Annotated in this window: 45 protein-coding genes (1 of these 45 running past the window's edge); 28 read left to right on the top strand and 17 right to left on the bottom strand. The window is 59.1% G+C overall.

Going from position 1 to position 57,671, the window contains the following annotated elements; translation table 11 throughout:
- Positions 1–5,052, top strand: the 3' portion of a protein-coding gene (locus tag FFS45_RS11640) for an ATP-binding sensor histidine kinase (RefSeq protein WP_171029636.1). Its footprint begins 330 nt before the window's first position; 5,052 of the gene's 5,382 nt are visible here — the last part of the coding sequence; its start codon lies off the left edge, out of view; the stop codon is at positions 5,050–5,052.
- A gap of 61 nt (positions 5,053–5,113) precedes the next feature.
- On the opposite strand, the gene FFS45_RS11635 is transcribed toward FFS45_RS11640, so the two are convergent.
- Positions 5,114–6,052 carry a LysR family transcriptional regulator gene (locus FFS45_RS11635; RefSeq protein ID WP_137954788.1) on the bottom strand — a complete coding sequence of 313 codons (939 nt, stop codon included), beginning with the start codon at positions 6,050–6,052 and terminating at the stop codon, positions 5,114–5,116.
- Between the two features lie 442 nt (positions 6,053–6,494).
- Here FFS45_RS11635 and FFS45_RS11630 point away from each other — a divergent pair, with 442 nt between their 5' ends.
- The 9 genes from FFS45_RS11630 (at position 6,495) to FFS45_RS42350 (ending at position 16,482) form a co-directional block, all read left to right on the top strand.
- Positions 6,495–6,920: a hypothetical protein gene (locus tag FFS45_RS11630; protein WP_137954787.1), complete on the top strand. Its 426-nt coding sequence runs from the start codon at positions 6,495–6,497 to the stop codon at positions 6,918–6,920.
- 131 nt (positions 6,921–7,051) lie between these two features.
- A complete protein-coding gene (locus tag FFS45_RS11625) occupies positions 7,052–7,717 on the top strand; it encodes a TetR/AcrR family transcriptional regulator (protein ID WP_137954786.1) in 666 nt (221 codons plus the stop codon).
- A 213-nt stretch (positions 7,718–7,930) separates the two neighbouring features.
- Positions 7,931–8,329, top strand: coding sequence for a hypothetical protein (locus tag FFS45_RS11620; protein ID WP_137954785.1), 399 nt, complete (start codon positions 7,931–7,933; stop codon positions 8,327–8,329).
- Positions 8,330–8,945: 616 nt separating this feature from the next.
- Positions 8,946–9,194, top strand: a complete 249-nt coding sequence (locus FFS45_RS11615) for a hypothetical protein (protein ID WP_137954784.1) — start codon at positions 8,946–8,948, stop codon at positions 9,192–9,194.
- A 74-nt stretch (positions 9,195–9,268) separates the two neighbouring features.
- Positions 9,269–9,682, top strand: a complete 414-nt coding sequence (locus FFS45_RS11610) for a hypothetical protein (RefSeq protein ID WP_137954783.1) — start codon at positions 9,269–9,271, stop codon at positions 9,680–9,682.
- Between the two features lie 303 nt (positions 9,683–9,985).
- A complete protein-coding gene (locus tag FFS45_RS11605) occupies positions 9,986–13,153 on the top strand; it encodes an efflux RND transporter permease subunit (protein ID WP_137954782.1) in 3,168 nt (1,055 codons plus the stop codon).
- A gap of 2 nt (positions 13,154–13,155) precedes the next feature.
- Positions 13,156–14,343 carry an efflux RND transporter periplasmic adaptor subunit gene (locus FFS45_RS11600; protein WP_137954781.1) on the top strand — a complete coding sequence of 396 codons (1,188 nt, stop codon included), beginning with the start codon at positions 13,156–13,158 and terminating at the stop codon, positions 14,341–14,343.
- Positions 14,344–14,353: 10 nt separating this feature from the next.
- Positions 14,354–15,874 (top strand): efflux transporter outer membrane subunit, encoded by a 1,521-nt coding sequence (locus tag FFS45_RS11595; protein ID WP_137954780.1) that lies wholly within the window; start codon positions 14,354–14,356, stop codon positions 15,872–15,874.
- Positions 15,875–16,194: 320 nt separating this feature from the next.
- A complete protein-coding gene (locus FFS45_RS42350) occupies positions 16,195–16,482 on the top strand; it encodes a hypothetical protein (RefSeq protein ID WP_249362761.1) in 288 nt (95 codons plus the stop codon).
- Positions 16,483–16,814: 332 nt separating this feature from the next.
- Here FFS45_RS42350 and FFS45_RS11585 read toward each other — a convergent pair whose 3' ends face one another.
- The 4 genes from FFS45_RS11585 to FFS45_RS11570 all read right to left on the bottom strand — a co-directional run bounded on the left by FFS45_RS11585 (position 16,815) and on the right by FFS45_RS11570 (position 20,803).
- The gene (locus FFS45_RS11585; RefSeq protein WP_137954778.1) at positions 16,815–17,186 is read right to left on the bottom strand and encodes a response regulator; all 372 of its coding nucleotides are present in this window, start codon (positions 17,184–17,186) and stop codon (positions 16,815–16,817) included.
- Positions 17,187–17,568: 382 nt separating this feature from the next.
- Positions 17,569–18,201 (bottom strand): response regulator, encoded by a 633-nt coding sequence (locus tag FFS45_RS11580; protein WP_137954777.1) that lies wholly within the window; start codon positions 18,199–18,201, stop codon positions 17,569–17,571.
- A 325-nt stretch (positions 18,202–18,526) separates the two neighbouring features.
- Positions 18,527–19,159, bottom strand: a complete 633-nt coding sequence (locus tag FFS45_RS11575) for a response regulator (RefSeq protein ID WP_137954776.1) — start codon at positions 19,157–19,159, stop codon at positions 18,527–18,529.
- Between the two features lie 180 nt (positions 19,160–19,339).
- Positions 19,340–20,803 (bottom strand): mechanosensitive ion channel family protein, encoded by a 1,464-nt coding sequence (locus tag FFS45_RS11570; protein ID WP_137954775.1) that lies wholly within the window; start codon positions 20,801–20,803, stop codon positions 19,340–19,342.
- Positions 20,804–21,296: 493 nt separating this feature from the next.
- Here FFS45_RS11570 and FFS45_RS11565 point away from each other — a divergent pair, with 493 nt between their 5' ends.
- A complete protein-coding gene (locus FFS45_RS11565; RefSeq protein ID WP_137954901.1) occupies positions 21,297–21,773 on the top strand; it encodes a MarR family transcriptional regulator in 477 nt (158 codons plus the stop codon).
- 51 nt (positions 21,774–21,824) lie between these two features.
- On the opposite strand, the gene FFS45_RS11560 is transcribed toward FFS45_RS11565, so the two are convergent.
- Entirely contained in the window at positions 21,825–22,001 is a 177-nt protein-coding gene (locus tag FFS45_RS11560) for a DUF1427 family protein (RefSeq protein ID WP_137954774.1), read from the bottom strand.
- A gap of 57 nt (positions 22,002–22,058) precedes the next feature.
- A complete protein-coding gene (locus FFS45_RS11555) occupies positions 22,059–23,018 on the bottom strand; it encodes a zinc-binding alcohol dehydrogenase family protein (protein ID WP_137954773.1) in 960 nt (319 codons plus the stop codon).
- A 765-nt stretch (positions 23,019–23,783) separates the two neighbouring features.
- Between FFS45_RS11555 and FFS45_RS11550 the strand changes: the two genes are divergently transcribed.
- From FFS45_RS11550 to FFS45_RS11535, 4 genes are all read left to right on the top strand, one after another.
- On the top strand, positions 23,784–24,425 hold the full coding sequence (locus FFS45_RS11550) for a TetR/AcrR family transcriptional regulator (RefSeq protein WP_137954772.1): 642 nt from the start codon (positions 23,784–23,786) through the stop codon (positions 24,423–24,425).
- Between the two features lie 347 nt (positions 24,426–24,772).
- On the top strand, positions 24,773–25,552 hold the full coding sequence (locus FFS45_RS11545) for an acetoacetate decarboxylase (protein WP_137954771.1): 780 nt from the start codon (positions 24,773–24,775) through the stop codon (positions 25,550–25,552).
- Between the two features lie 32 nt (positions 25,553–25,584).
- The gene (locus FFS45_RS11540) at positions 25,585–26,367 is read left to right on the top strand and encodes a 3-hydroxybutyrate dehydrogenase (RefSeq protein ID WP_137954770.1); all 783 of its coding nucleotides are present in this window, start codon (positions 25,585–25,587) and stop codon (positions 26,365–26,367) included.
- Positions 26,368–26,377: 10 nt separating this feature from the next.
- Positions 26,378–27,631 (top strand): patatin-like phospholipase family protein, encoded by a 1,254-nt coding sequence (locus tag FFS45_RS11535; protein WP_137954769.1) that lies wholly within the window; start codon positions 26,378–26,380, stop codon positions 27,629–27,631.
- A gap of 205 nt (positions 27,632–27,836) precedes the next feature.
- Here FFS45_RS11535 and FFS45_RS11530 read toward each other — a convergent pair whose 3' ends face one another.
- From FFS45_RS11530 to FFS45_RS11520, 3 genes are all read right to left on the bottom strand, one after another.
- Positions 27,837–28,910 carry a hypothetical protein gene (locus FFS45_RS11530; protein WP_137954768.1) on the bottom strand — a complete coding sequence of 358 codons (1,074 nt, stop codon included), beginning with the start codon at positions 28,908–28,910 and terminating at the stop codon, positions 27,837–27,839.
- 422 nt (positions 28,911–29,332) lie between these two features.
- A complete protein-coding gene (locus FFS45_RS11525; protein ID WP_137954767.1) occupies positions 29,333–30,130 on the bottom strand; it encodes an AraC family transcriptional regulator in 798 nt (265 codons plus the stop codon).
- Between the two features lie 431 nt (positions 30,131–30,561).
- Positions 30,562–32,193 (bottom strand): AMP-binding protein, encoded by a 1,632-nt coding sequence (locus tag FFS45_RS11520; RefSeq protein WP_137954766.1) that lies wholly within the window; start codon positions 32,191–32,193, stop codon positions 30,562–30,564.
- 58 nt (positions 32,194–32,251) lie between these two features.
- On the opposite strand from FFS45_RS11520, the gene FFS45_RS11515 reads away from it, so the two are divergent.
- The gene (locus FFS45_RS11515) at positions 32,252–32,821 is read left to right on the top strand and encodes a PadR family transcriptional regulator (protein ID WP_212745720.1); all 570 of its coding nucleotides are present in this window, start codon (positions 32,252–32,254) and stop codon (positions 32,819–32,821) included.
- 56 nt (positions 32,822–32,877) lie between these two features.
- On the opposite strand, the gene FFS45_RS11510 is transcribed toward FFS45_RS11515, so the two are convergent.
- Together FFS45_RS11510 and FFS45_RS11505 are read right to left on the bottom strand one after the other, a co-directional pair.
- Complete coding sequence (locus FFS45_RS11510) at positions 32,878–34,101, bottom strand: type II toxin-antitoxin system HipA family toxin (protein WP_137954764.1); 1,224 nt, start codon at positions 34,099–34,101, stop codon at positions 32,878–32,880.
- Between the two features lie 2 nt (positions 34,102–34,103).
- Complete coding sequence (locus FFS45_RS11505) at positions 34,104–34,403, bottom strand: helix-turn-helix transcriptional regulator (RefSeq protein ID WP_137954763.1); 300 nt, start codon at positions 34,401–34,403, stop codon at positions 34,104–34,106.
- A 399-nt stretch (positions 34,404–34,802) separates the two neighbouring features.
- Here FFS45_RS11505 and FFS45_RS11500 point away from each other — a divergent pair, with 399 nt between their 5' ends.
- Entirely contained in the window at positions 34,803–35,390 is a 588-nt protein-coding gene (locus FFS45_RS11500) for a hypothetical protein (protein WP_137954762.1), read from the top strand.
- 137 nt (positions 35,391–35,527) lie between these two features.
- Here FFS45_RS11500 and FFS45_RS11495 read toward each other — a convergent pair whose 3' ends face one another.
- The gene (locus FFS45_RS11495) at positions 35,528–36,151 is read right to left on the bottom strand and encodes a hypothetical protein (RefSeq protein ID WP_137954761.1); all 624 of its coding nucleotides are present in this window, start codon (positions 36,149–36,151) and stop codon (positions 35,528–35,530) included.
- 415 nt (positions 36,152–36,566) lie between these two features.
- Here FFS45_RS11495 and FFS45_RS11490 point away from each other — a divergent pair, with 415 nt between their 5' ends.
- The 5 genes from FFS45_RS11490 (at position 36,567) to FFS45_RS11470 (ending at position 42,183) form a co-directional block, all read left to right on the top strand.
- On the top strand, positions 36,567–36,989 hold the full coding sequence (locus FFS45_RS11490; protein WP_137954760.1) for a DUF5132 domain-containing protein: 423 nt from the start codon (positions 36,567–36,569) through the stop codon (positions 36,987–36,989).
- Positions 36,990–37,157: 168 nt separating this feature from the next.
- Positions 37,158–37,901: an HMA2 domain-containing protein gene (locus FFS45_RS11485; protein ID WP_137954759.1), complete on the top strand. Its 744-nt coding sequence runs from the start codon at positions 37,158–37,160 to the stop codon at positions 37,899–37,901.
- Positions 37,902–37,913: 12 nt separating this feature from the next.
- The gene (locus FFS45_RS11480) at positions 37,914–40,046 is read left to right on the top strand and encodes a heavy metal translocating P-type ATPase (RefSeq protein WP_137954758.1); all 2,133 of its coding nucleotides are present in this window, start codon (positions 37,914–37,916) and stop codon (positions 40,044–40,046) included.
- Complete coding sequence (locus FFS45_RS11475) at positions 40,043–40,894, top strand: EcsC family protein (protein ID WP_212745719.1); 852 nt, start codon at positions 40,043–40,045, stop codon at positions 40,892–40,894. The genes FFS45_RS11480 and FFS45_RS11475 overlap by 4 nt, the downstream gene beginning before the upstream one ends.
- Positions 40,895–40,908: 14 nt before the next feature.
- On the top strand, positions 40,909–42,183 hold the full coding sequence (locus tag FFS45_RS11470; protein ID WP_137954757.1) for a DUF445 domain-containing protein: 1,275 nt from the start codon (positions 40,909–40,911) through the stop codon (positions 42,181–42,183).
- Positions 42,184–42,359: 176 nt separating this feature from the next.
- On the opposite strand, the gene FFS45_RS11465 is transcribed toward FFS45_RS11470, so the two are convergent.
- The 3 genes from FFS45_RS11465 to FFS45_RS11460 all read right to left on the bottom strand — a co-directional run bounded on the left by FFS45_RS11465 (position 42,360) and on the right by FFS45_RS11460 (position 44,712).
- Positions 42,360–42,770, bottom strand: a complete 411-nt coding sequence (locus FFS45_RS11465; RefSeq protein ID WP_137954756.1) for an HMA2 domain-containing protein — start codon at positions 42,768–42,770, stop codon at positions 42,360–42,362.
- A gap of 221 nt (positions 42,771–42,991) precedes the next feature.
- Positions 42,992–43,132, bottom strand: a complete 141-nt coding sequence (locus FFS45_RS41700; protein ID WP_171029634.1) for a hypothetical protein — start codon at positions 43,130–43,132, stop codon at positions 42,992–42,994.
- A 977-nt stretch (positions 43,133–44,109) separates the two neighbouring features.
- Complete coding sequence (locus FFS45_RS11460; protein ID WP_137954755.1) at positions 44,110–44,712, bottom strand: hypothetical protein; 603 nt, start codon at positions 44,710–44,712, stop codon at positions 44,110–44,112.
- A 181-nt stretch (positions 44,713–44,893) separates the two neighbouring features.
- Here FFS45_RS11460 and FFS45_RS11455 point away from each other — a divergent pair, with 181 nt between their 5' ends.
- From FFS45_RS11455 to FFS45_RS11430, 6 genes are all read left to right on the top strand, one after another.
- Positions 44,894–46,027 (top strand): efflux RND transporter periplasmic adaptor subunit, encoded by a 1,134-nt coding sequence (locus tag FFS45_RS11455; protein ID WP_137954754.1) that lies wholly within the window; start codon positions 44,894–44,896, stop codon positions 46,025–46,027.
- On the top strand, positions 46,020–49,124 hold the full coding sequence (locus tag FFS45_RS11450) for a CusA/CzcA family heavy metal efflux RND transporter (RefSeq protein ID WP_137954753.1): 3,105 nt from the start codon (positions 46,020–46,022) through the stop codon (positions 49,122–49,124). Before FFS45_RS11455 ends, FFS45_RS11450 begins: the two co-directional genes overlap by 8 nt.
- A gap of 2 nt (positions 49,125–49,126) precedes the next feature.
- Positions 49,127–50,650: an efflux transporter outer membrane subunit gene (locus FFS45_RS11445; RefSeq protein ID WP_249362760.1), complete on the top strand. Its 1,524-nt coding sequence runs from the start codon at positions 49,127–49,129 to the stop codon at positions 50,648–50,650.
- Positions 50,651–50,714: 64 nt separating this feature from the next.
- Positions 50,715–50,903: a hypothetical protein gene (locus tag FFS45_RS11440; protein ID WP_137954752.1), complete on the top strand. Its 189-nt coding sequence runs from the start codon at positions 50,715–50,717 to the stop codon at positions 50,901–50,903.
- A 473-nt stretch (positions 50,904–51,376) separates the two neighbouring features.
- Entirely contained in the window at positions 51,377–53,035 is a 1,659-nt protein-coding gene (locus FFS45_RS11435) for an Nramp family divalent metal transporter (protein WP_137954751.1), read from the top strand.
- Between the two features lie 52 nt (positions 53,036–53,087).
- On the top strand, positions 53,088–53,318 hold the full coding sequence (locus FFS45_RS11430) for a hypothetical protein (RefSeq protein WP_137954750.1): 231 nt from the start codon (positions 53,088–53,090) through the stop codon (positions 53,316–53,318).
- Between the two features lie 66 nt (positions 53,319–53,384).
- Here the strand turns inward: FFS45_RS11430 and FFS45_RS11425 are convergent, their stop codons facing one another.
- The gene (locus FFS45_RS11425; protein ID WP_137954749.1) at positions 53,385–56,036 is read right to left on the bottom strand and encodes a TonB-dependent receptor; all 2,652 of its coding nucleotides are present in this window, start codon (positions 56,034–56,036) and stop codon (positions 53,385–53,387) included.
- Positions 56,037–57,671: the final 1,635 nt, after the last annotated feature.

The raw sequence follows: 57,671 nt of genomic DNA, 5'->3' as shown, positions 1-57,671 counted from the left end.
CCACGTGAGCGTGCGCTGCCCGATCCCCCCGAGATCATGACGGGCACGCTTGCCTATATGGCACCGGAGCAGACCGGGCGTATGAATCGCTCGATCGATCCGCGTACCGATCTCTATGCGTTAGGGGTCACATTTTACGAAATGCTGACAGGCAGCCTGCCCTTCACAGCAGAAAGCCCCATGGAGTGGGTTCACTGTCATATCGCACGCAAGCCGGTGCCACCTGGTCAGCGCCTTCGTAGCATCCCCGCCGTGGTCTCCGCCATCGTCATGAAGCTGCTCGCCAAGGTGGCCGAGGAGCGTTACCAGACGGCGGCGGGCCTCGTCGCCGACCTGCAGCGGTGCCTGGCCGATTGGGAACATCGCGGCCAGGTCGGAGAGTTCGTCCCGGGAATCCGGGACACGCCCGGCCGCCTGCTGATTCCTGAGAAGCTGTATGGCCGTACGCGCGACATCGAAACCTTGCTTGCAGCTTTCGAGCGGGTCGTCGTCAGCGGAAGGCCGGAGCTTGTCGTTGTCACTGGATACTCCGGGATTGGCAAGTCCTCGTTCGTGAACGAACTGCATAAGGTACTCGTGCCTCCGCGCGGCCTTTTTGCGTCCGGGAAGTTCGACCAGTACAAACGGGATATTCCATACTCCACGCTTGCGCAGGCCTCAGCCAGCCTGATTCGCATGCTGCTGGGCAAAAGCGAGGAGGAACTGGGCGAGTGGCGCGACGCGTTGCGCGAAGCGCTGGGCCCCAACGCACAATTGATGGTGAATCTGGTCCCCGTGCTCGAGCTCGTCATAGGCGCACAGCCGCCTGTTCCCGAGCTTCCGCCCAAGGATGCCCAGAGCCGGTTTCAACTGCTGTTCCGCCGCTTTATCGGCGTGTTTGCCCGCAGGGAACATCCGCTCGCGTTGTTTCTCGACGATCTGCAATGGCTCGACTCGGCCACGCTCGATCTGTTCGAAGATCTGCTGACCAGCCAGGACGTGCAACACCTGATCGTGATCGGTGCATACCGCGACAACGAAGTGGACGCGGCTCATCCTCTGATGCGCAAGCTTGCGGGCGTGCGCCATGCAGGAGCCGTCGTGCGCGAGATCAAGCTTGCTCCGCTCGCGCATGAGGACGTAGAACACCTGCTTGCGGATTCGCTGCGCTGCGAGCCGCAAGAAGTCGCGCGGCTCGCGCATCTCGTCTACGAAAAGACCGCCGGAAATCCATTCTTCGTTATCCAGTTTATCTCCGTACTGGCGGAAGAATCGCTGCTCACCTTTGATCATGCGCGTTCTCAATGGCGTTGGGACCTCCAGCGCATCTTCGCCAAGGGTTTCACTGACAATGTTGTCGATCTGATGGTCGGCAAGCTTAACCGTCTGTCTGTTGCGGCCCAGCGTGTGGTTCAGATTCTTGCCTGCTTTGGCAACAGTTGTGACGTGCAGACACTGTCGTTCGTATGTGACATATCCGAGGAGGAAATCCACGCCGCCCTGTGGGAGGCCTTGTTTCTGGAGTTAATTGCGCGTGCCGGGAATATCTATAAGTTTGTCCACGACCGCGTACAGGAAGCCGTGTATTCACTGATCCCGACGGCCGAGCGGGCGCAAGTGCATTTGCGGATTGGCCGGCTGCTCAGGGACCATACGCCAGCCGCGAAGCAGGAGGAAGCGATCTTCGAAATCGTCAGTCAGCTCAATCGAGGGATCGAGCTGATCGATGCGCGCGAGGAGGCGGAGCAACTGGCGGGATTCAACCTGATCGCCGGCAAGCGCGCCAAGAATGCCGCCGCCCACGCCGCGGCGCTCAACTATCTCGCGACCGGCATGGCACTGTTGCCCGACGACGCCTGGACGAGCCGTCGCGAGCTGGTGTTCCAGCTGGAACTCAACCGCGCGGAGTGCGAGTTCCTGACGGGCGATCTGCAGGCCGCGGAGCAGTACCTGAACGTGCTCGCGACACGCGCCGTGAGCGAGATCGAGCGGACCCTGGTGGCCTCGTCACGCATCGATCTTTATACCGCCCTCAGTGACAGCAGCCGTGCCGTGGCGGTCTGTGTGGACTTCGTGCGCTCGCTCGGCTCGGAATGGCCGCTACACCCCACCGAACAGCAATGCCGGCGGGAATATGACCGGATTTTTTCGCAGCTTCGTGGTCGCGCCATAGCGGATCTCATCGAGTCGCCACTGATGGATGACCCGCCGTCTGTGGCGATGCTCGACGTGCTCGCGAAGGTATTCCCCTGCGCCTTGTACACGGACGCAAAGCTGCTGGCCCTGCTGGCGTGCAAGGCGGTCAACCTGACACTCAAGCGCGGCAATACCGACGCATCGTGCGTGGCCTACGTCTGGCTTGGCCAGATCGCCGGGCCGCTGTTTGGCGACTACAAGGCGGGAGCGGAGTTCGGACGGCTTGGCTACGAGCTCGTTGAAAGACGCGGCCTCGTGCGCTTTCAGGCGCGCGTCTACCTCTGGTTTGCGCAGTTCATCGTTCCGTGGACCCAGCACGTTTCAGTGTGCCGCGAACACTTCCTGCGCGCTTTCGAGGTCGCCAATCGTATCGGTGATCTCACGGTTGCCGCATACGTCTGCACCAATATCAACACGAACCTGTTGGCGGTGGGCGAACCGCTCAGCGACGCGGAACGTGAAGCCGGGAGCGGTATCGAATTCGCCCGCAAGTCGGGAATGTCTTTCGCTATCGACTCGATGGCCTCGCAGCTCGCCATGATCCGGACCCTCCGCGGCCTGACGTATAAGTTTGGCACGTTCGACGACGCGCAATTTGACGAAGCCAGCTTCGAACGCCGGCTCGAATCACGACCCGCGCTAGGGCTGGCAGCGTGCCGCTACTGGACGCGCAAACTACAGGCCCGCTTCCTTGCAGGGGACTATCGGGCGGCGGTGGATGCGCTGCAAAAGGCGCGCGAACTGTTCTGGATTGCCCCGTCTCTCTTTGAGGTCGCCGAATCACACTATTACGGGGCACTGGCCATTGCGGCCGTATGCGATTGCTCATGCGGGCAAAACAACGTTCGGCATCTCGAGGTGCTGCAGGCGATGCATGCGCAAATGAAGATCTGGGCCGACAACTGTCCTGAGAACTTCGCCGACAGCCATGCCCTCGTTAGCGCGGAACTTGCCCGTATCGACGGTCGTGACTTCGAGGCCATGCGGCACTACGAATGCGCCGTTCGCGCGGCACGCGAGCACGGTTTCGTCCACCATGAAGCGCTAGCCAATGAACTTGCGGCCCGCTTCTACGCCGCACGCGGTTTCGACCGGACGGCTCGCACGTATCTCCGTGACGCCTACCATGGCTACCTGCGCTGGGAAGCCACCGGCAAGGTCCGCCAGCTCGAACACCTCTACCCGTATCTTCTGGAAGTCGGACATGTCGTGCCTTCGACCAGCACCATTGCGACCCCGGTCCAGCAACTCGATCTCGCCACCGTAATCAAGGTCTCTCAAGCCGTGTCCGGCGAAATAGTACGCGAGAAGCTGATCGACATTCTGATGCGCACCGCGCTCGAGCACGCAGGCGCCGAGCGCGGCGTACTGACGCTGATGGGCAGTGTCGAACAGCGGATCGAAGCCAGGATCAGCGACGCGAGCGACCCCTCCGGCGTCAGCGTGCGGGAACTCGGTGCCGATGAAGCGACGCTGCCCGCCTCGATCATCCAGTATGCGGCGCGTACACGCGAAAGCGTGATCCTCGCCGACACCTCCGTGCAAAACCCGTTTTCGGACGATCCGTATATTCGCCAGAATCGCGCGCGTTCGCTGCTATGCGTACCGTTGGCCAATCAGGCCAACCTGATCGGCGCGCTCTACCTGGAGAACAGTCTGAGTCCGGATGTGTTCACGCCGACCCGCATCGCAATGCTGAAGCTGCTTGCCTCGCAAGCCGCAATCTCGCTGGAGAACACCCGTCTTTACCGCGACCTCGAAGAGCGCGAAGCGAAAATCAGGCGCCTCGTTGATGCAAACATCATCGGCATTTTCATCTGGGACGCGAAGGGCGCCATCGTGGAGGCGAACGATGCGTTTTTACACATGGTGGATTACGACCGTAAGGATGTGATCGACGGACGCGTGTCATGGAGCGACCTGACACCTTCCGAGTGGCTGGCGCAAAACCAGAAAACCATGGCCGATCTCCGGTCCACCGGTGTGTACCATGCTCAGGAGAAAGAATATCTCCGCCGCGACGGCAGCCGTGTGCCGGTTCTGCTAGGTGCGGCGGCATTCGACGAGCGCTGCGAACGTGGCGTCGCCTTCGTGGTCGATCTGACTGAACGCAAGCGCACCGAGCGGGAGATGCACGAAATCCAGATGAACCTGATGCGTTCGAATCGCATTGAAACCCTCGGGCAACTCTCGGCGTCGATTGCGCACGAGATCAGACAACCTGTTTCAGCGGCCGTTACCAATGCGCACGCGGCCCTGCGCTGGATGAATATCAAGCCGCTCGATCTCGGCGAGGTCCGTGCGGCGCTCAATGGCGTCATCAAGAGCGGCGATCGCGCTTCGGATGTTCTGAACGGCATGCACGCGCTGTTCAGGAAGGCCCCGCCGCGCGAGGATCCGGTTGAAATCAATCAGGCGATCAAGGACGTTATCACCCTTACCGCAGGCGAAGCCTCGAAATACGGTGTCGCGGTCCAAACGTATCTGACGGACAATTTGCCACCTGTGCAAGGCGACCGGGTTCAGTTGCAACAGGTGATGGTCAATCTGGTGATCAATGCGTTTGAAGCGATGAGCCAGGTCAGAGAGGGTACACGCGAACTGCGCATTCACACCGCTGCAAGCGAGCCCGATAGTATTTCCGTCTCAGTTGAGGACTCCGGACCGGGCCTGTCCCAGGACGATCTGGAGAAAATATTTCAGGCCTTCTATACGACAAAATCTGGCGGCCTCGGTGTGGGGCTTTCCATTTGCCGCTCGATCATCGAGGCGCACGGAGGACAACTGTGGGCCACTCCCGGCGCGCAACGAGGCGTGACCTTCCAGTTCGTGCTGCCGTGTTCTCCCCAGAAGCCATCCGCTAGCGGAGCGAAATAGACGCAGTGCGCCTGTATCGCCTCTCGTATCTCCTCCAGCTTCCCGATCGGGCGAGAGCCGATCAAGCCGCGAGATGGAGTTTTTCGGTCTCGATGCCTGTTTTCCGATGTGCAAAAAACCGGATGGACTCCTCGACGAGTTCACGTGTGCGGCGCGACATGAGACGTTTCTGTACGTAGTGGACACTGAGTTCCGCGTCTTCACGAATCAACGCTTCCTTCGCCAGGACTTGCTCCAGTCGCCCGGATTTGATGCATTCGGCGACTACGCATTCCGGAAGCAGTGCAACGCCGGCGTCCGCCAACACCAGGTCTTTAGCGGAACTCTCGCTGGCATAGAATCGATACCGGGGCATCCGCAGACGCTTGAGCATATCCGGATCTCTTAGCGAAGGTTCGCATTTTCCGTTCTCGTAGGCGTGCAGGAAAATAACGGTGTGCGAGGAGAGATCGGAAAGAGAGTCTATCTTTTGCGTTCGAGCAAGATACGTGGGCGAGGCCACGAGAATATGGGGAGACTGAAACAGGCGACGGCTGATCGCGGAAGTGTTCAGTATCTTCTGAGGCGGGTAGAGTGCGACGTCACAGTCAGAGTTTTCAAGGTCAAGACTGGATGCGCTGACCGTCACCTCAACGTCTACACCGGGCGCTCGCCTGGTGAATGCCAACAGGAGGTCCGACAAGCCTGAAGCTACCGCGAGTGGATGAGCCACGAGAGACACTTGTCCATCGAGTACATTCTTGTCCTCCGCCAGTTGCTGCTCGATCGCGTGAAGTTCCGTAATCACTCGAACACAGGTTTCGTAGTAGCAGCGGGCACCCTCGGCGAGCGAGACCTGCCTTGTGGTCCGCTTGATCAGCCGGGAATGGGTGTGCTTCTCGAGTGCAGTCACCGCTCGCGAAATCTGCGCCTTCGATGTGCACAGTGCATCCGCAGCTTTGGTGAAACTTCCAAACTTGGCAACCGCCACGAAGGCACGGATTGAAGTCAGATGGTCCATCTCTACTCTCCAGAATGATATTTTTCGAAACGCCCGCTTGATTCTCGGTCTCGAGGGCCGTGCAGCGTCTGAAGTTCGCGGAGTTGAGACGCGAACCACAATCGAAGTCAGAACTGGCTGATTTATATTAGTAACGCTGCCAGCTTCGAACAAGGCTACTAAGGATTACATGATTGTCGTCGTCCGGTTAACGACCCTATACGATGGTTTAAGTGCGAGGCCCGTTTGGTGGTCTGGCTGCCTGTCGTTACAGCGGCATGCTTTGCGGGTGGATCGTCAGTTCGAGAGCAGGACACCTGGCGTTTGTCTATACTGGGCACGCTTCCTTTCCCGGAGGCTACTGGCGCGTCAGCAAAGCCGGCCGGTGAGAAAGATGACTGAAAGATTCATGCGGCACAAAGCATCGAAACCGGGAATCTGAAAAAATCACTTGGTGGTCCGTATGAATTCAAGAAGTCGTTCGCAAGAAGTGGCCGAGACACTCGAAGCAATCAAGGCAAGTCTGCTGCCGATTCCCACGGTATTCGTTGACAGCCTGTCTCTGCGAAATCATATGGCGCTTGAAATGATGCGCATCGGCTTTGGTTCAGGCTTTCATCTGGAGACCTTGATCAAGGTCGTCGCATTATGCGGATTTCTCGCCGATGACGGCTATGGAACCGTGACTCACGAGGAAAAAATTGCGGCACAGGAGGCTGTCAAAGCTGCGCTGGGCAGGGGGCATGGACTGGGGCAATGGTCTCTCGACGAGGAAGCATTCGGCGATATCGCAAGGATCGTTGCGCTTCATGACGAACAATTGCGTATTGCGCCATTTGTTGCGGTGTTTGCCGCGAATAAGAGGCTTGACGGGTTTATGCCGGAGTAGCGCTGCGTGAGTTTTGTGGATTGCGCCGACCGCTCAATTCACTCCTGCTACGTTTGAGGTGTCGACGCGTGCCGCGTCGTCCTGTCCGACCCGTTTTCATGTAGAACCGAGGGACCGGGGTGAGGCCGGAAATGGCGAAAAAGAACGAAAAAAAAAGCAGAAAAGCCGGCCGTTCCACGGAGCGACGAGAGCGAAGACTGCAGTCGAAACGCGTCAATGTTCATGAGCTGGACGCTCGGGTGACGGAATCGATCGTGCAAAGTGCACTCGCCATAGGCGAGCGTTCCGGATTTGACGGTCTGACAGTTGAAAGCATCGCCACGTATTCGGGCGTTGCAAAGACCACAATCTATCGGCGCTGGCCGGACGTCTGCTCCATTGTCTCGCATGCTTTCTTTAAGGAGGCGAAGCTTGCGGCGCCAATCGAGCAATGTTCCACCGCCCGGGAAAGCCTTCGCGCGTCGATGCGCAACCTTGCTAATACATTAAACGGCCGCTTCGGGAAAATGTTGTGCTTCCTGATCGCTCAGGCCCAGAACGATGACGACGTCAGAAGGGCGCTACGTACTGAGTGGTTTAAGCCGCGGCGACAGCTTGCCGGTGCGATTCTCCGCAGCGGTATAAATAGCGGCGAGTTGAGGGCGGATCTCGACGTGGACATCGCCCTGGATGTTCTGGTCGGAAGCCTCTATCAGCGAGTCCTGGAAGCGGGTGCTGATCCTATGCCAACAGAACCACACATCGATAGCTTACTGGATGCAATCTTCGCGGGCCTGGCGCCACCCGGCGATGGATAGCCTGAAGCGTTTGCAGGAATCGCATTTGTATTAACTAAACAGCGTGACCTAGACCTGCGCCGAAGGACTTTCAAACACACTTTCGATTTTAGGACACCTCCGTAGTGCGTGGCCTTAGGACCGTTTCCAGTTTCAACACTCTTCCTATACTATGGGGCTGTTAGATCGTTCGTGACATCAGGCGGGAGTTCAGCGAATGCACGGAGTACATCGGTGAGTTACCAACGGCGCTTGAATGAAGGGGCGGTGACGGCGCCAACGCCGGATAAGTCTGGGTCCTTAAGTCTGGCCGAAGGAATTAAAAGCTTTCAGGCCGTGGCAGGAGCGGAGCCAGATTTGTGGACCCTCTTTATTACGCTGGATGAGCGGGGATCGACAACGGCCTGCGAGAATCTGTATCGCTTCGTGACGCATGCGTTGCTCTACTACGATTACGAACAACTGATATTTTCATGTCCTGATGGGCATCCCTTGTGGCTTACGTACTTCTTTCGAAAACTCAAAGGGTATGGTCTACGGGCAGAAGTCACCCCGCAACCGAACAATCCCCATCTCGTCAGGGCGATCATGGGCGCCGTCCATACTCGGTCTGAAACTTCGACACAGCACTAGAAGCGGATCCGCCGGACCGCGCCATTGAGCGCGTCGCACTTCAGGCGATTCACGCTTGCGCGTCACGCATTGATGCACCATTGCGCTTGCGTCAGCGCCAAGGCCTCCTGACGGATGGTTTTCCATTGGTTGCGTAATAAGGCCAGTTCATGCCAGAATTCGATACGTACCGTAGCGTATCGAAGACGGGTCGCCATTCAGGAGGGTGCGTGTGGTTGGGCGAGCCCTCGTGCCGGTTTTATGAAGGTCATTCCGCAATGACAGCAGCGCTTGCTGGGTTTTCCGTTTCTCAGGCAGACATACGTTTGTATGGGGTCGGCAAACTATCTACTCCATCATCCTATTCGATCGTAGACTGGCTGGCCGATCATCGCTCGACTATCTTCCTATTCACGGGAGCCAGAATAAAAATATGGACACTTGTTGGGTCGCAAATGCCAACGTCATTGATGTGTGGTACTGCCGTTGACATGCTCGTGGATCGTATTTCATCTATCAGGTTCATGTGGGACATGATGGGCGTGAAGTCAACGACTTGATGAATGGGCGGAAGGGACGAAGGTTCTGCGATGCCAGGTGCGGCTCGCTGGAGTGACCGGCATTCGATGAGGCTAGCATGAAGAATCAGGAGTTCGACGCGGCATCTGGGTTTCCTGCGCCGCAGGACGACAACATCCTGGATGCGAAGGTCTGGCGGTGGTATAGCGCAGCGGTAGCGGCGGGTCGTGTCACATGCTACTGGAACGAGCGAGCCTGGGTCGTGAATCTGAACGGCCGGGAGATCGCGGAAGATGTGTCGTTCCGGCATGCTCTCAAGTCGGCCGAAGTCATGGCCCGTGCACTGTCGGCATTGCGGCGCGGCTGAACATCTGGGGAACGGAAATGATCCCGAATCCATATGAAAGGACCTGGCTAAAGCTCGACTCCACGAGACGTTCAATGTTTCCTTTCTGTAGTTCGGCTCGCGCATTTATTGCGTTTACCGTGCTGTGGAGCGTGGCGGAACTTCCTTGGGAACTGGAAGCAACGCCATCCGGGATGGCTACCGCCGCGTTGGTCTTTGCAAAGCTAATGTTTGTTTTTATCGCTACTTTGACTTTTCTGAACGTGAAGTGGGCAAGTGTCGTCTACATCGTGATATGCGCGCTGAGCATACTGGCCATCTCGCCTTCGCTGTTGCTGGAACTGAAAAGCCTTCGGATGGGCTTCGCTCTTTCAGTAGTAGAGGTGCTCGCCAAGGCAGGGTGTCTGTTGACCATGAGCGGCTGGGCAGGGAAAGTTTCCAACGCAATACACTCGTTGCGACAGACGAATGACTTTCGACACTCCGATCATCGGCCCGGAAATTTCTGATCTGACTCGCCAGATCAGATCTGAGGAATCTGGAAAGCGATAAAGATTCGCTTCAGTCGAGTCCGGTCAGGCGGGAAGTGTTGATAAAAACATATTAAGCATAACGAATTTATTGTAGATGATTTGTAAGTTACATGGCGTCACTGCCGCGGAGTGAAAAGGGCAGTGGCAGGTGGATCCGCGGGCAAAAGTAGCTGTCGGTCTCAACAGGGGAAGAGATCTTTGCTTTGAGCGCGTGATCCCCGGATGGGCCGATGAGCTGGGTGAAGTGCGCCGACATTAACCTTTTGAGTGACCAGTGCCATGTGGATCGTAAAGATAGCGTTACAGAGGCCGCTGACCTTCATCGTCGCGGCACTTCTGATCCTGATAGCAACGCCTTTCGTTTTGCTCAAGATGCCGACCGATATCTTCCCGGACATCGACATCCCGGTCGTCAGTATCATCTGGAGCTATAGCGGTTTCGATGCGTCCGATATGGAACAGCGGATCGTGACTGTCAGCGAGCGCAGTTTGACAACGACGGTCAACGACATCGAGCATATCGAGTCGTCGTCCCTCTCCGGGGTGGGGGTGATCAAGCTTTACATGCGCCCGAATGCCAGCGTGCCGATGGCTGTCGCACAGGCGGTCGCAAACTGTCAACAGATATTGCGGCAGTTGCCTCCAGGCATTACGCCGCCGCTCGTGATCAAGTATTCGGCCTCGAGCGTACCGATCATTCAGTTGGGCTTGTCCAGCGACACGCTGTCGGAACAGCAGTTGAACGACCTTGGGATGAACTTCCTGCGTCCTCAGCTTGTGACGATTCCGGGCACGGCAATACCCTATCCTTATGGAGGCAAGTCGCGCGTGATCGCGGTCGACCTCGATACTCAGGCACTTCTCGCGAAGAACCTGACGCCGATCGATGTCGTAAACGCCGTGAATGCGCAGAACCTGATATTGCCATCGGGTACCGCAAAGCTCGGGCCGACCGAATATCAGGTGAATGTCAACGGTGCGCCTGACACCGTTGGCGAGTTGAATGCGATCCCAGTCGTAACGAGGAACGGCTCGACAACCTATCTGAATGAGGTGGCGCATGTCCGGGACGGGTTCTCGCCACAAACGAATGTCGTGCGTCAGGACGGCCGGCGCGGTGTGCTGCAATCCGTCCTGAAGAACGGCGATTCATCGACCCTGCAAATAGTGAGTGATCTGAGGAAGCTGCTGCCGTTGGCGGCGGCAACGCTTCCGAAAGAACTTCGTATTACGCCGTTGTTCGATCAGTCGGTTTTCGTCAAGAGCGCCATTTCCGGTGTCGTGCGCGAAGCGCTGATTGCGGCCGCGCTGACGGCGGCGATGATTCTGATGTTTCTCGGAAACTGGCGCAGCACCGTGATCATTGCCGTGTCGATTCCATTGTCGATCCTCTCGTCGATCATTGTGTTGAGTGCCCTTGGGGAGACGATCAACCTGATGACCCTCGGGGGGCTCGCCCTGGCGGTCGGTATTCTCGTTGACGATGCGACGGTGACGATCGAAAACATCGAACGCCATTTGCACCTCGGTACGCCGTTGGACGAAGCCATTCTGACCGGGGCGGGCGAGATTGCGGTTCCGGCGCTCGTCTCGACGCTGTGCATCTGTATCGTCTTCGTGCCAATGTTCTTTCTCAATGGCGTCGCGCGATTTCTGTTCGTGCCGTTGGCGGAGGCCGTGGTGTTCGCCATGATCCCGTCGTACATCCTGTCGCGCACGCTGGTGCCAACGCTGGTGAAGTTTTTGATGGCGAACGTTACGCATGCGCCGTCGGATGAACGGCCCAGCATGTTTCACCGTGTCCAGCGACGCTTCGAGGCCGGCTTTGAGCGCCTGCGTGCGAACTACGTGGTTGTGCTCGAAAGCATATTGTCGCGCAGGCGAATATTCGTTCCCGTGTTCGTCGGCTTCTGCCTGCTGTCGTGCTCGCTGTTTCTGGTGCTGGGCAGGGACTTCTTTCCGAGCGTCGATTCGGGCCAGATCCGCTTGCATATGCGTGGACCGACCGGGATGCGCATCGAGGAATCGGCGAAGCTGGCCGATGAGGTGGAAGGCTCGATCCGGCAAACCATTCCCTCTCACGACCTGAACACCATTCTTGACAACATCGGACTGCCGGTGAGTGGTATCAACCTGGCGTATAGCAATGCCGGAACGATCGGCAACTCCGATGCGGAGATTCTGGTCGCGATGAGCGAAGGCAAGCGCAAGCCGACGCAGGACTATGTCCGGACACTGCGCAGCGAATTGCCGAAGCAGTTTCCCGGTGCGGAATTTTTCTTCCAGCCGGCGGATATGGTCACCCAGATTCTGAATTTCGGTTCGCCAGCCGCGATGGACGTGCAGTTTTCCGGAAACGACATCACAAAGCTGCGCTCGATTGCAAATGACCTGACGTATCGAATGCGCGCAATTCCGGGTGCGGTGGATGTGCACGTCTATCAACTGGACAACAACCCGACGCTCGATCTGAAGATGAACCGCACGGACATCCAGCAGGTTGGACTGGAAGCCAGCGATGTCGCGCAAAACATGCTGGATTCCTTGAGCGGCAGCTTTCAGACGTCACCGTCATTCTGGCTCAGCAAGAACGGAGTCGTCTACAACGTTGCCGTGCAATCGCCGCAATACCGGATCAACACGCTGGACGATCTGCTGCGTACGCCTGTGTCCCATTCCGGCTCGGGATACCCCTACCAGCTTCTCGGCAACCTGGTGCAGGTGAACCCCAGTATCCAGCCGGCGGTTGTCTCGCACTACAACATCATGCGTACGGTCGACATCTATGCGGACGTCGACGACCGCGATCTTGGTTCGGTGAGCAATCAGATACAAAAGATGGTTGCACAGGTAAGGGCGAGTCTGCCAAGAGGCTCACGAGTGACGCTGCGGGGGCAAGTCCAGACAATGAACTCCTCGTTTCTCGCTTTGGGGGTGGGGCTGGTGATGGCAATTGTTTTGGTCTACTTGCTGATTGTCGTCAATTTCCAGTCATGGGTCGATGCATTCATCATCATCACAGCGCTGCCCGCCGCGCTGGCGGGAATTGCGTGGATGCTGTTCATCACCGAGACGACGCTGAGCGTGCCGGCCCTGATGGGAGCGATTATGACCATGGGTGTGGCGACCGCCAACAGCATTCTGGTGGTGGCCTTCGCCCGCGAGCGACTGGAGGCGCTCGGCGATCCTATCCTCGCAGCCTACGAAGCAGGCGCTACCCGCATACGTCCGGTTTTGATGACGGCACTTGCCATGATTATCGGCATGATCCCGATGGCGCTCGGCATGGGCGATGGCGGCGAGCAGAACGCGCCGTTGGGGCGTGCCGTCATTGGGGGATTGCTGTTCGCGACGTTCTCGACCCTGTTGCTTGTTCCGTCGGTATTCGCGCTGCTTCACAAAAAGAACGCGACTGACGTTACCGCTCACCCGGCTCTTGGAGAATGAAAATGTCCTCTACACGTGATCCTTTGGAACCCAGGCTCATACGCGATACGGATCCGCATGAAGCCAAACTCGGTACGGTGCGCCGCGCTGCGAAAGCCGGTCTTCTTGTGGCGCTGGTGTTTGCCGTGCTGGGCGCGAGAGCGATCTGGGACCGCTCTTCGCAGGCCAACGCACTGGAACAGTCGGCCGCGGATCATACGGCGCAATACGTTACCGCCATCAACCCCAAGGCGGAAAACGCGCGGCAAATCGTGACCTTGCCAGGCACGTTGATGGGCTACACGGAGTCGCCGATCTATGCGCGCAGTACAGGCTATCTCGCGCATTGGTACAAGGACATTGGCGATCAGGTGAAGCAGGGCGAGTTGCTCGCGAGCATCGACACACCTGAGATCGACCAGGAGTTGAACCAGGCCCAGGCGACCCGGCAGCAGGTAATGGCCAGTCTGGGGCTGGCGGGCATTTCGGCACGGCGTTGGCAGACACTGCGTTCGCACGATGCGGTGTCTCAACAGGAGGTGGACGAAAAGGATAGCGCGCTCACCCAGTCTCAGGCGGACCTGGTGGCGGCGACCGCGGCGGTAGGCAGGCTGCAGGAGCTGGAGCGCTTCAAGCAGGTGGTGGCGCCGTTTCCCGGCGTCATCACGCGGCGTAACGTCGACGTAGGCGCGTTGGTGGACGCGGGCGCGGAAGCACCTGGTAGAGAGCTGTTCATGCTCGCGAGGGTCGACATTCTCAAGACCTACGTCTACGTACCGGAAGCCTATTCGCAGCGAATCCGCGTTGGGCAAGCGGTTCAGGCGACGCTCGCAGAGCTTCCGGGGCAGAGCTTCGCTGGAACCATTGCGAGGATATCCAATTCGATCGATACGGTGACGCGCTCGATGCAGATTGAAGTGGACTTGCCTAACCCCAAAGGTCTGCTGAAACCCGGATCGTACGCCGATGTGCAGCTTGACCTTCCGTCGGAAGACGCGGTGGTGATACCGGCCAACACCTTGCTGTTTCGCGCGGAAGGCTTGCGTGTTGCGGTGATTGGCGCGGACAGCAAGGTCACACTGGTGCCGGTTACCGTGGGTGACGACTACGGCACCACTCTCGAGATCGTCAAGGGTATCAAGGCAACGGACCGGTTGGTGCTCAATCCTCCGGATTCGCTGGAGAGCGGGCAGCGCGTGGTTGTCCGCTAAGGGGTATCACATGAATACCCACACAAAACTTGCTTTCGCCTGGGCTATAGCTGGCGCATGCACAGGCTGTGCAGTGGGGCCGGACTATGTGAAGCCGACCGTTCCAACCCCTGCCGACTGGAAACCGGAGGCGCCGTGGCAGGCTGCGAATCCGCAGGATGGCGTTCTTAAGGGGGACTGGTGGACCTTGTTCGGCGACTCGAACCTTGATGATCTGGAGGCCAGGGCGGCATCGGCCAATCCAACCTTGAAGGCATCTGTCGAACACTACCAGCAAAGCGTAGCGGAGCTTGGTGAAACCAGGTCCGCGATGATGCCGTCGGTGGGCGTAGGGGTGGACGGCGGCAGGGAGAGGATCTCCGGCAACCGGCCGGTGCAGGACTACGCCGTACCCAGCACCTCTACAGTGCAGAACGATATTCAGGTGGGAATCCAGGCCAGCTACGAGGTCGACCTGTTCGGCCGCGTGCGGCGCGAGGTGGAAGCGGCTCAGGCGAATAGCGAGCAGTCGAAGGCGGATCTTCAGAACATGCGCCTCGTCGTGGCGGCGCAGGTTGCCACCACCTATTTTAGTGTCCGCGAGCTGGATGAAGAAATCGCGGTGGTCGACTCGACGGTGGAATTCCAGCAAAAGGCGCTGACCTTTGTGACTCATCGATACCAGGATGGCGATGCATCGGCGCTCGATGTGTCGCAGCAACAGGCGGAACTCGATGCAACGACGACACAACGCGAACTGCTCCACGAGAGCCGGGCTCGCGAGCTGCATGCGCTCGCGACCCTGACCGGCACTGCCGCGCCGGAGTTTTCCCTGGCGGCCGGCAAGATGCCCGTGACGTTGCCGGCAATACCGGTAGGCATCCCTTCCGAGCTTCTGCAGCGCCGCCCTGACATTGCAGCGTCCGAGCGAGCCGTTGCCGCTGCGAATGCGAAGATCGGTGTCGCCCGGAGTGCTTATTACCCGAACATCGTGCTGACGCCTCAATTTGGTTTTGAGTCGGTGGCGACTTCGTCGTTATTCACGGCCTCCAGCATGCTGTGGTCGTTGGGCGGTTCCGCGTTCGAAAACATCTTCGAAGGCGGGAAGATCGTGGCAATGAACAGATTTGCGGAAGCGGGTTACCGGGCATCCGTGGACGATTACTCGCAAACCGTATTGAAGGCCTTCCAGGAGGTCAGCGATGGGATGTCGAGTCTGGCCTATCTGGGCAGGGCGGCTGATCAGTCGGCGAGGGCGACCACCAGTGCGAATCGGGTTCTTTCTATTTCGACGGAGAGATACAAGGACGGTCTCGCCAACTATCTGGATGTGATCGATGCACAGCAAAGTTCGCTCGTGCAACAGCGCCTGAACACTCAAATACGTGGCGATCAGCTCGCGCAATATGTGTTTCTGATCAAGGCGCTTGGCGGTGGCTGGAGTGAGGGGGAATCGAGCGAGCCGGCTGTGATGCCGGCCGCGGAGGCTCCGGGAAATGCGAAGAAGGAGACAAGTCCTTCATTGCTCGCGACGGAGCGGTTTGCACGTTGACTGTGCCAATCAAATCCGAATGGCAGGTGCGTATGTTTAGGTCCTTTGAAGAGAGTCCCGATGTCGCTTCTGAAATGAACGATCTTTGCCTGCAGCTTTTTGACCGATGGTGCGAAGCCCGAAGCGTCGTTCCACTTTCATATCTGATGACGGCATGGCCGATCGCCGTACCCGAACCGCCATCTGCCAGACATCTTTCGGACGTGCTGCGAAGTCTCATGAGCGCACACTCTGAGTGTCTCGAGATCGACGAGCGTCAGATTGCCGAAAAACTGATTGGGGTTGCTAATCAGATGTACATGTAACGCCTATCGATTGCATTGAAAGATTTCATTCCTGATTTAAATGCCATTCAATCGGCCAATGGAGGGCTCAATGGGAAGTTTATCGAAATGCCGGGCATGGGAGCAGACTCTGGACCTTCTTGCCCGAGTCTCGTCGAAAAGCGCGAACTGCGGCGATTGCAACGAGCCGGAGATGAGGCTGGAGAACTACATCCCGCTCGAAGTGCGGCGCGCGCGAGCGGTCGAGTATGGCATGCCGCGATCCGCACTCGTTTCGATACTCGAGCGGCGCTCGCCGACATCGGTATCGATCTGCTGGTGTGATGCGACCTCGGGGAGGTACGGAGATCAACTGTGGAAGTTGCGCATCGCTCGCGGCAGCGCTATTTGTGCCTTGACCGGCGCGAGAATCCGGCGCGGCGACCCGGTCTATCGGCCTTGTGTGCGAGGCCGTTGTCCAACGAATGCAGATCAATCGATATCAGCTGAAGCGCTGGAAAAATGGGAGAGAGGGTCGATCACGCCGAATGCGCCGAATAAAAGTCCTGTCACGAGTTCCGACAATGAAGATATGGGCCGTGGCTGGGCTCTGAGGCGGGCGTGAATCGGTTTTCTGGCCGAATCCCCAGTGTGACCGAGCCGGGTGGGACGCCGTGTTAGCGGCCGCGCATTATCTCGTCGAGATAATGCGCCAACTCGGTCGCGTCGACAGGCTTGATGAGCCAGCACTTTGCACCCTCCTGCAATGCCTGCTGGCGCATGGTTTCATTCGGGAAGCCGGTGATAAAAATGACCGGCAGATTGCGGCCTTGTCTATTCAGGTGCCGTAGCATTTCAAGCCCTGTGATCCCGGGCATCTGCACATCGGAAACGACACAGGCCACGTCGACTGGTTGCAGACTCTGGAGGAAATCGTCGGCCGAACCATATTGACGAACCCCCCATCCGAGGGAGCGGATAAGGCTTGAATGAGCAAGCCGGACCGCTTCGTCATCCTCTATAACAGCAGCGATGGGAGAGTCGAGCACCTGGCGGTATCCTCAATCAGTAAATTTGCAACGGGGCATACGGGCAATGATCGCGAGTCGCACAGACTTGCTAGCGGTGACGGCCCCGTACTCCGATCGATAGCTACCGCACGTCACGATATTCCACCGCCCGGTTGTCCCCACGTTCTCCGTGCCATTCGAAATGCAGTTCTTGCAAGCTCAATCGAGTACCCATAACCGAGCATATTCGGAGGGTGCCTTGAGGAAAAGCATCCCTAGGTATAGTTGTTTTCGCAATCAACGGCAGACATCAAAAAGCCCCCGCCTTCTGACTGAACGGGCTGTCCGGGCCAGCACTGGCCGGGAACGGGTAAGCCATGCGAATCGTCCCGTAAACGATGATGCCGTTGCTCAAAATTGACTACCGGATGACGTTTACCGACACTCCCAGCAATGCAGCCTTCCGAACGAGATCGGGAACACTTCGTGAACCCATTTTTTTCATCACCTTGCCGCGGTGAATTTTCACCATGATCTCGCTCAGATGCATTTCGTAGGCGATTTCCTTGTTCATCAAACCGGCCACCACATACGCTAGAACCTCCCGTTCGCGCGGCGTCAGCGAGCCGTAGCAGTTGCGTATTTCGGCAATGGACTGCTCTGCGGCGAGACGCGCTGCGTCGCGGGCCAACGCTTGAGTGACCGCATCGAGCATATCCTGATCGCGAAACGGCTTGGTGAAAAATTCCTGCGCTCCGGCCTTCATCGCGCGCACGGACATTTCGATATCTCCGTGCCCGGTGATGAAAAGTATCGGCATCAACACACCACTTTTGACTGCTTCCTGCTGGAACGTGAGTCCACTCTCGCCGCGCAGCCGCACGTCAAGAATCAGGCAACTGGGTCGGGCCTGCTTGGGAAACGAAAGAAATTCCTGTGAGGAGGCGAAGGCCTCCACTTGCAACCCGCTGGAACGCAACAATCTGCTCACAGCGGCGCGAAAATCCTCATCATCATCGAGGACATACACGATGGGCGGATTGGCGGCATTCATCTATTTTCAATGAGACTGTCGTTATGAAGTTAGCGTTCCGTTCCGTAGTGAGTCGACCCAGATCTGCCTGGCCCGATAACGTCGACCGAGGAGGAAACGCCATTGCGCTGATGAGCGCAGCCGCAGGCATCTGGCTCGCCATAGGCATCGTAGCGCAAGAGCAGCGCCTGTTCAAAGAAATTTGGCGGTGGCGAACGTGAAATGCTTTCAGTCGCTCGTACGCCCACCTCCTGAGCGCGAAGCGGCCATTCGCATGTATAGATCACGCATACTTAGGTATGCTTCTTGCCCCTGAGATCACGTCCTGATATCGGGGCCAGGCCGGCTATCGATTGGAGTTTGCCGGCACCCCCAGCGCGTCAGCCTTTCGAACCAGATCGGCGATGCTTCGCGAAGCCATTTTCTTCATCACCCTGCCGCGATGAATTTTCACCATGATTTCGCTCAGTTCCATCTGCAAGGCGATTTCCTTGTTCACGAGTCCGGCGACGACGTAGCTCATCACCTCACGTTCGCGCGGCGTCAACGAATCGTAGCAGACGCGTATTGCGGCGATGGACTGCTCCGCTGCGAGCCGCGCCGCGTCCCGGGTCAATGCCTGGGCGATTGCGTCGAGCATGTCCTGGTCACGAAATGGCTTGGTGAAGAACTCTTGCGCGCCGGCTTTCATCGCCCGCACGGACATTTCGATGTCTGCGTAACCCGTGATGAAAAGTATCGGCATATGCAGACCGCTTTTCGCCGCTTCCTGCTGGAATGTGAGTCCGTTCTCGCCACGCAATCTTACGTCGAGAACAAGACAACTGGGCCCGGCTTGCTTTGGGAATGAAAGGAATTCCCGCAGGGAGGGGAAAGCTTCAACATGCAATCCGCTGGAGCGCAACAAGCTGCCAAGAGAGAGGCAAATGTCTTCGTCGTCGTCGACGAGGTATACGACGCGTGGATCGGCTGCACTCATATTTTCCCAACGAAGACGGTCGTTATGAACTGCTTGTACAGATGATGTATGCCTGTATGTATCGGGTTTTATGTTACGACACGTATCGTATCGTAACAAGGGAGGGTATTTCAAAAATTTTTGTTCGCCAGTCTGTGTGTTTGAGGCTTGACTGGCGCGCATGATGTCGAGCCACGCCTATCAGCGATAGCGATCGAATATCTCCTGCACGAATCGCTTAAGCGTGTGCGGTTTGCCGGTGTCAGTGTATGCGCCTGGAGGGGCGGCGTCGCTTCTGTCGCCGTCCGCACTTTTGCTGCCTGGTCTTTCCATTTCGTAAGACAGTCCAAGGCTTTTGGTAAGGGCGACGGCTTGCTTGCGAGGAATCAACAGCACCTGGCCGGGTGTCGTTGCATGAACGCGTGTGTTAGCAGATTCAGGCGAGACTTGCTCAAGGTCGAACCAGTAGTCACCGGGGTTAAGTCTTGCAACTTCACGGTTTCCTTCGGGATCTTGTTCGCTTATCGACAGGACGCCCGCTATGACAATCAGGAGCCCATCAAGCCGATGGTCGGCGTCGTGGAGTGTGTCGTCCACATTCACGCCGCGGATTTGACACGAATCCATCAGGGCATCGCGCTCCTGATCGGGGAGTGCATTGAACAGGCCGGTCCGCTCAAGCATTCGTTCGCTGACGCCGGAGCGTTCATGCCCGGCGTACGTCACACCGGGAGGTTCCCGTGAAACCGAGAATGCATCCAGATGCTGGAAGGCGATGTCGAAGTATTGCGTGGTGACGCTTGCCTCGTCGTCTTGACGGTTCACGAAGAAGCGGATTTCATACTCGACGAAGTTGACCGTGGATGCCTTGATGGTGATTCGAGGCGCCGGCTCGGACAATATGGCCACGTGCCCGTAGGCTGCACGCAGCAGCGCCAGTTTGGCCGTTTGTGGTCTCACGTCAGGCCGAAGTTGTATCGAGACGTTGATCCCACGTGTAGCCGACGGTGTGCTCGCATTGATAAAGTGCGTCTTGGCAATGACGCTGTTGGGGACAACGGCGAGGTTGCGTTCGACGGTCAAAATGTAGGTTGCACGCCAATTGGTTTCGACTACCTTTCCCTCCAGCGTGCCGCCAACGGCTATCCAGTCGCCGATTTTGTAAGGGCGAGTCAAATTCAGCACAAGCCCCGAGAATGCGTCGCCCAAGGTGCTTTGCAACGCCAGTCCTACCACGATAGCGACTGCACCGGACGTTGCGAGTAGTGCGCCGATCGGCCATCCGAATACCTTCGAGCTGATTTGCAGAGCCGCAATGAGGTAAGTGGCCGTTACGAAGATATCCTGAATCAGACGTTCCCGAATTGGAAGACGGCGAATCCGGATGGAGGCTCTCAATACACTGGTGGCGACCGACGCTCCGCCTAGCCACCATACGCCGATCAGGAACTGAGCGAGACTATGCTGGACGAGCGGAATATCGGTCTGGACAGGACGGTTTGGAGAAATCCCGGCATGCAGCAAGGCAAGCGTGAAGACGATAAACGCGCCAATTCGCAATGCGGCGCGAAGGAACGGCAATGAGAGCGGCCGAACCCGGAGAACGGCGATAAAGAGTATTGCCGCGCAGAGCGCGATCGTGAGCGGGTCCGACCAGGCAATCATAGGAGACTCCTCCGGACTGATGCAGTTGTTGCGACTGATGACTTGATCTGTGCAAGCTGAATTATACGGGCGGCCATCCGTGAGCGCGGTTTGCGCCCGGCAAGCTCACATCGATGACAACGAGAGCGCAGGCGCTCCGAGCTTCGAATATACTGGTTTCGCTCCTTGCGGAGTGGCGTCTCAGGCTTTAGCCCGCCTTCGAGCGGGCTCCTTTTTCAGGCGTCCTTTGCCATCGCGCGTCGAACCTTACGGTGGCTATTGCAAGGTCAAATTCGTGGGTGTCCTCAGCATCGGCTGGCCGGGAAAAGCGGGAAGCTCTGCAAGAAGATTTAGCTTTCCTTGACGGTGGGTTTGCGACTTCAGTGAAAATGGCAAAGGGGGCTCCTGCGCAGGATATGCACTGTGTCCACGCCTTTTGGCGTGGTCTAATGTGTGCGGCCTTTGTTCGGGTTAGAGCAGAGAAAGTATGTTATCCAACCATTGCACGAGAAACCTGATGGACGTATCCGACACGCCAAGCGGCCTTGTCACCGACTACGAGATAGGCGAGAGCGTCGGCTATCTGCTCGCACGAGTCAGATCGACGATGTCGAATATGATTACGCAACGCGCGCTGGCCGAGCTTGGTGTGACCAGTCAGCAAGGTGGCGTGTTGTTTATGATAGCCAGCGGAAAGTGCGTGCTTGCCGCTGAACTGGCGCGCGAATACGGGATCGACGCCGCCGCTGTCACCCGGTTGATCGATCGGTTGGAAAAGCGGGGATTGCTCAACCGGACCCGCAGTGATGCAGACCGGCGCGCAGTGCGTTTGTCGCTAACCCCGGACGGTTACGCCATTGCCGCACAGATGCCGGCAATTTTCACCGATGTTCTTGACGAGCTCTTTCTGGGCTTCACGGTCGAAGAGGTCGGCTTCCTCAAGAGTATGCTGCGCCGCGTTCTCATCAATAGCGGCAACTCCATCATATAGAGCCCACACGCGTATCGTTGCCGATTGCGTGAGCTTTCCAGGCGGAATCCATTAGCCCACGAAATGGGTGACCACCGTGCGAGCGAAGGCGAGGGCATGTTCACCGGCCAGCATGCCCAGCAGCCCTGCCAATGCAACGGTTGGCGGTGCAGGCGATTTTACTTCGACTACGTTGTAGAAAATTCCAACCAATATGCCGACGGCGAGCGAAACAAGATAGGGTTTCATGACTTTTCACCGAGGTGGCGAGGCGGGTGGATATCCCGCTGTCGCCGATTGAACCCGTTACATTGTGATAACCACGCGCCCCGGCGTCCCAGCTATCACTGCCCGGTATGCGTCTTGTCCTTCTGCCAGACTAAAGCTGTTGGCAATAATGGGAGGTTGCAGCTTGCCGCTGTCAAATCCCTCGACGAGCGCGTTGAGGATAGGAGCGGCTTCAGCGACGCCCAGTTTTGCACTATCCGTACCGAATAGCTGCGTCTCGTTGTGGTAAAAATCGATCAGATCGAAGTCAACGCGCCGCTTCCCTGTCGCGCTGATTTCAACGACGCGGCCGCGCCGTTTTACCAGGCCGAGTGCGGTTTCGAAAGCGACGCCACCGACTGCGTCATAGACGACATCGACACCACCTGTGAGCGCCTGGACGTGCTGCACGGTACGCTCGTCGAAAGGCACATATTCATCGATGAGGCGGCCGGCGGGCGAGTCTAGCAGTGGTGCATTCCGGTCGATGCCGATGACGCGGCAATCGCGGGCTTTTGCAATTTGTGTCACGGCGCCGCCAACACCGCCGCTCGCACCGATGACGGCGATGGTTTCACCTTTGGCGAGTTGGGCGTGGTCGACCGCTCCCAGCCACGCCACAACAAAGTTCACGCCGATAGCGGAAGCCTGTGCGTGACTCAGCCTGGCGGGTTTGCGAGCGAGGGCGGCGACAGGAATCTTGATGTATTCCGAGTGCGTGCCGTCGAGCGTAAAGCCGATGTCCCCGCCGGTGCCCCACACGTCAGCGCCAATCCATTCAGAAGGCCCGTCGACGACCACACCGCTGAAGTCACGGCCAGGAATGCGTGGGGGGCGTGTGTGATCGAAATGTCCGGAGACGTTTTTCACATCGCTTGGGTTGACCGATGCGCTCTTGATCTCAACGATGGCGCTTTTGACATCGCAGTCCGGTTTTGGGAGATCGATGTACTCGAGAACTTCTGGACCGCCGAACGAATTGAATTGAAGTGCTTTCATTGGAACGACTCCTCAAACAGTTTGTTTCATCAACTTCGAGGGGCAATGCTTAACCACAACTCACAGGTATGCCGCTTGTGCAGACAGGCACGGTTTTCGAATTCCGGACAGCAAACGTGATGCGCTCACGCATTGGTCAATGCCGTTCGAAGCAAGCTGAGCGAAGCTCGCACCGAAAGCGGAGAGCATGCGCCTCCACCTCGTGGCATAGCGTCGTGCGTGAACCTTGCATCGGCCATCGCATTGACTTTAACGCATCAACGTATATCGCTTCAGCATGAAAGGATTCTGTTGGATAGAGCAGCAACAGGGTTCACGTGCCCTAAGCGTGTGCATGCTTTGCGCGAAATGGCCTGTTGCAGGGTCATCAACAACAGTGGGCACGTCGCTGCTTTCTCGCTATGGAGAAAGATTTGCCTCGGTGGAAGCAAAGGTCAAAGTGCAACCGTTTGCACTCAAATTTGTGGCTTCGTGCATACTGCGTAATTAAAGGGTGAGACGTCGGGCTACTGCCAACGGTATGGGTTCTTGCACGTTCGCTATGCAGGGCGCGGCTTGTCGAGATCGAGTTGTCGAACCTGCACAAAGCCATGCTGGTTTGCGATCTGCGAGTCTGGCTGAAGATTTCGCCAAGTTGGGCCCGCATTGGGACTTTCGAAAATGAGACATGCTTCTCCAGATCGCCTTATACTTACGCAGCCAAAACGGTGTTAGAGAATCGTAGAGACGATTCGGGGTCAAATGGATGGGAGAGGGGCGGCACCTATGAGGCCGGATTTCGAAGAGACGGTTCAGGGCGAAGCGGCAAAAGCAGGGGGGAGACCGCGTAGCGCACGCGCCACCAAGTCCGTCCTTGAAGCAGTTTTATCTCTCGGTGAGGAGATCGGATTTGGAAACCTGACCGTCGAGGGCATTGCCGCGCGAACCGGGGTGGCCAAAACGACAATTTACCGGCGTTGGCCCAATGTGTCATCGATCGTTGTGGACGCTTTGCTAGCGGAGATGACGATCGCAGCGCCCTTTGAGTTGCATTCGACTGCACGCGAAAACCTGACGCTGACGATGCTTAAGCTGGCTCGTGCCTTTAGAGGGCGTCAGGGAAAGATTCTGCGTGAGCTGATCGGGCGAGCCCAAAGCGACGAAGGTCTGCAGGACGCGATCCGCTCGAGGCTGTTTGCGCCACGGCGCTCCGTCTCGCAGGCAATCATCATCAAAGGTATCGAGCGGGGCGAACTGAGGGCGGATGTCGATGTCGACGTCATGCTTGATGCGCTGTTTGGGCCAATTTACTACCGCCTGTTGATCCCGCACCATCGGCGTCCTGTATCCGATGCGTATATCAACGCTCTGGTTGAGTCGGTTTTCGCCGGACTTGCCGCAAAAACAACGGCGGGCTTGAGCTCGTAATCTGAAAGCGCGGCAGCCGTCCGGTTGCACAGACAATTAGATATCCCGCCGTTTATCCATTGCTCGTCTGCGGTTTCCGCTGAGCGGAATGATGTTTCCCTTAGCCGGCTCTTTAAGCAATCCCCGCCGGATTATATTCTGACCCAAAGAAAATGACGCCTGGGCGCCGTGGCTGACGGCAGGCCGGCAAGGTGTCGGCCGGAAGTTGCGCAGGCACAGCGTCCGTCCGAGACGCAGGGTTGCAGTTTGATTAACGATGAGTTGACAAATGGAGGCTCGTGCCGCGTGAGCATTGCCTCTACCATTGCAGCGAGGCCGCATGCTCTCCCCGTCATATAAGGAATGCCATGAATCTCGCTGCGATCCGCAAAGACGCCTTTGCGATGCCGGTTCACAATCCCGCTTACCCTCGACCGCCGTACCGCTTCATCAATCGGGAATACTTCATCATTTCCTATGAGACCGATTTAGAAGCGCTGCGCGCCATCGTGCCGGAGCCGCTGCACCCTGAAAACGATCTCGTGCACTACGAGTTCATTCGCATGCCGGACTCGTCGGGATTCGGCGACTACACCGAAAGCGGCCAGGTCATCTCGGTGCGCGACCAGCAAGGGCGCCTCGCCAACTACACGCACTCGATGTACCTCGACGACGAAGGTCCGATCGCCGGCGGCCGCGAAATCTGGGGCTTTCCGAAGAAACTGGCCAAGCCCACCTTGAGCGTCGACGGTAACGACACGCTGCTCGGCACGCTCGACTACGGAACCCAACGCATCGCCGCCGGCACGATGGGTTTCAAGCATACGGCGCTCGATATTGACGCCGAATGCAAAAAACTGGCGGACACGCCGAACTACCTGTTGAAAGTACTCCCCCATGTTGATGGCACGGCGCGCGTGTGCGAACTCGTGCGCTTCTTCCTGCGCGATGTGAGCGTGCTCGGTGCGTGGTCGGGCCCGGCCGCGCTCGAACTGCGCCCGCATGCGTTGGCGCCGGTCGCTGACCTGCCGGTGAAACGCGTAGTCGGAGCCCGGCATGTGATCGCCAATCTCACGCTGGATATCGGCGAGGTCGCGTTCGACTATCTGGCTTCGACCGAGACCGCGAAGATCGCGGTCAACCAGTAACACTCCATCAACTTCCAGGGAAGGAGAGCAAGATGTCTTTGACGAACAAGGTCGCGCTCGTAACCGGTGCAGCAAGCGGTATTGGCGAGCAGTGTGCACGCAAGCTCGCAAGCCTCGGCGCCGCTGTGGTCATCGCCGATCTGAATCTCGAGAACGCGCAGAAGGTAGCCAGCAGCATCGTCGCGGTGGGCGGCAAGGCGATCGCGGTCGCCATGGATGTCACGAACGAAGAAGCGGTCAATAGCGGCATCGAACGCGCCGTACAGGAACTGGGCAGCCTCGATGTGCTGGTCTCGAATGCGGGCATCCAGATCGTCGCTCCCATTGAGGATTACGCGTTCTCCGACTGGAAGAAGATGCTGGCGATCCACCTGGACGGCGCCTTCCTCACCACCAAGGCGGCGATCAAACATATGTACGCAGGCGGCAAGGGCGGCTCGATTGTCTATATGGGCTCGGTGCACTCGCATGAGGCATCGAAGCTGAAATCGGCCTATGTGACGGCCAAGCATGGCCTGCTTGGCCTCGCCCGGGTGGTCGCGAAGGAAGGCGGGCCGCGTGGCGTGCGCGCGAATGTCGTGTGTCCGGGTTTTGTGCGCACCCCGCTCGTCGACAAGCAGATTCCCGAGCAGGCCAGGGCGCTTGGCATCTCCGAGGACGAAGTCGTCAGGAATGTGATGCTCAAGGAAACCGTCGACGGTGAATTCACCACCGTTGAAGACGTCGCCAATACGGTGGCGTTTCTCGCCGGCTTCGAATCGTCCGCGCTGACCGGGCAGTCGGTGATCGTCAGCCACGGCTGGGCTATGCAATAAGGAGGCGCGCATGCGCAGCAGCACAACAAGAACTAACGGGCAGCCGGATGCGTTTGTGCTGCCGCGCTACGACGAAATTGCCCTGGTGCTTCAGGGCGGCGGTGCGCTCGGCTCTTATCAGGCCGGCGTCTATGAAGGCCTCGCCGAGGCCGGTGTGCAGCCGAACTGGATCGCCGGCGTGTCGATCGGCGCGCTGAACACCGCGATCATTGCCGGCAACGAGCCGGACAAACGCGTCGCAGCTTTGCGTGAGTTCTGGTGTTCGATCTGTCACCCGATCGACTGGGTTGGTGGTCTTGGTGCCTGGATGCCGCACGTGTTTGGGATGCAGGACGAGGCGCGCAAATGGGCAAGTGTGTGGGCCGCCGCACGTGCATTGGCGGAGGGTCAACCGGGTTTTTTCTCGCCGCGCAGGCCCTTGCCGGTTGCAGGCCTCGGCAAGCAGGCCACCAACCTGGTCAGCTACTACGACACGTCCGCGCTGCGCGAAACGCTAATGAAGTTTGCCGATTTCGACCGCATCAACGACGGCGAAATCCGCGTCTCGGTGGGTGCGGTGAACGTGCGAAACGGTAATCTGGCGTACTTCGACAACACGAAGATGCGTCTGCAACCCGAGCATTTCATGGCCTCGGGTGCGTTGCCGCCGGGCTTTCCGGCGGTGGAGATCGACGGCGAATACTACTGGGACGGTGGTCTCGTCTCCAACACGCCGCTTACGGAAGTGCTGCGAGATGTGGACCACAAGGACGCGCTGGTGTTTCAGGTGGATCTGTGGAGTGCGCGCGGCAATCCTCCGGGCGATTTTCTCGATGTTTCCGAGCGTGCCAAAGACATCCAGTATTCGAGCCGTACGCGGGCGATTACCAACATGATGGCGGATCGTCAGAAACACGCTCGTTTCATCAAGGAGTTGCTGGCGCATGTCCCGTCCGAACTGCTCAAGACCGATCCACTATTCCGTCACGCGGAAAAAGTGGCCAACGGCAGTGCGATCAATGTGGTGCATCTGATCTACAAGAACAAGCCGTATGAGGGGCACTACAAGGACTATGAGTTCAGCGTCGACACGATGCGTGAGCATTGGGAGAGCGGTCTCGAAGATATCCGCGATTCGTTTGCCCACCGGGAGTGGTTCGATGTGCCGAGTCGGGAGCAGGGGTTCGTGACGCATGACGTGCATCGACGTCCCGAGGCGCTGCCGCAGTCTGACCGTGCCACGCCTGAATTGCCGCCCGGAGCTGAGCGAAAGGTCGGCGCGTAGGCAGCCGTGTGGACGATGGCGGCCGCGAAGTTGGGCAATGTTGAGAAAGCCGGTGCCGGAGATCGGCAGCTAAGGAGATACTGGCCAAAGCGCTCGGCCCGGTAGTCGCAAGGTCTAAGAAAGCGCTGCTGACTGGCCCGAACCTTCGACTCGAAATCGTTCGGGCACTCGAAACCGCCTTCCTTCGACAAATTCCTTCGTTTCGCTATTGCGTCAGCGTGCACGGGTCAACCGTCTGATTGATCGGCGCGGGGTTCTCGTTCACTACGGTCTGCCAGGCAACCTGCTGCAACTGCGTGGCCACCGCGGAAGGGATACCCAATTGCGCCGCCGCGGTTTCGTTAGCGCCAAGCGTGCGAACATCGGTCCCGGTGATCTGCTGGAATAGCACGAGGCCGCTCAGGTAAGCCCCATAAATGCTCGGGTGCAGGTAATCGGGCGCCGGGATGACCGGATTATTGACCGCGTTGAAGCCATACCAGAGGGACGGCAGCGTCGACGAGGCATAGGGATCGGGATTGGCAACAGACTGGGCCCACGCCCGTTGCCAGGCCTCGCCGGCCGGCGCCACCCCGGCAATCGCGCCGTCGTGCGCCGCGGCGCTGTAATACGCGTTGTGATTCGCATTGCCCAGCAGCGCCAGATTTGCCAGGTAGGGCGCGGTGAATCCGCTGCTCGTAGGACTCCCAGCGAGCGCTTGCGCCAGATCGGCACGGGGCCACGTCTCATAGAGATACACCTTGGCGGAAGGCGCCGCAGTGTGGACGCCTTGCTCGATCGTCTGGACGCTGGAGCAAAACCCGGCAGGATCACTGGTTGTGCTCAACGTCAGCGAATAGGGAAGGGGCTTTTCACTGAGTTCCTGCAAAACGACAGCATCCCACTTGGACTGCTCGATGACACTGGATGCGTTGGCGAAGTTCACCGCGAGACTGGTTTCCGAAATCGCTTCGATATGGACGTCATAGTTGAGCCCGGCCTCGACCGCGAATTCGGCAAAGATACCGGGAATGCCACCATACGGCCCGGGTTCGATCACCTCGGCCCGCTTACCCGTCGCGCCGTAGTTTTCGTCGACGACGAGAGGCGACCCTGTCGTAGCGTTTTGGGTCCCACCGGAGTTATACGGACGTACCGGCGTGTAGCGTCCATGCGTAAAGCTGTCGCCAACAAACAGGATGTGTTGCAGCGGTGCTGAGACCGGGGGCGGCGGCGCCGTGGTTCCTCCTCCGCCTCCACCTCCACCGCATCCCGCGAATATGACAGGCCAGCAGTACATGGCGAGCTTTCCAGGCGTGGGCCACGAGTTCAGGTTGAAACGAGTTGATACTGATGAATTCTGTGACCTGATTTTCATACGTTATGCTTACCTTTAAGTTCGTTTTGCTTGCGTAGTTATCTAAAACAAAGCATGAAGTACAGGCTAAGCTACGAGGTCATAGATGTAAAATACATATCGTGATGGGTAGCAATATGTTTTGAATATGAGGTGTTTGCGATAGGAAAGAACTGCAACCCGGCGAAATACTTCATTCGTCAAATTTGGGTTATATATAGGAATGCGAAATAAAAAATTGAGAAGAGATATGCACCAAGAAAGGGGAGAGCTATTTGGGCGCCGCTTCGACTAGTCGCCATTGGTTGTCACAAAGGGCCAATTGATTGTCGCGAATCGCCAGACACCCGGGGCCTACCACTGTGCTAGTCGTCTTTCTTGTTTGACGAAGACGGCCTTAAGGACCCCGGCGTCACTCCCATGATGCGAGTGAACGATTTTATGAAGCTGCTGACGCTGTCGTAACCGACCGATGACGCCGCGTGTTTGACGGACACCCCTTTTCTTAGCTGCGTGGCCGCCGAGAACACACGTGCGTGTTGAACCCACTGGCCAACCGGTAGCCCGGTTTCTTCCTTGAAACGACGCAATATGGTGCGCTTCGAGATGCCTGTCGCAGCGGCCCATTCCTCAAGCGTCCGGTTCTCGCCAAGATGCTGGAGAATGTTGTTTGCCATTTCGCGCAAGCGCCGGTCGATTGGCATTTGCATTTCGAGCGGTTGATCGGTTGATCGCTGGATTTCGTCGAGCAATACCCGAATCAGGTTGGCTTCCGGAACGCTTTGTTCAGGCGCGTTTGTGAGATCCGAGAGTCGCCGGAGAATTTCCAGCAGCAGGCGACTCCCGTTGAAGGCCGAAATGTCAGTTGGCAACCTTTGATTAACCGAGTCGCCTAAACACGCTGCAAAACCTCGCACGGGACCTGCTGTATCCATCGAATGCGTGGTGTTCATCGGGAGATAGAGGCATCTGTCTGGAAGCAGAACATGCCGTCCTGCTGCCGTCTGAACCGAGGCAGCTCCTCCGGTTAGAACAATGAGTTGAGGACATGCATGTTGATGACGGGTCGAATGCCATTCGGTAGCTTGACTGAAGTGCGCAACAAACGTCCGGCCACCAAGGCCATCGACCTTGGCATGGAATGCCTCTTCGATGGAATTCATGTCTATTTTTCCGCGAATCCACGAGGCGCTGGCTTCCGCGGTTCACCCATTTCGTCTTCACGATGCCGAAGAAACTTAGAAGTGGTTTCGGCGTTAAACCGCCAATTCAACTCACCGCCAGACGTCATTGGCCAGCGGCTCGGATCGTTGGTGGGGGCATGGGTCCTGAAGCAAGTGGTCAGGCGAGTCTGATTTACCTGGACCCGATCCTCTAAATCTTTCGTTAGAACGTTACTCATTCTCTAAGCCGTGTGAAATAACGTGAGTTAAATGCAGGCGCCGTTGCGACACATCGTGTTCATGCAGATAACGCTTGTACATCCCGGTTATTCCACGCACAAGCCATATGTAGGTATGGGACGCGGCTACAGGTGCGTTGGTGTCGAGCCGGTGCTGCATAACGAAGAGAGTGTTGACGGGCGTCCCTCTTGCTAAGGCTGCCTGTGTCTGGTCGACGCTATGAATTCGTCCCGTAGCGCGAATTTCTGGATTTTCCCGGAGGCTGTTTGGGGGAAGTGATCGACGAAGCGCCAGAGCCTTGGCGTCTTATATGAGGCGAGGCGTGCACGGCAGAATTCGCCGAGTTCGTCGCCGCTCAAATTGTGGCCCGGCCGTGGCTGTACGAATGCGACGACGACTTCACCCCATTCCGGGTCGGGAACGCCCACGACTGACGCATGGGTGACGCCCGGGTGTGTATGCAGAGCATCCTCAATTTCCCGCGGATAAATGTTCTCTCCGCCGCGAATGATCATGTCCTTGATGCGGCCCTGGATGCGCAGATAACCCTGCGCATCCATGCTGCCGAGGTCTCCGGTATGCAGCCATCCTTGCGCGTCGATGGCCTGCGTGGTTGCTTTGAGGTCGCCAAAGTATCCCTTCATGACGCAGATGCTCTTCGCGCAAACTTCCCCGATAACCCCAATGGGGACGGTCTCTCCGGTATCGGGATCGACGATCTTGACTTCGGTCTGCGGCAGTGGCCGCCCCACCGTATCGATCCATTGTGGATTGGGGTCGTGTGGCAGCGTGTGAGTGATATAGGGCGACGACTCGGTCTGGCCGAAGCCAATCGCGACATCAATACCGAACTCGGTGAACGCGCGGCGCACGAGTTCCGGGGGGACGGGTGCGCCTCCCAACGTGGTCAAGCGCCATGCCGAAAGGTCCCGATCTTTTGCGCCAGGTTGATCGAGCATTTTGATCAGCATCGTAGGCACGCTTAACATCAACGTGCCGCGATGAGCCTCAAACAGATCGAGCATGAGCTTGGGATCGAATCCAGCCGGCAGTACATGCATGCCGCCTGTCTGCAACGCGCCGAGCGTGACGAGCCCGCAGCCAGATGTGTGAAACAGGGGCATCGGGTTGATCCAGACGTCTTTGGCATTTGCGCCTATAACGCTGGCATAGAACCGGCTATTGCTCACGAGCCCGCGGTGCGTCAACAGCGCCCCCTTGGGAAATCCAGTCGTGCCGGACGTGTATTGAATCTGCGCGATATCGTCAGGGGACACGCTCGGTAGAGAGCGTGTGTTTCTGCCTGAATCGAGGAAGGCAGGCCAATCCGCAAGCGAGATGACTTCGCGCAGATCGGGGACATCCACTTTAATCTCATTCAGCATTGCTGTTAGATTACGTCCCCGGTACTCGGGGCATATAACAATGCCGGTGGCGTTGGATTGCCTGAGGACGTAGGCGAGCTCGTTGGGGAGATACGCGGGATTGGCGGTAACCAGCGTGATTCCCGCCAATGCCGCGCCAAACTCGAGCAGTACCCATTCGGGGCAGTTGGCGCTCCAGACGGCAACGTGCTCTCCGGGAGAAAAACGCTCTAGCAGAGCACGGGCGACGAGGCCGGCCTCTTCAGACAGTTGCTCGAAAGACCACTGACGGCGAGGACCGGTGATCTCTGTGCCCTCTACCAGTGCGATTCGATTGCCCCAATTGTCTGCCGCGAGACGCAGGGCATCTCCAATCGACTGTTCAGCAAAGGGGTCACGAGTGTCGCCTTGGCAATACGACAGATCGGCCTGCGGACAGGTGATAGCTTTTGTTGCCATGACAAGTTCCTCGCACTACAATGATTCTAAATGTACCGTCCGAAACGGACTAATGTCAATGACCCAAAATACCTCACATGTGGAAGCATCTGTTCGGCTGAGTCCGGTTTCGTATGTCGTCTTAGGCATCATCGGATTGCGGGGTCCGTCGACTCCGTATCAACTGAAGCAGGCTATCGAGCGCTCGGTCAGGTACTTCTGGCCTTTTCCACACTCGCAGCTTTACGGCGAGCCGGAGCGGCTGTCGCGCGAGGGCCTGCTGGACCAGGAAGTGGAAGAGGGCGGGCGCCGCCGCCGCGTCTATTCATTGACATCCAGCGGCCAGGAAGTGCTGGAGAACTGGTTGAAAACCCCGCCGGGGGAAGTGTTCGAGATGCGGGATATGGCGGTGTTGCAGCTCTTTTTCAGTGAGTTCACGAGCACCGCCGAGCTGGTAAAACTGGCGGAAGATCAGGTGCGCCTCTACAAGGAGCGTCTGGCGGTGTACCGGTCAATTATCGAGTACAACGAAGGAAGGGAATGGGCCGCTCGGCGGATGGCTCCATTGGATCTCGGTGTGCGCATGGCAACGGCGTGTCTGGAATTCTGGTCCGATATCGCCGCGAATCCTCCGCCTGCGCGAGAGTAGTCGAGTGGTGTTTCATGCCGGCGCGCGGATAAATCACGACCGTGCCTGCACCATCTTCATGTGAGGCGCGAGCGATTCGCCTCTATCTTGCCCGCAATCAGGCTTACCGTCGCGCGCCGAATGGGAAATCCCCGTGCATGCTCGCGAAACCGGCCGGCTACTTCGGCAGTGCGTTCAATGACCGCCTGCGCGGCGCGGGCCGACAAACCCGCCAGGCTGGCAAGCTGCAACAGATGCTCACGCGCCGGCGCGCGGCTCTCGCCGCACACGTCCATCTGATGTTCACCACCGGGCCCTTCGTTGAAAGTCAAATCGTAGGCCGGCGAGAATTGCCATTGCCCCTGCGCCGACAAACGGAAAGAGAAGTTCTTCGTGTGATCGTCGCGGTTGTTGAACACCACGTTGAACACGCAGCGCTCGAAGGCCCGCAGCACTTCACGCTCATCCCGTGTCATGAAGCGCGTCAGCTTCAGAAGCGAGCCATAGTCGATCGAGGGATAGCGAAAGTTGGCGTTCAACGCGCCGGCAGCGGTGTGCATCGGCACGCGCTGGGCGCCGGAGCGGTCGAAACGTTCGATGCCAAAGGCCGAAAGGCGGGGCCCGAGGTCAAAGTACCGCGTGGTCGGCACCGGAATCCGGCACGTGTCGGCAAGCACCGCATATAGCGCCTCGATTGCGCACACTTCCTTGTGTTCGTGCTGGGCAGGAAACTTGACCAGCCAGGGCGTGCCGGCACTTTTCTCCGAGTTCGACATCCGGCCGCTATGCGGGTCGAAGTTGACCAGCACCTTGGGCCGGGCGCCGTGTGGTGAGCCACCCATCAGTACGAGCTCGCGCAGCAACTCGGCACTGCCGTCCGTCATCACTTCGCGAACCTCCTGGGCAAGCTGCATGAGCTGCACATCGGAAGGTTGCAGATCGTCTCCCTGAGCCGGCTCAAAAATGAGCGCGCCCATTGCCTTCTCGCCAATGAAGGCAAGGCGGTCGAGCGGAGACATCCGCGCAGGCTCCCAACCGCGCTGGCGAAACAGACGGTCCATCAGCAGCATGCCCCAGCCGTCGGGCAGGGCATCGGAAACGAAGCCCGGCAAGCGAAACTGATGGTCCGGGAAGCCGTCGTAGGCCGGCTGACGCAACGCCAGATGCAAGGGCGAAAGTTCGAGACCCCGTTGCAGCGCTTCAGAGGAGTACTCAAAGATCAGGTCGGTTCCGTTGTCCCCGAGCATGCCGAGTTCAAAGCGCTCGCCCCAGCCGGTGTAGACGACGCTCAGTTTTTTCATCGTCACCTCCGGGAAGCTCGCTCACGTGTGGCGCTCGCCTTTTCCATCGCGCGAATGGAGTTCGGCTTGTATTCAAACAGAGGCGACAGCGAGCCGGCCAGCCCGAGCGCCACTGCTACCCGGAGAAGACTCTCCAGTGAAGCCTTCCCGGTACGCTCGAGATTGCGTACCGCGCGCTCGGACACCCCCGCGCGGGCGGCCAGTTCGCTTTGCTGCAGGTTCCGGGCGAGACGTTGCGCGCGTAGCCGTTGACCCAGTTCGCGCGCAATTTCATCCGCAGTAGCAAGTTCAAAGAGCAACATTTTGCCGGTTATCCTCGGATTTTGCCGATAATCATTGATATTTTACCGGTTGATGATCCGGGCAACAAGGTAGGTTTTATATAACAGGCACATTTGTGCCGCTTAGATGCATTTTTTGCCATTAACCGGCAAATAAACGATGATTGATTTCATTCTTTGATCGGAGTGTGAGGGGTGACTGGTCAGGTTGGTACGGAGGCCGAAGCAGATCGATATCGGGGCCGGGGCGCTTGCTGCGTCGCCGCATCGCCGAACGGCGCCATATAAGGGCCAGCCCGGGGTAGAAAAGTGTTGTAAAGCGAGATAGATTGATCGTCAGATTAGGCGTATTCCAATAATCGATAGGAGACGCGCGGGACGTGGCAGTCGAGGCACGCGCGGGATTGAATGGAGCCTGACATGGTGCGCATCGATCTGGCAGTACTCGCGGGTGTTGGGATTCTCGCTCTGGCCTGCCTGGTGGCGTGTGGTTTCTACGTCTACCGGTGCAGCGATAGCTACCGCAACCGAAAGCGCCGGGCCGAGGCGAAAATGAGCGCTGGACGAGTGATCCAACGCATCGGCACCCAGCTTTCGCAAACCGAGCCAACCATTGGCACGCAACTCAGCGATCGCTGTAGAACCTCGCTGTACCGGGTGATGTTTGGCCGCGCGCATGACGAAAGTATCGTGTTCCTGATGGCCGCCAGCCGTGACGCGGCACAAAAGGAAGCGACCGAAGCGCTGGCCGCGATCCACTGCATCACGCCCGACGAAGTTTGCCTTCATCACCTTGCCTCATTCCGCGAGCTGATTGCCAGCGGTGTCAGCGAGGACGAGGATTTGCGCCTGTTCGAGGTTGCAAGGCATGGCTCAGACGTCAGTCTATGGGCCGAGCATCCGCTTTTCCTGACCGATGACTCGACCTTGCTCGGCAAGTGGGCCGAGTTATACGCGGACCTTGCCCGGGAGTTGGCCGCCCGCGCAATCAGCCGGGCACGCGCCTGACGAGCCTGTCCAGCGTCAAAATGAAATATCGCGCAATAGCTGGCTCCGCGGCGGGGCGCTGGCCGTACCGCCACGGCCGCGCCACTCAACGTTGCGGGCCGCGCCGATCTGGCGCGGCGCAGAGCGCATGGTCAAAGTCAATGCGTTATGGTTATGGTGATGGCGGATTCGTAGGTGATCTGAACGTGATCGTGACGCACCAATGAATTCATCACGGTGACCAGGTCAGGCTGACTCACCTTGATCGACTGAGCTGCGCCGGACGCATCGACAATCGTCACGAGATCCTGCTTCTTGTTGATCCCGGTGACTTCCACCACTCCCTCGTACGTCCGCACGGCGTGAAAGCCGTCTTCGCTTGCATCGGCCGTGGACTGAGTCACTTTTACGGTGTGGCTCACGCGCGTGAGCCGGGCGCCCTTCATGCGGGTCAGACCGGTTACGTACGGCTCCAGATAGCTGATTGCGATTTTATCGCCGAGGTGAACCCGATCGAGGACGTCACGATGGTCTTTCGCATTGAGGCTTAACTCCTTGCCGCCCTTCGTCGTCACAACAATGATCGAATTTTTCGTGTCGATGAAACTCACGGTACCGGTTTCGCTGTCGACGAAGGTACCGCTTTGAGACGCGGCTACCGGCTCCGAAGCCGTGTTGTCCGCGGCGGCACAAACCGAAACCCACGACGACAGGCCTAATACGACAGCGAGTGCTGCGCATCGCTTCGCAACGGACGAACGACCATTGGACTGGTAAGACATTCATGTCCCCTGTATAGGTGCCGTTTCATGCCGACGAAAGACGCAGCATTGATACGTCCTGTGTACGGTCAATGAAACGCAAGTTCGAGATGGTAAGCACATCATGGTGGCGCCTGCTACTCAAGATGCGGTGTTACGGTACCACATTCGTTTGCGCACCATGTAATGCGCTAGTAGGCAAGATTACAGAGGTCTTCCTTTGTCTTCCAGTTCGCAGTGCGATACAGCGGCTGCCTGAAAGCTTGTCAAGTTAATTAACAATTCGCAATCCGATACATTTTCCAGTCTCGCTGCATTGTCATCGTTGCGTCATGCTGGCGAGATACAAGTGCGTGAGATCGGCGTAGTCGCTGTGATTCGGCGTCGGCGCCGTATTCTCCCCTACAAACCTCAGGTGAAAAGGAACGATCGAACCATGGGCAAGTACAAGGTCAAACTCAGCGAAGGAAGTGCCTTTGCCGATCACGAGCATGAGCACGCTGCTGAAGGTGAAGACGAGAACGAGACCCCGGTTCGCAACGGCGACGATCTGACGTCGAAGGTCGCTACCGTCGGTGTCGTCGTAGTGGGTGCTGCACTGCTCGAAACGGCGCTGATCCCGGGCATTCTGATTGGCGCGGCAGCAGCGCTGGCGCCCAAGTATCTGCCGAAGTTCGGCGAGCGTATTCAGCCGCTGTTTAATACGACCGTGCGCGGCGCCTACAAGCTGGGTCGCAAGGCGCGTTCTGCCGTCGGTGAGGTGCGCGAGCAGATGAGCGACATTGCAGCCGAGGTCGAGGCCGAAGAAGTGGCCGCAGCAAGCGAGCCGGTAGGGGCGGCCGAGCCGGCCAAGGCCTAAGCGCGGCTCATTGCATAGAGCCTGGGCATACGCGCGTCGCAAGCATGCTTCACGACGCGCGTCGCAACTTTGACATAGGCGTCCGGGCGCCGCGCCTGAAGCGGTTCTTCTCAAGCGCGGATCGCGGCTCGGACGGGCTGGACATCTCCCGTCACTATCGAACCCCACATGAGTAAAGTTCCTCAGTCAGACGCAGCGCTCAGCGATACCTCCCACACGGCTGTCAACGCAGCCTCCCCGGCAGCAGACGCTGCGGCACAGTCCGCTCGCGCCACAGTCGCAGCGGAATCGTCCGCCGAAAGCGAGACTGCCGCGGCCAAACCGGTCAAGAAAAAGAAGCGCGAAATTCGTATCGAGCACAAGGTGCCGGGCCGCATTCGCATGAAGATTCCGTCCGCGAAGAACAATCCGGAATTCCTCGCCCTGTTCCAGAATGTGTTCTCGTCGGTCAATGGCATCACCAAGGTGAAGGCCAAGCCGGAAACCGGCAGCATTGTGATCCACTACGATCTGAAACGGGAAGCCGAATTCCAGACGCACTTTCATCATTGCTGTGCCCAGCATGACATGACGGTCAAGGCCGCACGCCCCGGCGACGAAATCGAGGAGATCGCCAAGAAGATCGAGGCGGAAGCCGAATTCCTCGCCGAGCGCTCCGAAGCGGTCCGCGCGACGGTCGACCTGTTCAAGAAGGTCGACTATCAGATCAAGGCGATGACCGACAACACCCTCGATCTGAAGATCGTACTGGTCGGCGGCCTTGCTGTTGCGACCTTCGTCGAGATCGGTGCGGAAGCGGCTACGCCGATGTGGGTGACGCTCGCGTTGTTTGCGGTGAATCACTTTGTCGAGTTGAAGCAGGAAACTCGCTCACCGGCCCCGGCTGCTCCGCTCCTTCCCGCTACGCGCTGACCTGGGCAGAACATGGAATTTACAATCCGGCACGCGATTCCGGGACGTGTGCGTTTGCATGTGCCCGTTTTGTGTGCGCCGTCGCCGCTGGCCGAATCGGCACTCTCGTGGCTGAAGCAACAGGATTTCATCGACGACGCCTGTGTCAAATATGACTGCGCCAGCCTGATCCTGCATTACGACAGCGAGCGGGCCGACGATCTCTCCGATCTGCTCGAGATGTTCGAGGGCTTCAGTCTCGCCGACCTCGATCAGTTGCTGAGTTTTCTCGACCCGACCGGATCGGCGAGCGCGGTCGGCGTGGCGCGCAGCCATGTAGCGCCGGAGAAGCCGCGCTGGCCGCTGGTGCTGCCGACTATCTCGCTCGCCATGTCGTTCTCGGCGAATCCCTTGCTCTTCGCACTCAACGTGCCGTTGATGCTCTACAACGCCTACCCGATCTTCTCGCGCGCATGGCACGTGTGGAGCCGCGAACGGCGCCTGAACGTCGACTTCCTCGATACGCTGGCAATTTCCGCGTCGATGGGGCAGGGCAACATGGTGACGGGCGGCGTGATCACATGGCTGATTCGCCTTGGCGACTGGATTCGCGATCTCACCGCAGCCGGTTCGAAGCGCGCGGTGACCGAACTGCTCGAATTCCAGTCGCGCACGGCGTGGGTCGTGCGAGATGGCGAAGTCGTCGCACTGCCGGCCAGCGAGCTTGTCGTCAACGATTCGGTGATGGTGTACCCCGGCGAGATGATTCCCGTCGATGGCGAGATCATGCACGGCAGCGGCATGATCGACCAGAAGACGATCACGGGCGAGGGTTTGCCGGTGTCGCGCAACATTGGCGACGCGGTATTCGCGGCGACCATCCTGCGCGAAGGGCAACTGACGTTGCGTGCGCTGCGCGTCGGCGCCGAGACCACCGCCGGGCAGATCGCGCACCTCGTCGATTCCGCGCCGATCGGCGATACGCGCATGCAGAATCACGCGGAGCGCTTTGCCGACCGGCTGGTCCTGCCGACATTGGGTCTCGCCATCGGCACCGCGGCGGTGACAGCCGATTTCAACCGCTTCCTGTCACTCGTGATTGTCGACTTCGGCACCGGCATCCGCGTGGCGGCGCCAACGGCGGTGCTGTCCTCGATGACTCACGCCGCTCGCGTCGGGATTGTCATCAAGAGCGGCGGTCATATGGAGAAGCTCGCCAACGTCGATACGGTGGTGTTCGACAAGACGGGTACGCTCAGTGTCGGCACGCCGCACGTGGTGCACATGCAGTCGTTCAACCGCCACGTTTCGCCCGAGCACTTGCTCGCGCTCGCGGTGGCAGCGGAGACCCGCCTGCAGCATCCGGTGGCCGAGGCGCTGCGCGAGAAGAGCCGCGAGCTGCAGCTTGTGCTGCCGCAATGCGACGAAACCGAGTACCGCATCGGCCTTGGCGTCGAGGGACGGGTAAACGGCTATTACATGCACGTCGGCAGCGAGCGCTTCCTGCGTCAGAACGACATCCGTGTGGATCACATTGCCACCGAACGCGCGCTCATCGACGAACGCGGCTGCTCGTGCCTCTACGTGGCCATCGACGGCGAACTGGCGGGCCTGATCGCCTATGAAGACCGCATCCGGCCGGAAAGCCGCCAGATTGTCGAGACGCTGCACGGCATGGGCATTCGCGACACCATCATGCTGACGGGCGACAACGCCGTGGTGGCGAAGGCAGTGGGCAAGCGCGTCGGACTGACGCGCCAGGTCGCCAACATGATGCCGGCCGACAAGGCGGAAGTCATTCTGCAGTTGCAGCGTGAAGGGCGTTCCGTGGCAATGGTCGGCGACGGCATCAACGATTCGCCGGCGCTGAGCTTTGCGGATGTCGGCATTGCCATGAAGTACGGCGCCGATATCACGCACGAATCGGCTGACGTCGTGCTGATGGAAGATTCGCTGTGGAAGTTGATCAAGGCCATCGAGATTTCGCGTGGAGCAGTCGGCCTCATCAAGCAGAACTATGGAATCGTCGCGGCGATGAACGCGGTCGCGCTCGGGCTTGCTTTGCCGGGTGGCCTCGTCAGTCCGGAGGTGACCGCGGTGATCAGCAATGGCTCGGCGATTGTCGCGAGCCTTAACGGCATTCGTCCCGCTCTGCGACGCTCATGAACTCTACCTCGCTCGTTACCGTCGACGGCAAAATGACCGAAGCTCACCGGCTCGAGCTGGAGACCGCGGTCAACCTGCTCGAGAACCCGCATTTCGCCGCGCGTCTGGCTGAGTATGCGGGGCAGCCAGTCAACGCAATCGTCGACTATCTGCCGAGCGGCTTCAACCGGCGCCTGCGCGGCTCGGTGCGTTCGGCGATTTTCCGCTGCCTCGAAATCGCTATCGAGTCGCTCGATGAGGATGTTGAGTCGAACGGGCCTGACTGGTTGAGCAAAGTGATGATCGGGATGGCGGGTGGGGTGGGGGGCTTCTTCGGCATGATCGCATTGCCTATCGAGTTGCCGCTGACCACCGCGCTGATGCTGCGCTCGATCGCCGAGATCGCACGCGCCGAAGGCGAGGACCTGAGCAAGATGGAGACGCGGCTCGCCTGCCTCGAGGTGTTCGCACTCGGCGTGCGTGGCCCGAAAGACAAGCTGAATATCGATTATTACGCCACGCGCCTCGTGTTGACGCGCCTGACCGCCGACGTCGCCGCACTCGTGTCCGAGCGCGGCGCGGTCAGCGCGTCGACACCGATCATCGCCAAACTGGTCGGCGAGATCGTGGGGCGTTTTGGCCTGGTCGTCTCCGATATGTCGGCGGCGAGCGTGGTGCCGTTCCTGGGCGCGCTCGGCGGCGCGACGCTGAATGTGATTTTTGCGGATCATTTTCACCGGGTCGCACACGGGCACTTCACGGTGCGGCGCCTCGAGCGCATCTACGGTGCGGAGGCGATCCGTGCCCGCTATCGGCATTCCACGCGGGCGCTGGCGCCGAGCCGTCGGCCGCGCAAGCTTGCTGTCTGACGTTGCATCAAACGATGGCTAGCGATTCGTCCGTCGATTCCCCCGCGCAGTTCGCGATCAATGAGCGCCGTGCTCAACTGAAGCAGATGCGTCTGTTCGCGGGTGGCCTGCTGCTGATGATGCTCGTGTTGTTCATCGCAGCGTCGGTGCTGCGCTCGAGATGGCCATGGCTGGTCTATGTCCACGCCTTCACCGAGGCGGCCATGGTGGGCGCCTGCGCGGACTGGTTCGCGGTCGTGTCGCTATTTCGGCACCCGTTCGGTGTTCCGTTGCCTCATACCGCGGTGATCGCGAAGCACAAGGTGCGCATCGCCGAGAACTTCGGCGCCTTTGTCTCGAGCAACTTCCTCATGCCTGCGGAGGTGGCGGCGAAGCTGGAGAGCATCGACGCCGCGGGCTGGGCGGCGCGCTGGATCCGCGAGTCCGACAACGCGAGGCAGGTTGCAAAGCGCTTGCAGCATCTGTTTCCTTCACTGCTCGAACTGGCCGGCGAACGCTCGGTGCGGGAGTACGGGCGGGGCCTGATCCGCAACGGCATCGATTCGATTGCGGCGGCGCCGCTCGCTGCGCGCCTGCTGTCGGTGCTGATTGCGCACGGTCACCATGAGACGGCGTTCAACATTGCACTCGACCAGGCGCAACGCTTTATCGACGAGCATAAGGACCGGATCCGCCAGAACGTGGCGAACAATACTGCGCGCTGGGTGCGCGGATGGGTCGACGGCCGGATCACCGACGCGTTTCTGGTGGAACTGCAACGGACCCTCGACGAGGCGCGGGCGACGGCCGATCACCCCTGGCGCATTGAGTATCGCACCACGCTGGAGGAACTGACCGTACGTCTCGCCGACGATCCGCAACTGCTCGAGCAGGGCGAGCGGATCAAGTCGGAAGTGCTCGATAACGACGTGGTGGAAGGGTATCTGGAGTGGCTGAGCGGGGAAGTCGGCGAAAAGGTGCAGGCGGAGATCGGCACGGACGACGGTATGCTGATGCAATGCCTCGAGCATGGATTGCGAGCGGTGGGCGGTTGGCTCGAAGATAACCCCGAGGTTCGCGCAACGATCAATCGCTGGGCGCAGCAACTCGTGCTGAATGCGATTGTGCCGAACCGCAAGGAGATAGGCGCCTTCATTTCCGAGGTGATCGCGCGCTGGGACACCACTACGCTCATCGACAAGCTGGAGCTTCAGGTAGGTAAGGATCTGCAATACATCCGTATCAACGGCACCCTGATCGGCGGCCTGGTCGGGCTGGGTATCTTCATGGTCGATCGCCTGTTTGCCTGAAACGGCGTGCTGGCCGCCACGGGCACGAAGCTTTCGCGGTTTTGCTGATCTGCACGGCTTCCGGAATACCGGCCAGGGGTCGTTCGCTTACCTCTCGTTGACGTTTGCCTTTGACGCTCGCCGTTCCATCTGCAGGCGTGGCCCGGCGCAAGCCGTGCGCTGACCTGCGTAAAGGCTCAGATGAGAGCGGCGAGGAGCGCCAGCGAGCAGCGTTCAACCAGCGTTTCCAGCGCTTTCTCCGCGAACTTGTCGGCAAGGCGAGTCGCGAATGCATCGCGGTTGACGCGCTTGCCAGCCGGCGGATCCGTCGGCTTGGCGTTGCCGAAGCCGTTGGCGGCGAGCGCTGCGAGAATCGCCGCGACATGGGTCACGCGCGGGTCGAAGTGCACCACGACGCTACCGGTCAGCGTGTTCGCGCTGGCGCTTTGGATGCCGTCGAGTTTGCGCAGCATACGTTCAGCGGTAAAGGCACGTGCTTCGTTCCACTGGATCGATGCGAGTTTTACACGCAGGCGTCCCGGCACGTAGTGGCGCAGTTGTGCCTGTGCGGCGTTTGGGGTGTGCGGCAGGGTGCGGTCGAAATTCATGAAACTGCTCCGGGCGTCTGGCTCGACGCATGATGCGGGAAGCCAGCAGACCCTGAAGCCGGACACGGCGCGTGGGTATCTACGAGCTCCCCTCGATTACGGGTAAAGACAAGCGACGTATGGGGTGACTGTCACTGTCGGGCATGTTGGTTCCTTTGAGCGTCGCAGACGCGCGTGTTGACCGATGTGCTCATGCGCGCCGAGGGCGCATGAGCATGCAATTACGAAACCAGAAGCTTGAGACGTTGCCAGAAATTTGTGAACTTGTGCGGCACGGGTGCGTGCAGCGCGAGCATGGCGTCGTAATAGACGCGCGATTCCTGGACGTGAGGCAGTTGCGAAAGAAGGAGGCCGAAGTTCATGGTGTTTCTCCGAGTAGCTGGCTTTGGATGATTCATGGAAAGCCAGCAGTCACGGAGCTTCGGCACATGATGTGCACGGCTACAGCGATCTACTTGCTTTCCTCAGGAAAATTCAAACGTGAGGGGCATAAGGGGTAACTGTCACTGTCGGGCATGGAGGGCTCCTTATCGGCGTCTTGCGACGCGCATTCGCATTACGTGGTTACGCGATCGGCCGGCCCTACGACTGAAAAGGGCGCGAACGAACACAGCCGCGAGTTTGCGCTCGCGACACGTTGCCAGACGGACGCGCGACAACGCTGCGTCCAGATGGCGCTAAACAAGGTGCACGGAGAGTATTGCTACGGCGCGCACCGTCTGCCTGCTGGCAAGACGGCGGCTAAGAGAAGAAGCGCGGGCGTCCTGCCGTTCAGGCAGCGAAACTGTTCGAAGATCGACAACTACAGGTGTCCAAGGCATTAGCCCCGTTTATGAGAACGCCCGAATTTTAGGCACCGCTGGGACCGGAAGTCAACAGAATTTGCTAAGCAGAGCAAAGATAGCCCAGGCTTCCCCACGTCGGCCTTTCAGAACACAAAAGTCGCCACGCAAACCTTTCATTTTTAATTCTCCGGATTGGATTGCGAAAGAAATCCCCAAGCAAATCGGAATATAAATGGATGATCACTTGTTCTTCGCCATTTGTCGGATGGTTTGCGATCGCGTTTTTACGGCTTTTTTACTTGCCAGGCATTTTTCGCCGGGCCTAAAATTCGCCCGAACCTTGGCTCCAGCGCGGCGGAAGCATCCTGCGCAATGAGCGAGTGGAGTCCCGATGCAGGCTTATTGTCAGACGCGAGCGCGAGTGAGTCGCGAACGTCGGCCAGCAATACCGTCATCCTTCATTGAGGATGACGAAGGAATTGATTTGTCGTGAAAAAATGGGTTGACACCCGGTTACGCACGAACCTAGAATGCGCCCGTCATCACAAAAGGGGCTAATGCCTTGGACAGTTGCAGTTGTCGATCTTCGAATAGTTTCGCTGCCTGACCCGCAGGACGCCCGCGCTTTTTCTCTTAGCCGCCGTCTTGCCATCAGGCAGACGGTGCGCGCCGCAGTAAATTTCCCCGTGCACCTTGATTAGCGCCATCTGGACGCAGCGTTGACGCGCGTCCGTCTGGCATCGCGTCGCGAGCGTCAGCTCGCGGCTGCGTCCGTTCGCGCCCTCGAAACGCTGGCGTGGGTCGGCGCGCGTGTAACAGACGTCTGCAACGGAGGCGCGGCGAAGCACATGGGGCTTCGTTGCCGCGCCACAGATGCCGATGACGATTTGAATTGTTTCATATCTGTGACTTGCAAGCCGACTAACATCGGGCCGCCACGCAGACAGTGAAGCAGGGCGATTGATCAGGTAAAAGCAAGGTAAAGAAAGAAGGGCGCGAGGCGCGCCCAACCCCGTATCAGGGTCATTCTTCCACAGAATTTCGAAGTTAAAAACAGATTTGTAATTTAGTTGTACGTATTTTATCGAGTATATCGAAAGGTGTCCGTCATGAAAGGGCCTGGAGCCAATGACGAGGCACACAGTGGATTGTTTCAACGCAGTTTCCGCTTGATCCCGCTTCGGGTCCTGACCTTTACGAAGCGAACCATTCTCTGGACACCACCCGCACGACCAGCAGTTCACCGTGCGGAGGTGTCTTTACACAATTGGCCATAAGCAATGCGCAGGCCTTAAACGCCAACGAAGCGTACCTCCCGCACGCAAGGAGCAACACGGCATGAAATTCTCGAACAGCAAATGGCTTTTGCCGGCCATTATTATCGCCACCCCGATCTGGCTCAGCGTCAGGCACGCTGCCCATGCCAATGACCAGGATGCGCCGCCGCCGGCTCCCTTCGTGATCGACCATGGCATCCTGCGCGTGCCGGAAGGCTCACCCCTGCGCACGCGTCTCGTGATCCAGCCGGTGGCCGTCAGCAATACGCCGCATCAGGTGATCGTGCCGGGCCAGGTCGACGCCAACCCGTCGCGCACGGTCAACATCCTGCCGCCGCTCACCGGCCGCGTTCAGGTCCTCAAGGTGGAAGTGGGCGACACCGTCAAGAAAGGGCAACTGCTGGCCGTGATCGCGTCGGGCGATATGGCGCAGGCCTACTCGGACTACGACAAGGCGCGCGACGCCCTGGATCTGGCAAAGAAAACGCTCGACCGCACCCGTGGCGTTCAGCAGACCGGCGCAGCGGCGGTCAAGGACATCGAGGCGGCGCAAAGCGGCGTCACCCAGGCCGACGCCGAATATGTACGCGCGAAGACGCGGCTCGAGTCGTTCAGCGGCAAGCCGGGCGCAGGCGCCGGCGCGCATCAGCTCGACATCACCTCGCCGGTCGACGGTGTAGTGACGGCGCTCAACGTGGGCCAGGGCGGCAACGTCGACGATCCGACCGCCACCATGATGACCATCACCGATATCAGCACTGTCTGGGTGACCGCCAATATTGCGGAAAACCTGATCGGCACGATTCACGCCGGCGACGAGGCCGAAGTGCGTCTCGCTGCCTATCCCGGCGAAGTCCTGCATGGCAAGGTCAGTTCGATGACCAGCGTGCTGGCGCCGGATACTCGCCGCTTGCCGGTCCATATCGCGTTCAGCAACGCCAATGGACATCTGCTGCCCAACATGTTTGCCGATGTGGCGCTCGACGTGCCGCAGCAAGAGCAGGTGCAAGTGCCGCAGTCCGCACTGCTGATGCACAACGACAACACCACGGTGCTGGTCGAGGTTTCGCCGTGGGCCTTCCAGCGTCGCACGGTCGAGCTTGGCTACGATGAAGGCGACCTCGTGCGGGTGACGTCGGGTCTGAAGCCAGGTGAGCGCGTCGTGGTCAAGGGCGGGGTATTGACCAATGATTAAGAGACTCATCGACGCGGTCATTACCCGTTGCTTCGAAAAGCGCGTCGCCGTTATCTTTGTTGCCGTCCTTGTAGTGATCTTCGGATACTACTCATGGACGCAGATGGCGGTTGAGGCGTATCCCGAACTGACCGACGTCACCGCACAGGTGACGACCCAGGTGCCGGGCCTTGCGGCTGAAGAAATCGAACAGCAGGTCACCACTCCGCTTGAACGCGCACTGGCCAGCACGCCCGGCGTGGTGATGATGCGCTCCAGCAGTACCTTTGGTCTCTCGTTGATTACCATGGTCTTCAAGGATGGCGCCGAAGACTACTGGTCGCGTGAGCGGATCAACGACCGTCTGAGCGGCGTGACGCTGCCGGCCGGCGTGACGCCTTCGCTCGACCCGGTTTCCGGGCCGGCTGGCGAAATCTATCGCTACACCCTGGAGTCCGATACCAAGAACCTGATGCAGTTGTCGGAGATCCAGAACTGGACCGTCATTCCGGGGTTGATGGAAGTGCCGGGCGTGGCTAACGTCGACAACTTCGGCGGTTTCACGAAGGAATATCAGCTCGAGATCGACCCCAAGCAACTGATGCGTTACAACGTTGCGATCAGCGACGTGATGACCGCCATCAACGCCAACAACGGCAATTCAGGCGGCGGTCGTGTGACGCGCGGCGAGCAGTCGTACATCGTGCGCGGCATCGGCCAGGTTCATACGCTCAAGGATCTGGGCAACATCGTGGTGACGCAGCGCAACGGCGTGCCCGTTCTCGTGCGCGATCTCGGCAAGCTGGTCTACGGCCACCAGGTGCGCGAGGGTGTGCTGGGCAAGGACAACAACCCCGATACGATCGAAGGGATCGTCGACCTGCTGAAGTACCAGAATCCGTCGAAGGTGCTGGAGGATGTCCATGCCAAGGTGAACGAACTGCAGAAGCAGCTCGCGCCGATGGGCGTGCGCATTGTGCCGTACATCGACCGCGACGACCTCGTGCATGCCACCATCGACAAGGTGTCGCACACGGTCATGGAAGGCGTAGGGCTGGTGGTGATCATCCTGATCCTGTTCCTGGGCAGTCCGCGCAGCGCAATCGTGGCGGCGGTGACGATTCCGCTGGCACTGGTGACGGTGTTCATCCTGATGCATCTGACCAAGATGCCGGCGAACCTGTTTTCGTTGGGGGCGATCGACTTCGGCGTGATTGTCGACGGCGCGATCGTGGTGACCGAAGCGATCCTGCGCAAACGCGAGAGCAACCCGAACGACGTTCTCAGCGCCACTTCGGTGCTGGAGGCAACACGCCAGGTCGCGCACCCGATCTTCTTTGCGACGCTCATCATCACCGCGGCCTACCTGCCTTTGTTCGCCTTCGAGCGCGCTGAGGGCAAGCTGTTTCAGCCGATGGCGTACACGGTGGGCTATGCGCTGTTCGGCGCGTTGCTGGCTACGCTGACGCTGATTCCTGGTCTCGCCTATATGGCGCTCAGGAAACCGCGCAAGATTCACCACAATCGCGTGCTGACCAGCTTGCAGCAGGCCTATTTCCACTCGCTCGACTGGTTCCTGGCGCGGCACCGGCTGTCGTATGTGATCGGTGCGGTGAGCCTCACGCTGGTTATCGTGCTGGGCGCGACGATCGGCCGGGAGTTTCTGCCGGAACTGGATGAAGGCTCGCTATGGCTGCAGGTGCAGATGCCGAGCGGACTGTCGGTCGACAAGGCGATCGATATGGCCAACGAGTTGCGCCGCGTGGTGCGCGAGTTCCCGGAAGTGTCGTATATCGTCACCCAGCTTGGCCGCAACGACACGGGTACGGACCCGTGGACGCCTTCGCACATCGAGTCCTGTGTCGGCCTCACACCGTATAGCAAGTGGCACGGCGAGACCAAGGGGCAGTTTATCGACCGTCTGAACGCGCGGCTCAAGCAGATTCCGGGCATCTCCGTCGGTATCAGCCAGCCTATTGTGGACGGCGAGGACGACATGATCGGCGGCGCCCATAGTGCGCTCGTGCTGCGCGTCTATGGCGAAGACTTCAAGGAGATGCGCCGCATCGGTGGCGATATCGTCGATGTGCTCAAGGGCATTCGCGGTACCAACGACGCGTCGATCTTCCAGGAACCGGAAATTCCGCAACTGGTTGTCGAAACCGATCGCGATGCTGCTGCCCGTTACGGCATCAACGTTGCAGACGTGAGCACACTGATTCAGAACGCCATTGGCGGTGCGCCGATCACCCAGGTTTTTGTGGCCGATCGTACCTACAACGTCACGCTGCACGTGCCGCGCAGTTCGGTGACCGACCGCGAAGCACTCGGTCAGTTGCCGTTGACCTCGACCTCGGGCGCCAAGGTTCCGCTCTCGATGGTGGCGCGCATTTCGCTGAAAACGGGCGAGAGCACGATCGCGCACGAAATGGGCAAGCGTCAGATCACGATTCGCGTGGATAACCGCGACCGTGCCTTGTCGGACTACCTCGCTGAAGCGCAGCAGAAGATCGACCAGAACGTGAAGTACGACCATGAGAAGTACCACCTCGAATGGGCGGGCACGTTCGAGAACGAGCAGCGCGCGCAGAAACGCCTCGCCGTCTCGTTCCTGGTCGTGATGGGCATCATGCTCACGCTGCTAATCGGCAACTTCGGCAACTCCCGTCAGGCGCTGCTGGTGCTCGGCGTGGTGCCGCTCGCGACCCTGGGTGGCCTGATCGCCCTGCACGTGCGCGGCGAAACCCTGAACATTGCGACTGCGGTGGGCTTCATCGCGCTGTTCGGGGTAGCGGTACAGAACGGCATCATCATGGTGTCGAACTTCAACCGCCTGCGGGCAATGGGAACGCCTTTGCGCGACGCGGTCACGACAGGGGCTATCGAGCGGTTCCGGCCCGTGCTGATGACCGCCACGGTCGCGACGGCCGGGATGTTGCCGGCAGCAATAGCAACCGGTGTCGGCACTGACGTGCAGCGCGGGCTCGCCACAGTCGTGGTCGGCGGTCTCGGCGTTGCAACCTTGCTGACGCTCTACATCCTGCCCACTTACTACTATGTGCTCGAGCGTCATGTGGAACTGCGCAACAGCAACAAGCGCGACGAGGAGCAGGCGTAACCATGGCACATTCAATCATGCGTCACTATACAAAGCCATTTGCCTTGTCGGCTCTGGTTGTTGCACTGGCCGGCTGCGCGGTCGGCCCGAACTTCAATCGTCCGGCGGCGCCGGCGACCCCGGGCTACGTGAAGAATCCGCTGCCGTCGCAGGTCGGCGGTGCGGATGCAGGCGGCACGCAGACGCTGGCGCAGGACCAGGATATTCCGGCGCAATGGTGGACCCTGTTCCACTCGCATGAGCTCAACGACCTGGTGGAGGCCTCGCTCAAGCGCAATCCGAATATCGATGCCGCGCGGGCTGCGCTGCGTCAGGCGAACGAAGGTACCGACGCGCAGTGGGGCAGCTATTTCCCCACGGTGAGCGGGAGCTTCAATCCGACGAGGCAGAAGACCCCGGCGGTCCTGAGCAGCGCGGTGAACTCGGGTGCGTATGTGTATTCCTTGCATACCGCACAGCTGAACATCGCGTTTACGCCGGATGTGTGGGGCCTCAACCGGCGTCAGGTGGAGTCGCTCGACGCGCAGGCCGAGTCGCAGCGCTTCCAGCTGGAAGCGGCCAAGCTGACGCTCGCTTCGAACGTGGTGGTGGCGGCGATTCAGGAGGCCTCGCTGCGTGCACAGATCGATGCGACGCATCGTCTGATCGAGTCGCAGCGCAAGGTGCTCGACTCGTATCAGCGTCAGTTCAAGCTCGGGCAGGCGTCGCAAGCCGATGTGCTGACGCAGGAAGCGCAGCTCGCGCAAAACGAAGCGACCTTGCCGCCGCTGGAAAAGCAGCTTGCCCAGCAACGCGATCTGATCACGGCGCTGGCGGGCCGTCTGCCGGCGGAGGAGGTGGAGACGACGTTCGATCTGAACGGCCTGCAACTGCCCGGCGAATTGCCGGTCAGCCTGCCGTCGAAACTGGTCGAGCAGCGTCCCGACATTCGCATGGCCGAAGCGCAGCTGCACTCGGCAAGCGCTCAGGTCGGGGTGGCCATTGCCAACCGTCTGCCGAACCTGCAGATTACCGGCGCCTACGGCAGTGCGGCGTCCAGCATTGGCGGCTTGTTCAAACCGGGTACCGGACTGTGGGACATTGCAGGGGATCTGACCCAGCCGCTGTTCGACGCCGGTACGCTCAAGCATCGTCAACGCGCGGCGGAAGCGGCGTATGACGAAGCGGCGGCGCAGTACCGCGCAACGGTGATCACCGCGTTCCAGAACGTGGCGGACACCTTGCACGCGATCGTCACGGATGCCGATGCGCTGCGTGCCGCACAGTACGCGGAGCAAACCGCCAAGCACCAGCTGGACATTGTGACGAAGCAGCAGACGCTAGGCGATGTCGGCAGTCTGGTTGTGGTCACCGCCGAACAAACCTGGCTGCAGGCACGGCTCAACACGATCAACGCACAGGCCAACCGTCTGAGCGACTCGGCTGCGCTGATGCAGGCACTGGGCGGCGGCTGGTGGAATGACGCGGAGAACCCGCGGCCGGCGCCTGGTTGCAACAACTGCGGCAACGCTGCACCGGCGTCCTGATACCACTTGTCTGCCGAATCCGCTAACGCGGGACGATTGACGCTCACTAACCATCGGAATTTGCATGAAGACTACCTTTCTTGCCGCGGCGGTTCTCCTCGCCGCCGTAACCGCCGCTAACGCCGCCCACGCGAGCACCAACGCAGCGCCGGCGCCCAGGCCGCCAGCAGCCAAAGCGCCGGTTCACGTCGGACCGTGGAAGCCTTACCCCGCCGAGTACATGCACGTCAAGGTCAAGCATTCGTCGAAGTAGGGCCATACGCTAAGCGCGGGAAGCACGCTGCCGGCAACGGCAGCGTGCTTCATTTCGCTTGCAGGATTTGTCGAAACGACGCTTGTATGCCGACGCAAAATCGATCCTGGTTCTACTCAACAATTCGTATTGACTTCTGATTCCCCCGCGGCCTAGACTTTAAAGGTCTTCACAAATGGGGCCGATGCCTTGGACACCTGGTGTAGTCGATCTACGAATATCTTCACTGCCTGATCCGCAGGCCGTCCGCGCTTCCTTTTTAGCCGCCGTCCTGTCTTAGGCAGACGGTGCGCGTCGTAGCCAGTTTCCCCGTGCACCTTATTGAGCGCCATTTGGACGCAGCGATTGCGTGTGTCCGGAGGGCACCGCCTCGCGAGCTTCGGCTCGTGACCGCGTTCGTTTGCGCCGTGCCGCTTCATGGGCATGGGGCTACGCGTTTTTCGTTCAATAACCGTCCACAGGAGGAACGCAAAATGGCTACTCCGTCGGAATTCTCACCCGCGCGCAGCGCTGTGCTCGACGACGCGCACCTTGGCGACATCACGGGCGCGTTCGGCACGATCGCCCATCACGACACCGCACCGCGCACCAACTGGTGGGCGCGTTTTCGCACCCTCATGGCCATCCTTGGCCCGGGCCTCATCGTCATGGTGGGGGACAACGACGCCGGCGCGTTTGCCACCTATACGCAGGCCGGACAGAACTATGGCACGACCTTGCTCTGGACCCTGCTGTTGCTCGTTCCGGTGCTCTACGTGAACCAGGAAATGGTGCTGCGGCTCGGCGCGGTGACGGGGGTGGGGCACGCGCGTCTGATCTTCGAGCGCTTCGGCAGGTTCTGGGGAGCGTTCAGCATCATCGATCTGTTCATTCTGAATGCGCTGACGATTGTCACCGAGTTCATCGGCATTACGTTTGTCGTCGACTTTTTCGGCGTTTCCAAACTGGCGGGCGTTGGCATCGCCGCGGCGCTGACAATGGCTGCCGTCAGTACCGGGAATTTCCGCCGCTTCGAACGTTTCGCCATGGTGCTGTGCGTACTGAGTCTGCTGCTCGTTCCTGTGTTGGTGTCGATTCACCCACCGCTTGGCCAGACGACGCGCGACCTGTTGATTCCAAACTGGCCCGGCCATTCGAAGCTGGCCGACGTGATGCTGCTCGTAATTGGCATCGTCGGCACGACCGTTGCGCCGTGGCAACTGTTTTTTCAGCAAAGCTACGTGGTCGACAAGCGCATCACGCCACGCTTCATCAAGTATGAGAGAGCCGACCTGTGGATCGGCATCGTATTCGTGATGATAGGCGCCATCGCGATGATGGCGTTTTGCGCGGAGCTGTTCGCCGGGCGGCCCGAATTCGGCAACTTTACGGATGCCGGTGGAGTCATTGCTGGCCTGGAGAAGTACGCGGGTCGCACGATGGCCGCTTTCTTTGCTGTCGCCTTGCTGGATGCCTCGATCATTGGCGCAGCGGCGGTGTCGTTGTCGACCGCGTATGCCATCGGCGACGTCTTCAAGATCCGGCACTCGCTGCATCGCAGTGTATCGGCTGCCAAGGGCTTCTATCTGGTGTATTTCGGCATCGTCGTGGCGGCCGCCACGCTGGTGCTGATTCCTGGCAGCCCGCTGGGACTTTTGACGGAGGCGGTGCAAACACTCGCGGGGATTCTGCTACCCAGCGCCACGGTATTTCTGCTGCTGTTGTGCAACGACAAGGCCGTGCTGGGGCCGTGGGTCAACTCGACCAAGGTGAACCTGTTCACGGGGGCCGTGATCTGGGTGCTGGTGATGCTGTCGATTATCTTGACCGCCTCGGTGATCTATCCCGACATGAGCGGCGAGACCATGCTCAGGATACTCGTTGGCGGCACGGTGCTCGCTATTGCCGGCTACAGCGCAATGCTCGTGATTCGCGGGGTTCGCCGTGAGCCGGTGGACGGCTCAGTCGAGGGTGTCGTGCCGGCCTCGTCGCGGCAAGCGCGCGATACGTGGCGCATGCCGCCGCTGGAGCAACTGCCGGCGGCGAAATTTACGCTTGCCAAGCTGATCTGGATGGGCGTGCTGCGTGGGTATCTTGTCCTCGCCGTTGTCCTCCTTGTGGTGAAAGTGGTGCAGATGACGTTTTTCAAATAGGAATGGCCTGGGCGCGATAGGGTATTCGTGCGCAATTGCAGGAGGTATTGCCGTGAACGGGATACATATGAGCCATCCGCTGGCAATGGCGCTTACTTTGGGTGCGGCAGTCGTGTTTGCGATACTCGCCGCCGTGAATGAGGTTTGCCAGCCTCCCGCAGCGCAGACGTTGCGCTCGCCAACTGACGTAACGGCATCAGGCGGAAAGCCCAACGATGCTCCCGCTCATTGCCTGATGTTCGGCAAGTACTGTCTTGGCGAATTTCTGCGCGGCAAATCGTGAGTCGCTGCGGCCGGCCGTCCGGGCCGGCCGCAGCGGTGCAGTACTGCTGGTTACGCGGCTGACGGGTCAGAATTTGTAGGTTGCGCCGATCTGACCGTAACGCCCAATGTCCGAATAGACCGAGGGATCATAGTATCCGCGGTAGGTATACATCCATACCGGGTCAAACGGAGGCTGGCGGTTGAAGACGTTGTTGATGCCCGCATAAAGCGTCCAGTTCTTGAAGCCGCCGTAGGTCACGAACAGATTGAACTGACTGTAAGACCCGACGTTCGAGCCGGTGTCGATCACCTGTTGATAAGGGCCGGTGAATTGCCACGTCAGCGTGGTCGTCCACTTGTGATACGCCCAGCTCAGATCGGTGTTGCCCTTCCAGCGCGGCAGCGCTCCGCCGAACACGGTGTCGTTCGCGGCGTTATTGCCCGCGAAGTCGCCCGGAACGCCCGCGCCCATCGGCATCGTGAAGTGCCACACGTAAGCCCAGTCACCCGAGAGCGTGAAGGTGCCGATCTTCGTCGGCAAGCTTTGCTTGAACGTTGCTTCGAAACCGTCCGTGTGCAGGTATGAAAAGTTGGAGTATCCGAGGTTGTAGACGGGCTGTCCCGGGTTGGCGTTATACGCGGCAACAACGTTACCCTGGCCGATCACGTTGCTGACGTCGATCTTGTACCAGTCGAGGCCGAAGTCGGTGTAGCGGGTCGGCGACAACTGGAAGCCGATGTTGTAGTTCTTGGTGTGCTCGGGCTGCAGGTTGGGATTACCCTGGAAGTACTCGTTGACGTTCGTGCCCTCGATGGTCTGATAGGTCACGCTGCCTTTCTCGTAGAGCTCGATCAGCGTCGGCGCGCGGAAGCCGCGGTCATACGAGGCGTACATCGTCAGCGCCTTTACCGGCTGGTAGCGCAGCGCGAAGCGCGGCGAGAACACGCCGCCGAAGTCGTCGTAATGGTCATAGCGTCCCGACTGGCTGAACGTCAGATCGCGCAGGAGCGGAATGTCGACCTGGTAATACACGGCGGCGACGTTGCGCTCGCCATCCACCGCCTGAGTGTACGGGTTGACGTAGGCAACGGAGCCCGCACCAATATATTCGCTCTGGTGCTGGAACTGCGCGCCGAACCCCAGCCCCACGTCGCCGGCGGGCAGCTTGAACAGGTTCGATGTCGAAATCGTTGCGTCGATCGTATCGAGCTTCGAAATCGCCTGGTCATAAGACGTGCCGAGCACGCCCGGCAAGCTATTGAGGGTAGCCGCGCTAAACGTGTCGGGCGTCACGCTATTGGTGTAACCCAACACCGCAGCCGCATTGACCTGGTTGGTATAGGCGTTCGAGACCTCGCTTTGCGAGTGTCCATAAGATGCCGACCAGTCCCAGTCGCCAAGCTTCGCCGTGTCGAACGAACCCTTTACGCCAGTCGAAGCGCGATAGAAGTTCGAGGTGGTGTCCACCGCCTGGGAGGCCGGGAAATAGTAGGTCAGCGGGTTGCCGCCGACCGTCGGTGCGAACGCGGCATAGCCGCTGCCGGGCGCATAGTAAAGCGACGGCACCAGTGCGTTGGCGCCGAAGCCGGCCAACCCGGACTTGAGCGCGGTGGTGTTATAGCTTTCCCAGAGGTCCGCGAAAGCCTCGACGTTATCGCTGATCTTGAAGTCGGCGTGCAGTTTCGCACTCGTGTGCTCGACCTGCGGCGCGATCGATTGGCCACTCGCGCCGTTTTGCGAGCAGACAGTTCCCGGAGCCTGGGTCTGCAGATTGTGGGCCGCGGACGTCACCGTGCCGGTTGGGCCGCACGGACTCAGCGCCTGCGGGCCCGAGGGCGTCATCAGGAAAGAACTGGGCTGGGAGAAGAAGCCACCCGGCAGGGCGGAGTAGTCTTCGTTGCTCGTGATGTCGCGCTGGGACATTGAAATACCGCTGGCGCGATAGTAGCTTAGCGCCGCCGTCACATTGAAACGGTCCGCGTTCAGATCGCCGAAGCCGCCCAGCACGCTGAAGTTCGTCGTGCCCTGGCCGCCGTGCTGCGCACCGCCCAGGCTTCCGTCGAGCTGAAGGCCCTGAAAATCCTTCTTGGTGATGATATTGATCACGCCGGCAATCGCGTCCGAACCGTACTGCGACACCGCGCCGGTCTTGACGACCTCGATACGGTCGATCATGTTCAACGGCACCGTATTCACATCGAAGAAAGTGTCAGTGCCGCCGTACGCGAAGGCATACGGTGCGGCCCGCTGCCCGTCGATCAAGGTCAAGGTGTACTTCTCGCTCAGCCCGCGCAGCGCGATACCCGATCCGCCCGGCGCCTGGTTGAGCACCGTATCCTCGGCGTAGCTGCTTCCCGAGTTCGCGCTCGAGTCGCGCAGGAAGTTCGTCACCGTAGTGGCGCCGCTGCCCTGGATATCCTTCTGCGTGGCGGTCTGAACCTGATTGAAGCCGGTCTTGTCCGAACTGCGGATCAGTGAACCGGTCACTTCGAAACGCTTGATCTGGGCCACCTTGTTGCCGGACGGTCCGCTCACCGCCGCGCTGGATGCCACCACGGCAGGCCCGGCCGCCGCGCCACCCGATGCCTGCGTCCCGCCGGGGCCCGTCGCGGCGGGCGCAGTTCCGGAGCCGACCGGCTGGCTTTGTGCAAACGCCGGCACAGCAAATGCGGCCGACAAAGCCAGCTCCGCCCAGATGATTCGTTTGACGGCTAGCGCCAATGCCCGTTGTTTCATTTTTCCACTTCTCTCTTGTCGGTAAGGTCGTGTTGATAAAACGATCAGGCGATGATCGTTCGGACGTGTCTCAAGAATGGTTCGCTTCGGTCACGGCCGTGTCCCAGAGCAAGGTGAGACAGGACCGCTTTGAGATACCGACCCGTATGCGTAGTCATTCGCTCCATGCCTGCTTGCGACAGGCGCGTTTCTATTGTTTGTAAATTCGTATACCTAAATAAACGGACTGCCTTCTGCTCCTGATGGCGTGTGCGAGAACGAAATAACGCAGATATCCCGGAGAACCCTCTTGCACCCGGCCGCCACGCGAATTATCGCAACGGCTTGGGTGTTTCCCGCAAACGTCACGGACGAGCGTCTTCCACACGCGTCTGCTATGCGTGTTTGTCGCAGATGTCAGTCACACGCGCCTGTTACACACGTGTTTGTCCACGCGTCGGTTCATGCCAATGTTTTAAAGGCGCGAACGGACACGGCCGCGAGTTGACGCTCGCGACGCGGTGCCAAACGGACGCGCGAAATCGCTGCGTCCAGATGGCGCTAAATGAGGTGCACGGAGGGTATGGCTACGGCGCGCACCGCTTGCCTGCTGGCAAGACGGCGGCTAGGAGAAAAAGCGCGGGCGTCCTGCAAATCAGGCAGAGAAACAGATCGAAGATCGACAACTGCTACTGTCCAAGGCATTTGCCCCTTTTGTTATGACGGGAGCATTCTAGGTTCGTGCGCAATTGAGTGTCAACTGATTTTTGAAAGTTTACGAAATGTAGTTCGGCATACTAAATTAAGGCCGGCAAGGAGGCGGATTTTCGCGCCACCGACTCGCTATCGTATCGGCAGCGAGCCATCGGGCCGGGCCAGGACTCGCCGTATGAACATGCATGCGTGGCGGCCTCGCTCACGACGTTGGACGAATTGTAGAAGCCTCAAGAAACCGGCAGCAAGTAAAAATCACATCAAGACGGAACCTCAGAAGTTAGTCACTTGATTGCAACGGGAACGAGGTATTGACACACTCCCTTCGGCTCGTCTAAACCTTTCCATATGCTTTCGTATTTGTTGGATGTGAAAGATTTTTGTAGTTGTCGGAGTTGCCGCGAGCACCTCGCACAGAGGGCCATCAATTATCTTTGCTCTGCTTAGCGAATCATGTTGACTTCCGATTCCCGGATTCCATAAAATTCGCTCGTCTTAACAACGGGGGCTAATGCCTTGGACAGCAGCAGTTGTCGATCTTCGATCTGTTTCTCTGCCTGATTCGCAGGACGCCCGCGCTTTTTCTCCTAGCCGCCGTCTTGCCAGCAGGCAGGCGGTGCGCGCCGTAGCCATACCCTCCGTGCACCTCATTTAGCGCCGTCTGGACGCAGCGATTTCGCGCGTCCGTTTGGCACAGCGTCGCGAGCGTCAACTCGCGGCTGCATCTGTTCGCGTGTTCGTCTTCGAAACGCGGCTGTGTACCCGCGCGTCTGTTGCACGCGTGGATAAATTGGCAGGATCAATCGCATTGGGCTGAAGTAGACAATGCTTCGACGTAGCAAGAACGCTGCAGTCACGGAAATGGGCGGTTCACGCCGGGAGGAACGAAGGTGGTCATGAAAGTAGAAGGGCAGTTTCCGGCGGGCGCGTCCGCGGTTCAGA

This window comes from Burkholderia sp. 4M9327F10 (assembly GCF_005503145.1).
Classification (GTDB): Bacteria; Pseudomonadota; Gammaproteobacteria; order Burkholderiales; family Burkholderiaceae; genus Paraburkholderia.
Note: the sequence above shows the minus strand (reverse complement) of the source record. Positions and strands in the feature narration are given on the sequence as shown.

Coding starts and splice junctions, on each gene's coding strand:
- FFS45_RS11635 (WP_137954788.1), bottom strand. CDS start 6,052: ATGGACCATCTGACTTCAATCCGTGCCTTCGTGGCGGTTGCCAAGTTT.
- FFS45_RS11570 (WP_137954775.1), bottom strand. CDS start 20,803: ATGATTGCCTGGTCGGACCCGCTCACGATCGCGCTCTGCGCGGCAATA.
- FFS45_RS11440 (WP_137954752.1), top strand. CDS start 50,715: ATGAAGACTACCTTTCTTGCCGCGGCGGTTCTCCTCGCCGCCGTAACC.
- FFS45_RS11465 (WP_137954756.1), bottom strand. CDS start 42,770: ATGAATTTCGACCGCACCCTGCCGCACACCCCAAACGCCGCACAGGCA.
- FFS45_RS11555 (WP_137954773.1), bottom strand. CDS start 23,018: ATGAAAGCACTTCAATTCAATTCGTTCGGCGGTCCAGAAGTTCTCGAG.
- FFS45_RS11550 (WP_137954772.1), top strand. CDS start 23,784: ATGAGGCCGGATTTCGAAGAGACGGTTCAGGGCGAAGCGGCAAAAGCA.
- FFS45_RS11575 (WP_137954776.1), bottom strand. CDS start 19,159: ATGAGTGCAGCCGATCCACGCGTCGTATACCTCGTCGACGACGACGAA.
- FFS45_RS11425 (WP_137954749.1), bottom strand. CDS start 56,036: ATGAAACAACGGGCATTGGCGCTAGCCGTCAAACGAATCATCTGGGCG.
- FFS45_RS11500 (WP_137954762.1), top strand. CDS start 34,803: ATGGTGCGCATCGATCTGGCAGTACTCGCGGGTGTTGGGATTCTCGCT.
- FFS45_RS11470 (WP_137954757.1), top strand. CDS start 40,909: ATGGCTAGCGATTCGTCCGTCGATTCCCCCGCGCAGTTCGCGATCAAT.
- FFS45_RS11600 (WP_137954781.1), top strand. CDS start 13,156: ATGTCCTCTACACGTGATCCTTTGGAACCCAGGCTCATACGCGATACG.
- FFS45_RS11510 (WP_137954764.1), bottom strand. CDS start 34,101: ATGAAAAAACTGAGCGTCGTCTACACCGGCTGGGGCGAGCGCTTTGAA.
- FFS45_RS11490 (WP_137954760.1), top strand. CDS start 36,567: ATGGGCAAGTACAAGGTCAAACTCAGCGAAGGAAGTGCCTTTGCCGAT.
- FFS45_RS11515 (WP_212745720.1), top strand. CDS start 32,252: ATGACCCAAAATACCTCACATGTGGAAGCATCTGTTCGGCTGAGTCCG.
- FFS45_RS11580 (WP_137954777.1), bottom strand. CDS start 18,201: ATGAATGCCGCCAATCCGCCCATCGTGTATGTCCTCGATGATGATGAG.
- FFS45_RS11480 (WP_137954758.1), top strand. CDS start 37,914: ATGGAATTTACAATCCGGCACGCGATTCCGGGACGTGTGCGTTTGCAT.
- FFS45_RS11625 (WP_137954786.1), top strand. CDS start 7,052: ATGGCGAAAAAGAACGAAAAAAAAAGCAGAAAAGCCGGCCGTTCCACG.
- FFS45_RS41700 (WP_171029634.1), bottom strand. CDS start 43,132: ATGAACTTCGGCCTCCTTCTTTCGCAACTGCCTCACGTCCAGGAATCG.
- FFS45_RS11595 (WP_137954780.1), top strand. CDS start 14,354: ATGAATACCCACACAAAACTTGCTTTCGCCTGGGCTATAGCTGGCGCA.
- FFS45_RS11450 (WP_137954753.1), top strand. CDS start 46,020: ATGATTAAGAGACTCATCGACGCGGTCATTACCCGTTGCTTCGAAAAG.
- FFS45_RS11540 (WP_137954770.1), top strand. CDS start 25,585: ATGTCTTTGACGAACAAGGTCGCGCTCGTAACCGGTGCAGCAAGCGGT.
- FFS45_RS11605 (WP_137954782.1), top strand. CDS start 9,986: ATGTGGATCGTAAAGATAGCGTTACAGAGGCCGCTGACCTTCATCGTC.
- FFS45_RS11445 (WP_249362760.1), top strand. CDS start 49,127: ATGGCACATTCAATCATGCGTCACTATACAAAGCCATTTGCCTTGTCG.
- FFS45_RS11495 (WP_137954761.1), bottom strand. CDS start 36,151: ATGTCTTACCAGTCCAATGGTCGTTCGTCCGTTGCGAAGCGATGCGCA.
- FFS45_RS11520 (WP_137954766.1), bottom strand. CDS start 32,193: ATGGCAACAAAAGCTATCACCTGTCCGCAGGCCGATCTGTCGTATTGC.
- FFS45_RS11530 (WP_137954768.1), bottom strand. CDS start 28,910: ATGTACTGCTGGCCTGTCATATTCGCGGGATGCGGTGGAGGTGGAGGC.
- FFS45_RS11485 (WP_137954759.1), top strand. CDS start 37,158: ATGAGTAAAGTTCCTCAGTCAGACGCAGCGCTCAGCGATACCTCCCAC.
- FFS45_RS11435 (WP_137954751.1), top strand. CDS start 51,377: ATGGCTACTCCGTCGGAATTCTCACCCGCGCGCAGCGCTGTGCTCGAC.
- FFS45_RS11630 (WP_137954787.1), top strand. CDS start 6,495: ATGAATTCAAGAAGTCGTTCGCAAGAAGTGGCCGAGACACTCGAAGCA.
- FFS45_RS11545 (WP_137954771.1), top strand. CDS start 24,773: ATGAATCTCGCTGCGATCCGCAAAGACGCCTTTGCGATGCCGGTTCAC.
- FFS45_RS11615 (WP_137954784.1), top strand. CDS start 8,946: ATGAAGAATCAGGAGTTCGACGCGGCATCTGGGTTTCCTGCGCCGCAG.
- FFS45_RS11525 (WP_137954767.1), bottom strand. CDS start 30,130: ATGAATTCCATCGAAGAGGCATTCCATGCCAAGGTCGATGGCCTTGGT.
- FFS45_RS11505 (WP_137954763.1), bottom strand. CDS start 34,403: ATGTTGCTCTTTGAACTTGCTACTGCGGATGAAATTGCGCGCGAACTG.
- FFS45_RS11455 (WP_137954754.1), top strand. CDS start 44,894: ATGAAATTCTCGAACAGCAAATGGCTTTTGCCGGCCATTATTATCGCC.
- FFS45_RS11475 (WP_212745719.1), top strand. CDS start 40,043: ATGAACTCTACCTCGCTCGTTACCGTCGACGGCAAAATGACCGAAGCT.
- FFS45_RS11535 (WP_137954769.1), top strand. CDS start 26,378: ATGCGCAGCAGCACAACAAGAACTAACGGGCAGCCGGATGCGTTTGTG.
- FFS45_RS11560 (WP_137954774.1), bottom strand. CDS start 22,001: ATGAAACCCTATCTTGTTTCGCTCGCCGTCGGCATATTGGTTGGAATT.
- FFS45_RS11610 (WP_137954783.1), top strand. CDS start 9,269: ATGTTTCCTTTCTGTAGTTCGGCTCGCGCATTTATTGCGTTTACCGTG.